This window comes from Virgibacillus sp. MG-45 (assembly GCF_036409425.1).
In the GTDB taxonomy this organism is placed as follows: domain Bacteria; phylum Bacillota; class Bacilli; order Bacillales; family Amphibacillaceae; genus LDC-1.
This window is the reverse complement of the sequence record NZ_JAXOFU010000010.1, coordinates 1-57,671: the sequence shown is the minus strand read 5'-3', so window position 1 is coordinate 57,671 and position 57,671 is coordinate 1. Positions and strand designations below refer to the sequence as shown.

The window sequence follows — 57,671 nt, the reverse complement described above, 5'->3', positions numbered from 1 at the left end:
TTTTTATAACGAAGATACAACCCATCATTTTCATACATGGATGGTTCCTAGGTATGATTGGATGTATGAATTTGGGCGGTCTGTGGAATCTGTTAGACCAGTGTTACTGCATGCTCGAAATCAAAAGAGAGGTAAAGAAGAGATTCAAGAAGTAAAGGAAGCGATTGAACTACTGAGAAAAGCGTTAGAAAATAATTAGCGGATTTCTGTTCAGCAAAGCGTTCGAGTTCAGTGGTAGACAAACTTATAAGACGTAGATTCACCAAATTAGAATTATAGATATTTTCAACGTATGGAAGGAAAGGTGAACGTCAGTACATTCATATCTATGAGCAAAATAGAGAAGGTAGGCTTATTCAAATGGTCACAATCGTCGTTATATTTGTTTCGCTTTTTGTATTAATCATTCATTGCGTGGAAACGTTGGCATATGCAGTTCGACTATCTGGTGCACGGGTAAGACTATTAGCTTCTGCTCTTTCCTTGTTTAACATTATGGTCATTGTGTCGCGAACGGCAAATATGCTGCAGCAGCCTGCTACAGGAAGTCTTATTGATACGGCCCCGGTCGAAAATGCCTTGCAAGTAGTGGAAACGCAATACAGAATCATTATTGGTGCCTCCACGATAGGGACGCTCTTAGGGATTCTTTTACTTCCTACGTTTATTGCAATTTTTTCACGAGCAATCATTCATTTAACGCACGAAAAGGGATCGATTCCTTCTTTAATTAAAAAAGGATTTACCCTTGAATACATACGGCGTGGGAATAAACATATTCATTTACCAAAGCTCTCCTACTTAAAGGATGTTAGATGGAAGGAAATACCGATAAAATTATTCCTATTGAACATGGTCATTACGGCAATTTATACGATTGGCGTGTTAGCTGCGTTGTATGCTTCTTTATTAGCACCAGAAAGAGCTTCGACGGCCATTATGGCATCTGGGTTAATAAATGGCATAGCTACGATTTTATTGATTGTTTTTATTGACCCTAAGGTTTCTGTCATTGCTGATGAAGTTATTAATCAAAAGGGAAGTTACCTTCAGTTGAAATCATTATCATTAATGATGATTGTTTCGCGCTTATTTGGAACCATCCTTGCACAAGTGCTTTTCATTCCAGGAGCTAAATATATTGCTTGGCTTACAAAATTCACATTTGAGCTATTTAATATTGGATAAAGATCTATAGCTGAGAAGAGGGGTAAAAGGTATGTTCTTTGAAAAGGATCGTTTAGTAGTTCGAAGTCTAGAAAAGAAAGATAATCAGTTATTAGTAAAATGGCTTTCTAATCCACTCGTTCTAAAATATTATGAAGGAAGAGACAATCCTTTTAACTTAGAGAGGGTAAATAGGAAGTTCTTCAATCAGAAAGGCATAATTTCAAGATGTATTGTGGAATATGGAGTAGAGGAAATCGGTTATTGTCAATTTTATCCGATAGATAATCATACAAGAAAAGTATATGGTTACGAGAATAACCCAGATATTATATATGGTATGGATCAATTTATAGGGGAATCAACTTATTGGAATAAAGGAATTGGAACATTGCTTGTTCAAGCATTGGTTAATTATTTAGTAAATCAAAATGAAGCGAACAAAATAGTGTTGGATCCTCAAGCTTGGAACGAACGTGCGATTCACTGCTATAAAAAATGTGGCTTTCAAAAGGTAAAGCTGCTTCCAAGACACGAATGGCATGAAGGAGAATATCGTGATTGTTGGTTGATGGAGTATAATAACAAGGCGGAGGGAGAATCTTCCAATTGCTAGTCTTTTCCAAATTTTAAATTGACTTACTCGTATTTCTTTGTTACAATGATTAATAATTTAATAATGAATTCTATGACGAGAAAGAGTAGTTATGAAATACTTATCTACAGAGAGTTGATGAATTGCTGAGAGTCAACGATAAGATCATAATGAAAATCCTCTCCGAGAAGCAAGATTGAACCATGTGTAAATCTTGACGGCATTCTACCGATACCCAGAACGCGTATGATAGTACGTAGTGTAATGATAAATTTATAAACCGCTACAATGGTTTTTTATTTTTGTCGAATTGATTGATGGTAATCTCGATCCTGCGTATGTAGGTTCGAGTTTTTTTATTTTAAAAAAGAGGTGAATAGGTTGAGAAAAGCGGCTAACTTGGAAGTGAATGTTCGTAAGCAATGGGAAAAGGACAAAACATTTCAACGATCTATACATAATCGAGAAGGAAAAGAACCATTTGTGTTTTATGAAGGCCCACCTACAGCAAACGGTTTACCGCATGCAGGTCATGCGTTAGGGAGAACAATAAAAGATTTTGTTGCAAGATATAAAACGATGTCTGGTTTTCAAGTTCTTCGGAAAGCAGGGTGGGATACACATGGGTTACCAGTTGAATTAGAAGTTGAAAAACAATTAAATATACGTGGAAAAGATGAGATCGAAGCATATGGGGTTGAAACGTTCATTCAGAAATGTAAGGAAAGTGTGTTTTCCTATGAACAAGAGTGGAAGGAGTTTACGCATGCACTGGGGTATTGGGTGGATATGGATAATCCATATATTACCTTAAATAATGCGTATATTGAATCCGTTTGGAATATTTTGTCTGCTGTTCATGATAAAGGCTATCTATATAAAGGACATCGTGTTGTGCCGTACTGTCCACAGTGTGAAACATCGCTAAGCTCACATGAAGTCGCCCAAGGATATAAGGATATTACCGATTTATCTGTGACAGCAAAATTTCGGGTATCAGGCACTGAAAATGAATTTCTATTAGGATGGACAACGACCCCATGGACTTTGCCTGGAAATGTGGCGCTTGCCGTCCACAAAGCAATGGATTATGTTCGGGTAAAACAAGGTGAAGAAATATATATTTTAGCGGAAGCTTTAGTTTCTAAAACAGTGAAAGGAGATTTTGAAATTCTGGAAACGAAAAAGGGGAGTGAGTTAGAAGGACTTTCCTATGAAGCACCTTTTCATTTCGCTTCTATTAAAAATGGACACCACGTCATTTGTGCAGATTTTGTTACTAGTGCAAGCGGTACTGGAATCGTTCATATCGCTCCTGCGCATGGAGAGGATGATTATAAAGCGGTTCAGGAGAATGAGTTGGATTATATTAATGTAGTGGATGGAAAAGGACGCTATCAAGAGATGGTTACTCCGCTTGCAGGTAAATTTGTAAAAGCATGTGATGTAGAAATAATAAAAATGCTTTCCAATTTAAATCGATTATATGACAAGCAAAAATATGAACATAGCTATCCACATTGCTGGCGTTGTGATAGTCCCTTGCTTTACTATGCTATGGAAGGATGGTTTATAAAGACTACAGCGGTAAAAGAAACAATGAAATCGAATAATCAAAATGTGCAATGGTACCCAGGTCATATGCGAGATGGAAGGTTTGGAAAGTTCCTTGATCAGATGGTCGATTGGAATATTGGAAGGAATAGGTACTGGGGGACTCCTTTAAACGTTTGGGTATGTAAGGATTGTGGCAATGAAAAGTCTCCTCGTTCGCTTCAGCAAATGCGTGAATTGGCAATGGAGGAGCTGCCAAAGGACTTTGAACTTCATAAGCCTTATGTAGATCAAGTACACTTTGCATGTACGTGTGGTGGAAAGATGGCACGAACAAATGAGGTCATTGACGTTTGGTTTGATAGTGGTTCAATGCCTTTTGCACAGTATCACTATCCGTTTGAAAATAAGGATGTATTTGATAAACAATTCCCAGCTGACGTGGTGATCGAAGGGGTTGATCAAACAAGAGGATGGTTTTATAGTTTGTTGGCAGTTTCCACTTTGTTTACTGGTGAAGCTCCATATAAGCGGGTATTGTCACTAGGCCATATATTAGATGAAAATGGGCAAAAGATGTCTAAAAGTAAAGGGAATGCACTGAATCCAATGGAATTAATGCAGGAGTTTGGTGCAGATGCATTAAGATGGGCATTATTGGCAGATAGCTCTCCATGGAATAATAAGCGTTTTTCTAAAAAAACTGTGAGTCAAGCAAAGTCAAAAGTGATTGACACGTTTTTAAATGTGTATTCTTTTTATTCGATGTATGCAGAAATCGATCAGTTTAATCCGCATACCGATTTCGGAGGAAAACGTACAACATTGGATAAATGGATATTGTCAAGGTTAAATACAGTTACAAAAGAAGTTGTAGAAAGCCTAGATTCTTATGATATTACAAGAGGAGCAAGGGCCATTGCTCTTTTATTAGAAGAGTTAAGTAATTGGTATATTCGTCGTTCACGACAACGATTTTGGAGTAGTGGTATGTCAGAAAATAAACGAGCTGCATTTAGTACACTCTATGAAATTCTAACAAAGCTATCGCAACTATTTGCACCATATACGCCCTTTGTTTCAGAGCATGTTTATTCGAATTTAACAGAGGAAAGTGTTCATCTTTCAGATTATCCAAAAGCTGAAGAATCTTTAATCGATCAACAGCTCGAAAAGGATATGGAGGCGGTGCTTCAGATTATTGAATTAACAAGAGCTGCTCGTAACAATGCTGGTATAAAGACAAAGCAGCCGCTAAGTCAATTGATAGTAGTTCCAAAAGAAAATAGAGAAGTTGCTCAGTTATCATCGTATTTAGCAATTATCAAAGAGGAGTTAAATGTAAAAGAGGTTGTATTTCAAATAGATGTTCAAGAGTTGATCGAAGTGGACCTTACTTTAAACTTTGCAGTAGCAGGACCTAAGCTAGGAAAATCGATTGGGAAAATAAAGCAAAGATTAGCAAGTCTATCAGATGTCGACAAAGCATTGTTTCTGAAGAACGAAAGTATAAAAATAATGAATAATGCTGGGGAGCCTCTTCTCATTACTCGAGAAGATGTGCATGTCCATAAAAAGGGAAGAGAAGAATTTGTGTTAGTCGAAGGGAATCACTATGAAATTTTATTAGATACGAAATTAACGGATGATTTAAAAGAAGAAGGTTTTGTAAGAGAATTTATTCGGGTAGTGCAAACGTATCGGAAAGAACTAGAACTACCAGTTGAATTAAGAATTGATCTTTATATCAATACAGATACACCTGTTATTCAAGTGCTGCAAAAATACATGGAGATGATCCATAAAAACCTTCTGTTAAACACAATTTATTATGATGGATTGGAAGAAATGGAGAGCTTTTATGTAGATGGAAAAGAAATGAAGATCGGAGTAGTTGATGCTACCCCAAAATAAGCGGTGCAAAGGAAAGGCTAAATCAGTTGGATAGATTTAGCTTGTTTCTTTTGTTTTGAAAAGATGTTAGAAAATTATGTTAAAATAAACGGGATAGATGATGAAGAACGGTTTAACAATAACTAGAAAGGAATACGATAGATGACTATCATGTATCAGATAATAAATGGCATGCCACAACAGGTCGTTCTAGCAGGGATTGTTGAACTTCACCAGACCATTTTTGGAGATGCAGGAACATTAATTTCTAAGCTGGAATCGAAGCCTAGCTTGACGGTTGTTGTTGCGAAAGATAAAGAGATAATAATCGGATATAAAATCGGCTATGAAATGGATAGAGATACATATTACAGCTGGCTAGGTGGAGTAAATCCGAACTATCGAAAAAAGGGGATTGCCTCCAAGCTGATGGATGTGCAGCATCAATATTTGAGGGGAAAAGGCTATCAAGTAATTCAAACAAAAACAATGAATCGATGGCGCAACATGTTGTTATTAAATATTAAACATGGATTTGATATTATCGATACATGCACTGATGAAAAGGGATTACATAAGATTATTTTAGAAAAGCACCTAGCCATTTCTAAAAAGGTAGAGGAATGAGTGATGTGATGGACTTCGGAGAACCAATTGCAAGAGGAAATACAGCATGTATTTATCTTCATGAAGGGATTATCTATAAATTATTTAACGCCCGTTTTTCTGCTTCAGAAGCAATGTATGAAGCAGCGAAACAAAAACAAGTCTTAAACTATGGTATCTGTGCTCCACGAATATTGGATGTAACAACGGTTGATGGAAAACCGGCAATTTTGATGGAATATGTTAATGGAAAAACATTAGGTCATTTGTTTGTTGAAAATAAAGCGAAGGCAGAGCACTATGTAAAGCTCTCTATCGATGTACAGCAACAGATGCACCAAGTTTATGCTCCAGCTATGGAAGCAATGTCAGTAAAATTAAAACGACAAATAAATAACACATCCCAATTAGAAGAACATGAGAAGCAACAAATTATCGCTAAAATGGATGCGCTTCATTATGAAAGTAAGCTTTGTCATGGAGACTTTCACTTATTTAACCTGATTAAATCTGGAAGTAGCGTGACCATTATTGATTGGGTTGATTCCAGTGCAGGTGATGTTCGTGCAGATGTTTGTCGTACATATTTGTTATACCTATCATATTCCACGGATCTTGCAGAGAGCTATTTATTTTTTTATTGTAAAAAGAGTGGATATGCTCGAGAGGAAATTCTTCAATGGATGCCTATTATTGCTGCTGCAAGACTCTCGGAAAATGTGCCTAGCGAAAGCGCTGAACGCTTACTCACGATAATTCGGGACGCACTATAATTATAGCCTCAGCTGCCGAACGAGATTGTGATAAGGTAGATGTAGTTTTTAAGAAATGATAGAGGAATTAAAGGCATCTAACTATGGAAGTAATCTTATATTCGTGTTTTGGAAAATGACTTGGAGGTGCTGGGGCATGGTGTATAGCTGGGATGCATGTCCAACGGATGTAAAAAGCTGGGTGGAAAATGTTCGGATGGAAATAAAACATATTGTCCAGGAAAATTTTGTTGGCTTTTATCTTCACGGCTCATTGGCGATGGGGGGCTTTCATCCAGAGCAAAGTGATATTGACGTATTAGTCGTTACAAAAGAAGCGATGGATTTTGAGACGAAAAAAAAGCTAATTCTTTTGTTTCTGTCGTACTCTAACAAACCCTATCCTTTAGAAATTAGTTTTTTGATAAAATCAGAGTTGCAAACATGGCATCATCCGTGTTCGTATGACCTTCATTATAGTGAATTTTGGAGAGAAAGTTATACACATGATGTGAATTTAGACACATCCGATTATTTATCAAAACTTACGCTCACCGATCGTGATTTAGCCGCCCATATCGTGATTACGAAAGAGCGTGGTATATGCTTAGAAGGCGAGGCAATTCAAACTGTTTTTCCGCACATTCCTCGTAAGGATTATCTCGATTCGATCATGGCTGACTTTCAAGATTGTCTAGTGAAAATAATAGAAGATCCTCGTTATTCCATCTTAAACATGCTTCGTGTCTACATATATTTGAAGAAAGGCGTAGTTGCTTCTAAGCAAGAAGCTGGTAAATGGGGGATGGACGTGTTGCCACAACCGCTGGCAAATACGGTGAAAAAGGTTATGCTTAGGAAGCACGGAACGAAATTGAATAATGAAGAACTTATCCAGATTAAAACTTATCTCCATTCACAGGTTCAAGCTTATATTCATGAGTGCGATTACATAAACAACACGATAGTAAAAGGAGCTACAAGCGATGACTGAAAAAGAAAAGATGATACAAGGAAAGCCGTATCAAGCGTTTGGTGATGAATTATTTCAGGAACGGCAATATGCGAAGGAGCTTTTGTATCAATGCAATACGTTGCCCCCAACTGAAGTGACGCAACGACATGACTTATTGAAAAAGCTTCTTGGGAAGGTGGGGGAAAACTTATATGTAGAGCCACCTTTTCGGTGTGATTATGGCTACAATATAGCTGTCGGTAACAACTTTTATGCCAATTACAATTGCACGATATTAGATTGTGCACCTGTAACAATCGGGAATAATGTGATGCTTGCCCCGAATGTGAGCGTATTTACTGCTGGACACCCCGTACATTATGAGCCTAGAAATGCTGGCTGGGAGCATGCACTTCCAATTACGATTGGAAATAACGTATGGATCGGTGGAGGAGCTATTATTAACCCAGGGGTTTCGATTGGAGACAATACGGTTATTGGATCTGGAAGTGTTGTAACAAAGGATATCCCTGCAAATGTTGTGGCAGTTGGGAACCCTTGCCGTGTTATTCGAAAAATTACAGATGAAGAACGGACGGCCTATTTCCATGATTTAGAACGGTAGTATCTATCTAATTTTATAAAAAAATAATAGCTTTAATTCAGCAATCGTTTTAATGTGGAAGTGATGGATTCCGGTAATGGTGTTTTTAATAATTCATCAATAGAAGTGCTCGATACTCCTTTTTCTTGCAAGTAGTGAAGGAGTATTTTTGCTTTTTCCTCACGCTGCATTAATGTGTATGCAACATACCAAGCTTCAGGACTTCCGATTTTTATTCCTTGCCAAGTAAAAGTGTGGATTGTTGGAATAGGACAAACCTTCCCCTCTGCAGTAAAGATGGAGAATCTACCAATTATTTCAATGGGCATTGGTGAGGACGGAATTTGAAGCAGGAAAGGACTAACAAAAGGATAGGTTCCTACTTTGGCTTTATGAAATGGAATTTCCTTTAAGGCTGTTGTTATTTCTTTTTCAGAAGCATCTGTTGTTATATCCCAGTCATTCACAGTTTTCGTTAATCCGAGACTATAGAGAAGTCCGCTTCCTCCTAAAGCATAAGATATATGCTGTTCCTCTAGTAAACGTGTAACCTCTTTTAATTGTTTGAAATCCATTGTTTTCCCCTTTTTTCTACTATCTGTACGCTTTCAGTATACACATGTATAAAAGAAAATAAAGGTATTTTTGTAGAATGCTAGATAGTTATCATTAACACCCTAAGAGGAAAGTCTTCAGTCATGGAGTGGAACAAATATCGCGTTTTAAATATCTTTATTCACTTTTGTTTAACAATTTATGGTAATAAAGACTTATTTTATATAAAAATAGAGGATTTTTAACTTACCATGTATAATTATTTAAATAAACAGAATAGTATATAATTTGATAGGGAGGAAAAAATTGTAATGAAAAAGCTGAAGAAATTGGTTTTTAATTTAACCTCTGTGACTATCATAACGGCTTTTATTTTTCTTGTTTCGGCAACTTCTGCTCTCGCCCATTACTATGCATATGGGTATAGTCTCTACTCGATGACTTATAATCTTAAAACAGGTGGAGACTGGTATTTCAGTGAAGCCGCGAAAAATTGGGGGAATGCAGTAGGAACAAATATTTCTCAAAATGGCTATAGTGGTAATACAGCTAGGTTAGCTTCTTATAGTTATAATTGGTATGGACAATATGCTCCGAAAGTAAGCGGTGGAAAAACCTATGCTTTTGATATTCGGGTGAATACTAGAACATTAGCTCGAGATTATGGCTCAGATAGTGGTTATGCTAGCTGGCAATCTATCGTAAGTACTGCTACTCACGAATTTGGTCATGCACAATTTCTAAATGATCTTGAATCTGGTTGGGGTAATGCATCAATTATGAGCTATGAACGAAACAGAGACACGATATATAAACCACAATCACATGATATTACGGATATTCAAAATATGAGATAAAAGACATGTAGTTTATTTATGATAATTTTAATTAGAACAAGTAACTATCACTGAGTTGAAAATAGTATACAGCAGACAAAGAGCTTTTAAAGGAATTACCTAACAAATGCTCTCGGAAAGCTTCTGCTAGTAACAAAAAAGGTAATAATTAAGAGGCGAAAAGTGAAGCCTAACCAAAATACGAGGAGGTATCAAAATGAAAAAAACCATTATTTTCGTAGCTCTAATAGCTTTTTTTACTGTTGGAACAGTGGTTGCTGTGATGAGTATAAAGAGTATGGAGGAAAGCTCAACGAATACACCTCAATATAATTCTGAAGCACATGCTGATTGGCCTGTCTATGATTTTAATAAAATCATGAATGAAAGAGCGGACTTAGTTGCCTTTGTAAAGGTTGAATCGGTGACGGATAAGAAAGATAAGGAACAAGAACTGAATGCGCAATTAGCAACCTTAAAATTAACGAAAACCTTATATAATAGTGAAAGTTCAGTATCTACTTCAGATACGATAGTTTTAGATCAAGCCCTTGAGTATGTATACGTTGGGGAATCGTATTTAATGTTTCTTGAAAAAAATGGAGATTATTATTATGAAGTTGATGGAAATTCAAAGGTGAAAGAGGAAAATGGAAAGTATAAAGTAAAAATTAGAGGGATTCAAGGTTCTTATACGGAAGAGACATTTGGAGAAAAATTCACAACAGCACTAAAACAAGTAAAAAAAGATTAAATAATAAACGACGCAAAGCTCAATAAGTGACAAAAAGCATGAAATCAGAATTAAATTTGATTTCATGCTTTTTACGATTGTTTAAAATTGATTTAAAGGAACTAAACTGACGTCTATAAAACCTTCCCACAAAAATCATGATTTATGATAATTCATCCACACAAAACAATAACGTTGACTGTACGGTTTGGATATAGTAGATTTAAATTATCATATTTTAATGGAGTGATTTAATTGGGAAGTTTTATAGAATTGGAGAATTAGCAGCAACTGCAAATGTATCAAAACGAACGATAGATTATTATACGAACTTAGGATTACTTCATCCTGAAAGAACGAAAACAAACTATCGGATTTACGATGAAAATGCCCTACGGGTGTTGAAGCTAATCCACTATTATAAGAGGCTTCACATGCCGCTAGATGAAATAAAAAAGATCATAGGCGCTAAAATATCAACCAATGCGATTGATGGCGATAGAGTAAAACAACAAGCTAGACAACTAGCAGATATGATGGAGTTTTTAGAGCTTGAAGTGCAAGACATTGCATCCAAGCTAGATAAATTGGATCATAGTCAACGTGAAATCGTGTTAAAGCATATACTTCCGCATACAGCCGCACTATCCCAATCGATACTTGTATTGTTAGGGTAAACGTTGTCCATGATCAAGTATTTCAGTGGCAAAGAAAAAAATTGAACATCAACAGGAGGTGTATCCTTTTTTGCGCATGCAGAAAAGGAACTTATTTGGAAATATTTAATTTGGTCATGGTAGCAATATTAATTGCATTAACTGGTTTTTTTGTGGCAACTGAGTTTGCGATTGTAAAGGTTCGAAGTACAAGAATAAATCAATTAGCTGCGGAAGGAAATAAGCGAGCAATTACAGCAAGTAAGCTCGTAAACAATCTCGACGAATATCTTTCTGCCTGTCAGCTAGGGATTACAGTCACCGCATTAGGTTTAGGTTGGTTAGGTGAGCCAACAGTGAAGCGAATTCTTGAACCGCTCTTTATACAATTACATGTATCAGATACGGTGGCATCGATTCTTTCATTTATAATTGCGTTTGCATTCATCACGTTTCTTCATGTTGTTATAGGGGAGCTTGCGCCTAAAACAATAGCAATTCAAAAAGCAGAAGCGGTTACACTATTGTTTGCAAAGCCGATGATTCTATTTTATAAATTGATGTATCCGTTTATTAAGGTGCTGAACGGTTCTGCACGTATGATTACAAGTTTATTCGGAATGAATCCTGCATCTGAGCATGAGGTAGCACATACAGAGGAAGAGCTTCGCATGATTCTTTCAGACAGCTATAAAAGTGGAGAAATAAACCAATCTGAATATAATTATGTAACGAATATTTTCCGATTTGATAACCGAATCGCAAAGGAAATCATGGTTCCAAGAACGGAAATCATAGCTTTTGACAAGCGTGATTCTTTACAAACCTTTATTAAAACGGTCTCAAATGAAACGTATACGAGATATCCAGTTATGGATAACGATAAGGATCACATTATTGGTATCGTCAATTTAAAGGAAGTATTGCTGCACCATGCTAATGGAAAATCAGTAGAAGAACCACTAGAAACCTATACACGACCAATTTTACAAGTGGTTGGTGTCATGCCAATTCATGATTTATTAGTGAAAATGCAAAAAGAACGTATCCATATGGCTGTGTTGATTGATGAATATGGCGGCACAGAGGGAATTGTTACAGTCGAAGATATTTTAGAAGAGATTGTCGGTGAAATCCGGGACGAGTTTGATGTAGATGAGGTTCCGGAAATTAATCAAATTGATGAGAACAAAACCATTGTAGATGGTAAGGTCTTGATTGAAGAAATTAATCATTTGTTTGGTCTTGCGATTGATGACACCGATGTCGATACGATTGGTGGCTGGATATTACTTCAAAAAACGGAAGTAAAGCCTGGTGATACGATTCATTTCGAGGATTATCAGTTTAAAGTGCTTGAAGCAGATGGATATCATATTCGATCGCTCGAAATACTAAAAGCGACCGATTAAATATAAGAATGCTGGGACAAAGCGTATACAAAGAAGCCAAACAAAGCGACTCTTTGTAATGTCCAAGTGATTGGAAAAGGTGAGCTTCCTTGAAAAAAGGAACTCACCTTTTCTGTCTGTGCAGCTATCCTCTGTGAAAGCAAAAGTTTTACCAGCCGCGATCTTGCATTCTTTCTTCCGTTGCAAGCTTTGCAATGTCCAGTCCTTTCATTGCGCTTCCTAGCTCTTTCGATAGCTTGCCAATCAGGTCATAGTTTTGATAGTCCTTTGTGGCCTGTACGATAGCTGTTGCAAATTTTTCAGGTGTTTCTGATTTAAAAATACCCGAGCCAACAAATACGCCATCTGCTCCTAATTCCATCATAAGCGCGGCATCTGCAGGTGTCGCTACTCCGCCTGCTGCAAAATTAGCTACTGGTAATCTTCCAGCTGCTTTAATTTGCTTTAACACGTCATATGGCGCACCGAGCAGCTTTGCTTCGGTCATAAGCTCGTCATCCTGCATTTGGCAAATGCGACGGACCTGTGCATTTACTTTACGCATATGACGAACTGCTTCGACAATGTTCCCTGTTCCTGGCTCTCCTTTTGTGCGCAGCATAGAAGCGCCTTCACCTAAGCGACGAGCTGCTTCTCCTAAATCACGGCAACCACAAACAAAAGGAACATCATAGTTGTTTTTTAATAAATGGAATTCTTCGTCTGCGGGGGTTAGCACTTCACTTTCATCAATATAATCAACCCCCATTGCTTCTAATACTTTCGCTTCGGTAATATGTCCAATTCGTACCTTTGCCATAACTGGAATAGATACGGCGTTCATTACTTCTTCTACAATGCGTGGGTCTGCCATGCGGGCAACACCACCTGCTGCGCGAATATCGGATGGTACTCTTTCTAAAGCCATTACTGCAACAGCGCCAGCTGCTTCTGCTATTTTTGCTTGTTCTGCATTGATCACGTCCATGATGACGCCACCTTGTTTAAAGCTAAGCTGTTTTTTTGATTGATTTGAATTTGACATCTGATCGTCTCCTATCAACATATTGTATTATTTCATATTTCCTTTATTATAGAAAGTAAGTGATATGGTTAAAAGCGTCAGTTTTGAATAAAATGACCATGCCAGATAAATGGAGGATGTTTAGATGGAAATTTTAGCGTGTCAATTAGACCGTTCAAATAGTACCCCTTTATACGAGCAATTGTATTTGTATATTAAACAGGAAATTACAGAAGGAAGACTAGGCTACGGGGAAAAGCTTCCATCGAAGCGTAATTTTGCGGCATTTTTGAAGGTGAGTCAGAATACAATAGAGACAGCCTATGAACAATTGATTGCAGAAGGGTTTGTGGAAGGACGAGCGCGAAAAGGCTACTTCGTTTTAGCCTATGAGGATTTGGAATATATTCAAACACCAACTACTAAACGAGACAAGCAACGATCCCAGAAACAATCTATCCGTTATAACTTTCATCCAAGCTGGATTGATACAGCAAGCTTTCCATTCACGAAATGGAGAAAACATGCGAAGACGCTTTTATCTCAAGAACATCATGGCTTGCTCTTGATGGGCAGCTGGCAGGGAGAGTTAGAACTGCGTGAAGAGATTGCCCACTATTTATATCATGCTCGCGGTGTCAAATGTGACCCAGAGCAAATTATTGTAGGGGCAGGAAGCGAGCTTCTCCTGCAACAGCTTGTTCTCTTATTTGGTGAGCGTGCCGTATATGGTGTGGAGGATCCTGGATATCATGTGATTTCTCGAATTCTTGCGCATTATCCGAACCATGTATATCCGCTTCGGGTTGATGGAGAAGGATTAGATGTTGGCGCATTAGAGGGAAGCAATGTACAGCTCGTGTATACAACTCCTTCCCATCACTTTCCATATGGAGCGGTGCTATCTGCTAATCGGCGAGTACAGCTGTTAAATTGGGCGAGCTCGAAGGAAAATCATTATATTGTAGAGGATGATTATGATAGTGAATTCCGCTATAGTGGAAAGTCGATTCCAGCCCTAAAAAGCATGGATAAAGCAGAAAAGGTTATTTATTTAGGGTCCTTTTCGAAATCTTTGATTCCATCCTTACGTATTAGCTATATGGTGCTTCCGAAAGGCTTATTACCTATCTATCGGGATCTTTTTTCATACTTTCATTGTTCGGTATCTCGAATAGATCAGCATATTTTAGCCAGATTTATGCAGGCGGGAGATTTTGAGCGTCACTTAAATAGGATGCGAAAAATTTATCGTCGCAAATTAGATAAGACATTAAAACTATTAAAGCCTTACGCAAGTCAAATTAACGTCATTGGCGAGCATTCTGGTTTGCATATGATGCTTTCTGTGCACAATGGGATGGATGAAAAAGAATTGGTGGAGCGGGCAAAAAAGGCGAACATAAAAATTCATTCGCTGTCCGCTTATTCATTATCAGAAATGGAAAATTCTGCTCCAAAGATCGTGCTAGGATTTGCAGGAATACTCGAGGAAGAGCTTGAAATTGCTATTCCCTTATTATTAAAGAGCTGGCAGATAGAATAAGGGGAGACTATGCTCCCTTACTCTATTACAGATTTTCTTCAAAGGGGTGTGTCCTTTTTCACATCGTTTTTAAAACAAGTTTTTTTAATAAGGGTGTGAAATAAGCCGGGAGCTCAGTGATGTTCGGAATCATTAGTCGTTCCCTACCGTAAATATTCTGCATCATCTGATCATCGTTTTCTTGAATCTCACCGTCAGCTAGAAATATCCCGATGACGTCGATTCCTTTTTTACGCGCTTCATAAACCGCCTTATTTGTATCGACAATCCCATTTTCGTGGTAATTTGCTGCCGCAGGCTCGCCATCGGAGAATACGATGATAAACTTATTTTTTTCGGTTCTTGTTTCCATTTCCTTCGTTGCGACTCGAATGCTAAAGCCATCCCGATTATCTTCTTCAGGCTCTAGCTGCATAATTTTCGGACCGTTTTCACGATACAGCGAATCTGTGAAGGTATGGATTTGATGAAAATAATTCGGTTGAATGGAATCTGTACCTTCACTAGCATCTTCCCAAAAACCAGTAATTGCATGCTTTATTTTTAAGTGCTTTAGCACTTCATGAAATAGGGTAATGCCTTTTTTAGTTTCCGACATTTTTGTATGCATGGACGCAGAACAATCAACTAGGAGTGAAAAGACTGCATCCAATTCTTTTGCAGGCTGTTCTTTTTTATAAAAAATGCGCGGATGCTTGTCTGTAACGATTGGTAAAAGATTTTTGGCAAGTCGTCCATAATGTAAATCACTTCGAGGCATTGTTTGCTTATGCTCCAAGGTTGCTTCTAATGTTTTGGCGAGCTTTTTTTTATAAATACTGATTGCTTCGACATAAGCTTTATATGCTTGCTTATCCTGCAAGGATGGTTGTATGGAAGGCTTGGTACGAATAACAGCGTGTTTATTTTCACTACCATAGACTGACTCATGTATCGAACCTTCATCGGTGTTTTTTTTCTTCTCAAGTGTTTCGATCTTGGAATAGTCTTGTTGCTTGGCTTTTCCTGAGGCACCTTGAATCGCTGCAAATGCTTGATCTCCATCCTCGGTTTCACGCGCGCCACCGCCCATTAAGCTTGTTTTTGTTCCTTGTTCTAGTTCAAATTGCAGAAAGTTTTGCTGGCCTGCACTGTTTTTATTCTCCCGATGCCATGTAGAAAACGCTTCATCAAAATAATCGCTTTTATCTTCATCTACCTGTTCGAAATCATCATTGTTTAAGGCGTCAGTTCGTGTTAATTCATCGAATAATGTATTTCGCGTATAGTGTTCGATATTAGCAATTGGAAAAGGAAAATAGACATTTTTTGAATCGGTATAATGGGCATTTAGCTTTTGTACAATCGCTTCGGTAATATTGGTTATCTCGCTTGTTGTTTCTGCATCAAACACCGAAAAAACAAGCGATTTAATCGCGTTCAAATATTGAAGCTGCTTCGTATTTGCCTGTGGAAAATCTGGATCTGGGCGATCTGCTTGCAGGAGCAGATAGATTAAGCAAAATAATTCGTCTGTTTCATAGCTTCTCGTAACATTGGCGGTGAGTTGATGTGAAAAATGATGAAGAAGCTGTTTTTTTCGAATCTGAAATACCTTCTTTGTCCCAGGACGAATGCGTTTTATGATTTCTTCTAAGCGAATATCTTCAAAAAGGGTTACGAGCTGTAAAGCAAAATTTTCAAGCGGGGTAGCTGCTGCATGTGCTCGGAAATCGTTGAATGCTGGAACAGATGTAAATGAAAGTGTTCCTATAGTTCGTAAATAAATATCCGTTTTATAGCCATATGGTCGATCGTCTTCAGCAGTATGATCCCAAAAACGACTTGCGCTCACCTGTTGATGAACAAGATCAATAATTGCGCCATTCTGAAAAGAAAAGCTTAGTTTAGCATGTCGAGAAAGGACGGTAGTTAAATCCTGTAATTGTAGAAAAAGCCCCGTATCTACTTTTTGATTGTGAAATCGATACATAGAAAGGCTCCTTTCTAGAAAAGTGTTTCTGCTAGATTTTGTACAAATTGCTTTTCACGGTCATCCTCTAGCTTGTCGACAATCGCGCGTTTAATTGCACGTTCCGGTGGAATAAGGCTACTTAAATCACAAGCATCCAGTAATGCACGAATCGACGCTGCATCCTCTGCTAGCTTACCTTGCTTAACACCACGAACAAGGTCCTCAGACAGCTGCACAAAAAGCTTGATTGTTTGCATGTCCGTTAATGTTGAATTAGATTTTATGAGTGCTAGTAGCTGGTCTCCTGCAATATAAGGGATTTCAAGCACGATAAATCGATTTTTTAACGCTTCATTTAAAGGTACGGTTCCAATATACCCCTCATTAATTGCTGCAATGACTCGAAAACCTTCCTTCGCCGTTATTACTTCATTTGTAAATGGATTCGTTAGCGTTCGGCGGTAATCTAATACGCCATTTATGAGTGGCAGTGTTTCAGGCTTCGCCATATTTATTTCATCGATATATAAAAAGCTGCCATCGTTCATCGCATTAATAACAGGACCTGGAACGAATTGTATTTGCTGCTTGTTATTTTCATATGTTAACGTTTTAAAGCCGAGCAGACTTTCAGCATCTAAATCAATGGAGCTATTCACGCTAAACATCGGCTGCTGAAACAGAAAGGATAAGGTTTCTGCAAACTTTGTTTTTCCGGTGCCAGTAGGTCCTTTTAAGAGGATGTTCTTTCCTAAGCTAAGTGCTGTAATCGCGTCAGTAATCAAGGCTGAGTTAGGCGCAACATAGCCTCCTTGCTTAATTAAGTAGTTGTAGTTTGTGGGGTCTGTTCTTTTATTTTGCTGTAATATTGCATGAATTTGTTCAGGTAAGTTATTCATATAATATCCCCTTTCCCTCACATTGTAAGCTTTTTGATGAAGGATAAAAAGCGTTTGGCTTATGGAATCGGATTAATATAAAATAATTTAACGGAAATGGATGGTTGGGATTTGATTATAAGATAAACGAGCAGTTGAAATAGGGGATCCTCCTTGAAAAAGAAGATCGCTCTTTGTCCGTGCGATGTGTTGCTGCCGAAGCATTCCTTGTTCCACGGAAATAGCAACAGAGGAACGCAGACGAAAACCGCTACGCCCTGTGGCAACATCTGCACTAGTACGTCCTGTATGTCGAAAAACCTACTCGGAAAAGCCTTCCTTCTTTTCCGAGTGGAGACTGTGACCGGGAAAAGCGAACCCGCTTATAAACTGCGATGCCAATAAATGGATTTTGAGATAAATGTTCTTGTTCGTTTCTTCTCCTCTAACTAATCCATCGCTTTTCACTTGTTTAAAATAGGATCCATTACCATTTCTGTGGAAACATTAATAGGATAGAGCTGTTTTGCATTCCAAAGGACGAGTCCCTGTGAAAGCGATAAATAAATAGACGCTAGCTCCATGGCATCTCCTGAACGAAACGTTCCATCCTGTTGTCCAGCTGTTATAATCCTAGCAATTCCCTGTAATGACTCCGAGTAATGCTTGGAAATCGTTTGTTTCATTTCAGAAGAAAGGTAATCGGCATGTAGTGCTTCAATAATGAGTAGATGTCGATCTAATGCGGTGTCTGCAGCACCAGAAAAGGTAAGCTCTGTTAGCCAATTTAGCTTATCTAGTGCAGTACCTTCCATGTTTTCCGCTTGATCGACTGCTTCGATAAACAAATCAAGTACATTGCGAATTAAAGACATATAAATATCTTCTTTCGATTTAAAGTAATGGTACAGTAATCCATGACTTAAATTAATAGAAGACGTTATATCGCTAATTTTTGTCCCAGCATAGCCTTTTCGGGCAAAAATTTTCAATGCTGCATTACTAATTTCTTCATAGCGTTGATCACGAATCATTTTAAATTGTTCTTCACTTTTTGCCATGATATAGTTCCCCACCCCTTGTATATATATATTGCTATTATACATGTTCTAAAAAAAGACTTCATGCAAAAGTGAATAAGTCTCATCTTACATATATTACCACAAATAAAAGGAATATGTTTTGATTGACTTGTTAGTCAATATTGAATATGATTACATTGGTATGAATAAAATTCGAATGAGAAGGGGTGGGGGAGTTGAGTAGACTTCAAGGGAAAGTAGCCATTATTACAGGTGGTGCAGGAGGAATTGGAAAAGGAATTGCAACTGCTTTTGTAAAAGAAGGAGCAAAGGTTGCAATTGTTGATTTAAATGAGCAAGCAGGAAATGCAACGTTAGAAGTTTTAAAAGAGCATCAGTCTGACTCTATTTTTATCCAAGCCAATTTAGCAGAGCATGATAAATTAGCTGACATTGTAAAACAAGTTGTAGATGCATTTGGACAAGTTGATATATTAGTAAACAACGCACACGCATCTAAAATGGCATCGATTGAAGATACGACCCAGCAGGAATTGGATTTATCCTTTAATACAGGATTTTATCCGACATTTTATTTGATGCAAGCTGCATTACCATATTTAAAAGAAACAAAAGGTAAGATTATTAATTTTGCTTCAGGAGCTGGATTAAAAGGAGATAAAAATCAGGGCTCATATGCAGCTGCTAAAGAAGCAATTCGTGGGATTACACGTGTTGCAGCGAATGAGTTTGGACCGTTTGGAATTAATGTTAATATTATTTCTCCAATTGCTAAGTCGGAAGGTATGCTGCAATGGGCAGAAGCCAATCCAGAATACTATCAAGGAATGCTATCCAATATTCCACTAAGAAGACTAGGTGAACTAGAAAGTGATATTGGTCGTGTTGCCGTATTTTTAGCGAGTGAGGATTCAGATTATATTACAGGTCAAACATTTATGGTTGACGGTGGATCAATCAAATTGCGTTAAGGGGTTAAAGAAATAGATTCACAAGCTAGTATATTGCTAGTTTGTGAATACTATTTTGTAAAAATAGAATACTGAAAAGGGGAATTACGGTGAGTAATAATAAAAAGAAAAGTATTCACTTTGCTTGGTGGGTATTATTAGGATTATCCATTATGATTGGACTGGCAAGAGGTGGAATAAATAATGCCGGTGGGTTATTTTTAACTCCGGTTTCAGAGGATTTAGGAATAGGGATTGGTAGTTTAACACTATATCTTAGTATTTCTTCTATTGTAACGATGATATTTTTACCTATAGCTGGGAAAATGATGGCGAACTTTAATATAAAAGGATTATTAATTTTTGCAATCATTTTGCAAGCAGGTTCATTTGCAATGTTCGGATTAATGAATTCTGTGTGGGGCTGGTATATCTTTTCAGTTCCAATGGCAATCGGAGCAATCTTTGTAACAACAATGGCAGGTCCAGTGCTAATTAATCGTTGGTTTAAAAAGCATAACGGTTTAGCAATGGGTGTTATGATGGCAGCGGTAGGACTATTTGGAGCGGTTATTCAACCATTAGTTGGAAGATTAATTGCAGAACAAGGCTGGAGAAACGCATACATTATTCTTGGGGTAGCTGCAATTGTAATTATTATCCCAGTTGTGTTGTTAATGATTCGGAAAACACCAGCGGAAAAAGGTCTGTTACCATATGGCATGGAAGAAATGACAGGAACAGATGACCAATCCCAGGATTCTGCAGAACGCGGTGTGACAATGGCGGATGCGAAAAAATCGATGGCATTTTATGCAATTTTATTATTCTTTTTCTTTATGACTGCGATCGGCAGCTTTGCACAGCACATTGCCCCATATGCAATGGGAATTGGATATGATGTAGAATTTGCGGGTAATGTAATGGGTGCATTTATGGTTGGAATGTTAGTTGGTGCATTGGCATTCGGTTTTCTAACTGACAAAATCGGTGCGAGAAACACAGCAATTTTTTCTATGTTGACTGGTATTGTATCCGTTAATTTATTGTTATTTGTACCTGGAAATGCAACTGTATTTACTGTAGCGATTGGGATCTTTGGATTTGTTACAGCTTCGATCGGTACATTAGGACCACTTTTAACAACAGCAATTTTTGGAAACAAAGAATATAGTGTTATTTATGCTTCTGTTGGAATTGGATTAGCAGTAGCGGGAATTGTTGCTTTACCTGGCTATGGTTTCGTATATGATATAACAGGAAGCTATACGTCTGTATTATATACGATTGTTGTTATGCTAATTATTAATATTGTACTTGTTATCCTTGCGTTTAAAGGGAAGAAGACATTAGTAGACAACGGAATGTGGAAGTAATTTTTTCATAATGCTTTAAAGAGAAAGAGCTTTAGGTTGCACTGCCCTAAAGCTCTTTCTTTTTTTACTAATTCGTTTTGACATTCCTATGTCGCTTGCTTCTGCTTGTTGAAAGCCTGCTCGATTTTCTCCCGACCTGCTTGGATGCTTGGATGAAATTGAATGGATGCTGCTTCACGAACTGCTTTAACCTCTGCAATGGCTTCATCTATCTTATACTTTATCTTGTCGACCTGAATGCTCGCATGTACGATAGAAAGCCCTGCTAGATGTCCTTGTGCTCTTGCAACCTTCGCACTTTCAATGCCAGTAATATTTCCAGCAACATAAAGTCCGCTAATGGCTGTTTCCATTTGTTCGTTATGGATAGGCACATGACCACCAAGCTCTTCTACATACTGGAATGGACAGTTAATCACCGCTGCAAGCTCTGTGAGCGGATATAAACCTCCCGCAATACATACGAAATCTACTTTAATTTCCTGCTCCGTTCCGCTAATCGGCTCTCCCTCAGCGGTGATATTACAAATTGTAACCGACTCTACCTTATCCGTACCATTAATCTGAAGCACTGCTTTTCTTATATGAATCGGCATACCCCACATTTTCACCCCGCTTTTAGGATAAAAAGCAACCGCAAGATTTCGTATCCAGCTCGATTTCGCAAACTTACTTCCAAAGCGAATAAAGAAGGAAGGAGCAAGATGAGCAACTCGAACAAGCCCTTCCATTACTTTTTTAGGGTGGCCATGTTCCGCGTTTATAGTGTTTTTAGCTGGTAAAGCCATGCTATGTAGTTCTATTCCCGCTAATTGCAGCTCTCGTGCAATTGCAGCAGATAACACATTCACACCAACGATAATGCCCTTCTTTCCAACACGTACACGATGCACGTTCGTCATTACTTGTGCTGCTCCAATCGACATAACACCTGGCAATGTCCAGCCAGGAATTGGTGCAGCGGTTTCTGCTGCTCCTGTTGCAATTAATAGCTTTCTTGCAGAAAAACTCCCTTCGTTCGTACGAATGGAAAACCCGTCCGCTAGCTTCTCGATATGATGAGCGGAAACTCCACATTGAATCACGGTGTTTAATTCTTTTGCTTTATGTAATAAAAGCTCTGTCTCGTGAATGCCATTCCACCATTCACCATTTGGCTCTTGATGAAGCTGTCCTAGCAATCTACCTCCAGGCTTCGGGAATTCATCGATGACAAGCACGTGTAAATCCCATTCGCGGCAGGCAATTGCAGCAGATAATCCAGCAGGACCTGCTCCAATAATGACGACATCATACATCCAAATCACCGTCTTTTCTTGTAGGGTGTTTTTCTGCGAAAGCTGCATAGGTCCGCGGTAAATGCGCTGAACCAGCTTCAGATTTTAAAGGAGCGGGCTGTAGCTTACCACTTTCAATTCGCATATGTTCTTTGATTTCTGTCATACAAGCGCGGGTGTTCGACTGGTTATTAACGGTAACCCGACATTCAAAACAATGTCCAATATTACAATAAATACCACGAGGGCTTCCACTCTCCTCGTGAACACGCAAAGTGCGTACACCATTGGCAAGTAATGCAGCAGCAATGGTTTCTCCTTGAAAGCCTTCATATTCTTTACCATCAAATGTAAAACGAATAATAGGACGGTCTTCGAAGCTCCCTAAAACTGGGTGATCGATAATGCGATTGCTATTCATTCGACTTCCCTCCTAGTACCGCCAAAGATACAGGTCTAATCGGAGGCGAGACTTTTAAGGGAATATCATGACCAGGAGTTTCACCTGTTATAGTAGCTAGTGCTGTATCAATAGCTGGTCTGCATGTGCGTCCTCCACAAAATCCCATTCCTGCTCTTGTACGCAATTTTACTTCACGAGCAGAGCACTTATATTTTGTTGCTGTCTCTGTTATATGCTGTAAGGTTACTTCCTCACATCTACAGATAATGATATCTTCCATTTTTTGATGTCCCCCTGTTCCCAATCATATTCATGTAAGCGATTTCAAAAATGCATTAAAAAAGATTGACATGTGATTCAAAGCTATTCTAACATATATGATAGAATTGAATAAATTTTTTAACAAGTGTTTTTAGAAAAATAAATGATCCGAATATGTTACGTAGTTGGTAGTGGATAAAATATACGAGGGGGATAATGATGGAAAAGGCGAACCAAGCAGAAGTAGCCATTATTGGTGGGGGAATTGTAGGCTGTGCAATTGCCTATTACGTGGCAAAGGCAGGAATAGATTGCATGCTTATTGAAAAGAATGATATCGCAAGTGGCACTTCCTCTAAATGTGATGGCAATATAACGATTGTAGATAAGGACCCTGGATTTGATAGTCAAATGTCCCTTGTAAGTCAGGAGCTCACCACGGAACTAGGAGACGATCTTGATCTTCCATTTGAATATCGAGCATTAGGAAGCATCCTTGTATGTGAAAATGATGCAGAGATGGAAGCAGCTGTGGAGTGGGTAAAGATTCAAAATGAAGCTGGTTTACGCTTTAAAGTACTTGATCAAGCAGATATCAAACAGGAATCGCCCTACTTTGCAGATGATTTACCTGGTGGGTTAGAGTGTGAGACGGATTCGTTAATAAATCCCTATTTATTTTGTTATTCACTCATTGATAAAGCAAAAGCATATGGGCTTAAATTACATACACATGCTGAAGTAAAAGGTATTACGAAGCAAGACGATTTTAAAATAGATACAGAGAAAGGGACTTTTCGAGCGAAAAAAGTTGTAAATGCGGCAGGAGTGTGGGCACCTTTTATCGGGGAAATGCTCGGTATCGATATTCCCATTAAGCCTCGAAAAGGACATATAATTGTCGGAGCAAGGCAAAAGCCGATTATGATGCGAAACGTCATGGAATTTGGCTATTTGATGAACAAGTTCGAGCGTGAGCGAGTTGCCGATGCACGTACAATGGAGCATGGTGTTGCATTAGTCCTTGAACCAACAGAAAGTCAAAACTTCTTACTTGGAAGCAGTCGTCAGTTTGTCGGCTATGATAGTAGTGTAGATATGCAGGTTGTCGAAACGATGGCAAGAAGGGCGATGCGTTTCTTTCCGAAAATGGAAGATTTTAATATGATCCGTACTTACACTGGTTTCCGACCATGGACAGCCGATCATTTGCCAATCGTATCCGCAGTGGAAGAGATGCCTGGGTTTTACATTGCTGCTGGGCATGAAGGAGACGGAATCAGTCTTGCAACAGTAACGGGTAAATTAATTGAAGCGTTGCTATGTGAAAAAGAAACGATTATCCCAGTAAATCCGCTGCGATTTGATCGATTCACAAAAACACCTGTTTCTTAGACTGCATTGCGGAGCTAGGACAAAACTCAAGTAAATGAAGAAAGTCAGATTGTTCATCTTTCGATGGACTGTCTGACTTTTTTTAATGAATAAGATAATCCTGATTTTTCCCATCCCTGCAGATGGCATCGACGTTTACCTTGCACTACAGGTGGTTGCTTTTATCACGGGCATAAGAGCAACATTACAACGAAAGAAAGTGACATCGCTTTGCTCTTTTGTGATGGTTATACGTATGCTTTATCAATTGCATGTCCGACTATATTTTTAAATGAAGCTTGCCAAAGATTTAAAGTAGGGAATTAACGAACTCTTTACGAAAGGTTAATACTACTAGAACAATCGCTCTCTATAATAATATGTGTAGGAAATAATTCGGCATGATTAGAAGTGTCGGAAACACGTCAAAGGGAGAGTGGAGACGATAGCAAAAAAATTCATCTGGTTTGATCTTGGTTATACTCTTGTTCATCTAAATCGTGAAGAAATTTATCACCAGCTCTTAAAGGAGGAAGGGATTGATAGATCAGTTGAAGATTTAGCAGTGGCATTTCATTTGACAGATAAGTATTTTATGCGAGAACACCCAGGTTTTCTTAGTAATAAAGGGACAGACTTTTATGATGTATATTATTCAAAGCTTCATAACTTTATCGGTATATCACTACCCCCATTTCCTCCCCATGAGGTAAACGAGAAAATGGAGTGGCAAATATATTCTGAGACAATTCCAGCATTACAGGCGTTAACAGCTTCCGGTTATCGCTTAGGATTGATTTCTAATTGGGATCAAACTGCGAGAACTATATTGCAGAAGACAGGCATTGAACCATTTATGGAACAAATCATCATATCCTCTGATCTTCAGATTGAAAAGCCTGATGAGAAAATTTTCACACATGCATTGCAGCAAGCACGTGTTTCCGCATCAGAGTGTTTATACGTAGGTGATAATTATTATGATGATGTTATTGGTAGTAATCGAGTTGGAATGGATTGTGTCTTAATAAATGCCCATGGAATTACAGGGATTGAAGAGTTGCTCCATACTGGCGTGAAAGTCATCCGAGGAGTTGGAAATCTTCAACAATTAATAGCTTCCGTTCCTGTAAGAGGGCTATAGATGAATTCTATTAATGAAATAATCAAGCAAAAGTATGAGTCATTAAGCAGAACCCAACAAAAAGCAGCACATTATATTTTAGAAAATATGGAAGAGATCACGGTTCTATCAGCACATAAAATTGGTGTTAATTCCAATGTTAGTGAAGCTACGGTACATCGTCTAGCACAAGCACTTGAATTTCGGAGCTTCTTGGAAATGAAGCAAGCTATACATCACTTTATGAAAAAAGATCAACGGGTTGTACACAAGCTAGCTTCAACAACAACGGTGAAACAGGAATCATGGCTAGAGCAGCATTTTATACAAGAAGCGGAGAATATCCTTCGTACAAATGAGCAGCTCGAAAAGAAAACAGTAACTATGATTGCGCATGCTTTTTTGGATGCAAACAAAATATGGATAGCTGGTTGGAGAATGGGACTATCTGTTACATCATATATGCGTTTTGCATTACAGTATATGCTAGGAAACACCATGCTTATTCCACAAGGAGAGATTGCTGAAAATACCGCTTATTTACGTCATGGAGAAGTACTTTTCATATGTGCTTTTCCTCGATACTGTAAAAAAACAATTCAAGTAGTGAAAGCTGCAAAGGAACAGGGAGTATGTGTCATTGCAATAACTGATTCTCCCTTATCTCCTGTATATACTCTAGCTGATTATTGTATTCTAGCGAAAAATAAGTCAAAAAGCTTTTTAGATTCCTATACTGCCGCGTTATCAGTATGCCATGCAATTTTAAAAGAAATTTCATATGTTGGTGGAGAACGTATTAAAAAAAATATTAAAAATATGGAAAATTACTTTGAACTCTTTGAAGAAAATAGCTTGGAATAAAAGTGAGGGGATTACGTGAAGCTCACTGTTATTGGTTATTGGGGAGCGTATCCAAAGGAAAATGAAGCAACTGCATGTTATTTGATTGAACAAGATGAGACAAAAATCTTATTTGATTGTGGGAGTGGTGCATTATCTCAATTAACAAATTACATCAGTATTAACGAAATAGATGCGGTTTTTATTAGTCATATACATGCAGATCACATAGCGGATCTTTATTGCTTAGAATATGCGATGCTTATACAACAACAGCTTGGAAATCGAAACTCCGCACTAGATGTTTATATTTACACGGAGGATTTAAATCATCTTCCCTTGGAATATCCAACAGCTATTCGAGCTCATTCAATTAACCTAACGAGTGTGATTAAAGTTGGAAAATTAGAAGTGACCTTTGCAGAAATGCTTCATGAAATTCCGACTTGTGCAATAAAGGCTACGAATGCTAAAGGAACATCGCTAGTGTATAGCGGTGATTCAGGGTATACACCAAATTTAATTAGATTTTCACAGGACGCGGATTTGTTGTTGATTGAGTGTAGCTTTTATCAAAGGCAGAAAGGGTATGTAAAAGGACATTTGTCTACTACTGAGGTTGGTGAAATAGCCTCAAAAGCGAATGTTGGAGAGCTCGTGTTAACACACTTGCCACACTTTGGCGATATTTCACAATTAATAAACGAGGTACGTCCTTATTTTCAAAAAAAGATTTCAAAAGCACATACTGGCTTGTCCATTCTATTATAATTGGAGGTTTTAAATATGAAAATGATCACGATAAAGCGCCTATTCATTATGTTGTTTGTATTATTGTTTATTGTAGGATGCTCTTCTCCAACAGCTTCTAAAGATACACAAGGAAAAACAAACCATTCTGAACAGAATCAAGAAAAGAGCAGTAATGAAGGTGGAGTTGTACGTATAGCAATGAGTACAGAAATTGATAATCTGGATCCATACTTATCTGCAGCTACAGATACAGGCTCTATGATGGATAACGTATTTGATGGGTTATTGGATACCGATGAGAATGGGAAATTAGTTCCGGCTATTGCAGAAAAGTATGCTATTTCGGATGATGGACGAACATATACATTTTATTTAAAAGAAGGTGTCATGTTTCATGATGGTTCTGAATTAACTGCTGACGATGTTGTTTATTCTTATGCAAAGCTTGGTGGCTTAAATGGAGGAGAACCACTTTCCTCAAGGTTCGAAATAGTAGAAAAAGTGGAAGCGAAGTCTCCGCTTGAGGTAGTTGTAACATTGAAGGAAGTAGACTCGGCTTTTCTTGCTCGTAATATTGTAGCAATTGTTCCGAAAGATTATGAAGAACAGAGCTCAAAGCCTATTGGCGCAGGACCATTTAAGTTTGAGGAATACAAGGTTGGGCAGGAGCTCCGTTTAAGTAAAAATGAAAACTACTATGATAAGGAAAACACTCCCAAAATAGATGAAGTCCAATTTGAAATTATGCCAGATCCAGAGTCTTCCATTTTAGCAATGCAGGCTGGTGAGATCGATATTCTACCAGGAATTAGTAAACAAGGGTTGGATCAATTAGGAGATACGGTGCACTCAATATCCGGTCCGCAAAACATGGTACAGCTTATGGCAATGAACAATAGTGTAAAGCCATTTGATGATGTTAGAGTACGTCAGGCTATAAATCTAGCAATTAATAAAGACGTAATTATTGATACGGTTGCAGATGGAATGGGTACAAAGTTAGGTACGAACATGAGTCCAGCAATGCAATTTTATTATGAACCAGGCTTAGAAGATCGATACGAGCAAAATATTGAAAAAGCAAAGGAATTATTAGATGAAGCGGGATTGGCATCTGGATTTACGATGGAGTTAACTGTTCCGTCTGATTATCAATTCCACGTTGATACAGCGCAAGTCATTGCGGATCAATTAAGTCAAATTAACATTCAAACAGAAATAAAGCAAATTGAATTCAGTTCCTGGTTGGAAAATGTATATAATAATGCGCAATACGAAACAACAATAATTGGATTTACAGGGAAATTGGATCCTTATGAAGTGCTCGTAAGATATGTTAGTGACTACGGAAAAAACTTTATGAAGTTTCAAGACGAGCGGTATGATGAACTGATTAAAGAAGCTGTTCGTGAAACCGATGAAACGAAAAAAGCGGCTCTTTATAAAAAAGCACAAACTATTCTAACGGATGAGGCAGCGGCATTATTTATTATGGATCCTGATCGTACTACTGCCATGCGCAATGGAGTAAATGGACTAAAGCTATTTCCGATTCAAAAGTTTAATTTAGAGGATGTAACAGTTACAAAATAGAAAAGTAAGGAGTTTTTAATATGAAATATGCGTTGTATAAACTATCTACTTTTCTGATGACTATCTTACTTGTTTCATTAATAATCTTCACTGTGTTTCAAGTGTTACCTGGTAATCCTGCCCAGATTATTCTGGGCATGGATGCCGATACACAACAAATTGCACAGCTGGAAAAAGAACTCGGTTTAGATAAATCTATTGGAGAAAGATATACGAGCTGGTTGTCCGGATTTTTAATGGGAGATCTAGGAGATTCTTTAAAATATCAGCAACCTGTTTTAGATGTGTTAAAGGACAGAATTCCTGTTACGTTTTCTATAGCGATATATTCAATTCTGTTAACAATATGTATTGGTATTCCTTTAGGGATTTATATTGCTCGCACAGATGGTAGATGGATATCAGTTTTTCTTTCTATGTTTACACAGTTAGGGATAGCTGTTCCTTCTTTTTGGTTTGCCTTTGTATTAATTTTAGTGTTCGGGGTTACATTTCAGCTATTTCCGACTTTTGGATATGTGCCTTGGTCTGAAAGCTTTATTGGAGCGCTACGTTCTTACTTCTTACCTTCCTTGGCTTTAGCTATTTCGAATATTGCTGTAGTTATCCGTTATTTGCGAAATACGATTTTGGATCAAGCAAAAATGGATTATGTCCGCACAGCACGTTGTAAAGGATTAAGAGAAAAAACAATTATGTATGGACATATATTACGCAATGCGCTTATGCCAGTCCTAACAATAATGGGATTAATTGTTGCCGATACGTTAGGTGGAAGCATCATTATTGAAAACGTATTTGCATTACCAGGATTAGGAAATCTATTAATTCAATCCATCACATCTCGCGATTTTCCGTTAGTTCAATCCATGGTTCTGTACATTGCGATTCTCGTAATTTTAGTCAATTTTATTGTTGATTTGCTCTATAAGCTAATTGACCCGCGAGTTAGATTAAAGGGGTGACGAAATATGAAAAAACATAATATCTTTAAAAGCATTCCGTTAATAATCGGGGTTAGTTTTGTAACTGTATTGACAATAATGATGCTCGTTAGCTTGTTTTATACACCATATAGTCCGAATGCAATGGATCCAAGTGATCGATTAGCACAACCTTCGTTCACACATTTATTCGGAACTGATAATTTTGGAAGAGATATCTTTAGTCGCGTGATGCAGGGATCACAAACCGCATTTTTAATTGGATTTTCGGCAGTTTCTATCGGTCTGTTTTTTGGATTTTTGATCGGTGCATGTGCAGGCTATTTCGGAGGATGGATTGATGAGCTTAGTATGCGGATAATTGATGCAATGATGGCATTGCCAGGTATCTTATTTGCGATTATGCTTATTTCTGTTTTTGAGACCGGAATACGAAATACAATTATTGCTCTTGGGATAATGAGCATCCCATCATTTGCAAGAATTGTGCGCAGTGGATTTATTCAAGTAAAACAATTTGATTTTGTAAAAGCGAGTATTGCAAAAGGAGCTGGTTCCTTTCGCATAATATTTCAACATATATTACCAAATGTCACATCGCCCATTTTAGTCGCAGTAACGTTAAGCTTTTCAGGTTCTGTTCTAGCAGAAGCAGGATTAAGCTATCTAGGCTTAGGGGTACAGCCTCCAGATCCTAGTTGGGGGCGGATGCTTAAAGAAGCACAGCCGTTTATGAGTACAGCACCTTGGTATGTAATTCTCACGGGACTGTTTATTACTTTCATGGTACTTGGGTTCAATCTACTTAGTGATGGAATCCGTGATTTGCAAGATAAAAAATCCTAGGAGGATAAGCAATGTCACAACCGCTTTTATCAGTACAAAATTTAGATGTATCGTTTACTTTCCAAGATGGAGATTATGCTGCTTTGAAGAATATTTCCTTTTCAGTCTATCCAAAGGAAATTGTCGGTATTGTAGGTGAATCAGGCTGCGGGAAAAGTTTAACCTCTCACGCTATTTTAGGTATGCTTCCAACAAATGCAATGATTAAAAAAGGTAGTATTCAATATCGAGGTACTGATCTTGTTTCACTTACTAATGAAGAGTGGCAGTCAATAAGAGGTAGCGCAATATCTATGATATTCCAAGAGCCAATGACGTCCCTGAATCCACTTTTAACAATAGGTAGGCAAATTTCTGAGGTGTTAAAAAAGCATACCGGCTTTTGCAATAAAGAAATAAAAGAAATGACCATTGCACTGATGAAAGAGGTCGGCTTGCCAAGAGCAGAGGAATTGTATCGTGCCTATCCTCATCAGCTTTCTGGAGGAATGAGGCAGCGTGTTGTTATAGCAATCGCATTGATTGGTGAAGCAGATTTGGTCATTGCTGATGAACCTACTACTGCACTTGACGTTACAATCCAATTACAAATTTTAGAGCTTTTTCGTAAGCTTAAGCAAACCCGAAATACATCATTAGTTTTTATATCACATGATTGGGGAGTCATTCGTAAAGTTTGTGACCGAGTCATTGTTATGTACGCTGGTCACATCGTGGAAGAAGGACCAATCGAGGAGATTTTGCAGCATCCTAAACACCCATATACACAGGGGCTAATACAATCTATCCCAGATTATAAAAAACGAGGAGAGCCATTGCATACAATTCCAGGTAGAGTTCCAGCTTTACGAGAACGAAGAGGAGGCTGTCCATTTGTTGACCGTTGCTCGTTACGCATGGATATATGTCAAACAACATATCCCGAAGGTAAGAAACATGGGAATCATCAAGTGAAATGTCATCTTTATGCTCAGGAGGCGATAAATATATGAGCACTCCGTTACTAGAACTGGATAAAGTGCAAAAACATTATAAATCGAATCGTTCCAGTTTTTTAGGGAAACCATCGTATGTAAAAGCTGTAAATAGTGTTTCTCTACGATTATTTGAAGGAGAAACCCTTGGATTGGTTGGAGAAAGTGGAAGTGGGAAATCAACAACAGGCCAAATTATTGCTCAGCTTATATCACAAACGTCTGGAACGGTTTTCTATAAAGGAAGTGATGTGACAACATTTACTAATAAACAAATGAAAGCATGGCGTAAGAAAGTGCAAATAGTTTTCCAAGATCCGTATGCTTCACTGAACCCTAAAAAGAAAATCGAATGGATTGTAAGTGAACCGCTAGTGATTCATCGTATAGGGACAAAGGTCGAGCGGCGGGAAAAAGTTGTAGAAGTGTTGGAAGACGTTGGTTTGGATGCATCGTATTTACATCGCTATCCGCATGAATTGAGCGGAGGGCAACGACAAAGGGTGGCCATTGCAACTGCAATCATATTAAATCCAGAATTTATCGTTATTGATGAAGGTGTTTCAGCTCTAGATGTTTCTGTCCAAGCTCAAATTTTAAATTTACTAAAACAGCTGCAAAATAAATATAAATTAACTTATTTATTTATTTCCCATGACTTGAATGTCATACAATATTTTTGTGATCGGATTGCGGTCATGTATTTAGGTGAAATTGTAGAGCAAGGTCGTACTGATCTAATTGGCTCTAACTTAAAGCATCCTTACGCACAAGCATTATTTTCTGCAAACCCAACAGTAGATGAAAATAAGACTCAAATTGTTTTAGGAGGAGAAGTTCCTAACTCAGGTACGCCGCCAGCTGGCTGTCCTTTCCATCCTCGTTGTGCAAAAGCAATGGAAACCTGTTCATCTTTTAAACCGTCCGACGTGCATTTGAATCAAACGCATGTTGTTCGTTGTCACCTATACAAGACAATTGAAGGGAATAGCAAAGATACAATAGAGGAGGCGATACGATGAAAATTGGCGTTATCTCTGATTTGCATATTGATAAAAATCGTGTACTTGAATCCTCAAGTGAAAATATACTTACTGTTTTAGTTGAGAAAATTAAGGAATCGAAAATAGATATATTGCTAATACCGGGAGATGTGTCAAACGATTATCGTTTAACACTTCACTTTCTAACATCATTAGAAGAAAGTACCGAGGTCAAAGTGTTGTTTGTTCCTGGTAACCATGACTATTGGTCAAAGGATAATCATGTTACAGACACTTGGAAGGTTTATGAATCATTGAAACAATGGGATGGTTGTATTGCTGAAAATCCATATGTGCTTAATGAGGAATGGGTTGTAGTAGGGAATTCTGGTTGGTATGACCACTCATTTGGTAGCAGAAAATTTAACAACGAACAATTTAATCAAATGAAATATAACGGTAGAACGTGGAAGGATTCTGTTTATACAAATTGGAACTTAGATAATAAAGCAGTACATGAATTCTTCTATGAAAAACTAAAACAGGATCTAGAAGCATATAAAAACAAGAACATAATTATGATGACACATATGGTTACACATCCAAATTTCATTGTCCCAAAGCCGCATGAAGTATGGGATTATTTTAATGCATTTTTAGGCAGTGATTCTTATCACAGACTTTTTGAAGACTATAATATACAGTATAGTATTATGGGACATGTTCATTTTAGAAAAACTGATACGAGTAACCACACGAAAATGATTTGTGCTTGTCTCGGAAATTATGCTGAATGGGAAAGTGTAAGTATCCGCAAAGAAATAAACGAAGCTTTTTATACATTTAATATTGAATAATTGGTGTTTGGATAAGGATAGGGAATTTCTTCCTTATCCTGCATTTCCCCTTTGTGCGCCTCTCAAAAAGATAGTTGGCTCCTTTAAACAAATCCAATATACTCTTTTTAAAATTTGAAATAGTTCCATTTCGCATAGTAATGATTGTCACAAAAAGCACAAACTTTATAGGCTTTTTTTATGATACGATTTTTGAGGATAGGAATAGTAAAGAGGTGTATGAGAATGATTGAAATAATTGCTACTGCGGAATCTGTAGAGCAAGGAGAAAAACTGCTCCAAGTTGGTGCAGATACGATTTATATTGGCGAAGACAAGTTCGGCTTAAGACTACCCGCATCTTTTACCGGGGATGAGATCAAAACCCTTACACAAATAGCACATCATGAAGGAAAACAAGTAGGTGTTGCGGTAAATGCATTGATGCATAATGAGCGTATAAAACAGGTGCTCCCTTATTTACGTACGTTAGAGGAGATAGGTGTTGATTGGATTTCGGTTGGAGATCCAGGTGTTATCCATCTTTTGCAAACAAATAAAATAGAGCTTCCATTCGTATATGATGCCCAAACAATGGTAACAAGTGCAAACCAGGTGAATTTTTGGGCAAAACGTGGTGCGGTAGGCGCAGTACTTGCAAGAGAACTTACGTATGAAGAGTTAAAGACGATAAGTGAGCAAGCAACGGTTCCTGTAGAAGTACAAGTATATGGTTCAACCTGTATCCATCAGTCGAAAAGGCCACTTGTATCGAATTACATGCATTTTGTAGAGCAAGCAAATGATACAGCAAAAGAGAAAGGGTTATTTATATCAGAAGCAAAGAATGAAGATACGCATTACTCTATTTATGAGGACATGAATGGAACGCATATTTTCGCCACGGATGATATTAATTTAATCCTGCATTTGCAAAAACTAAAGGATGTAGGCATTCGAAAATGGAAGCTGGATGGATTGTTTGTGCAAGGGGATACATTTGTAGATATCGTGCGGTTATTCGTCAACGAAAGAGACGCGATAATGAATAATACATGGTCTGTGGAAGCACTTGAGGAACGTGCAAAACAATTACATGCACTGCATCCGAAAGGAAGAGGGTTAGGGACCGGCTTCTTTTTAAAGGATCCTGCTGATATAAAATAAATAAATGATAAGAAACATACAGAAAGTGTATTTATTTTTAATGGGGAAATGATGTTGATGCTTTACTTGAGTTGGAGGGAATAAAAATGCAAACAAAGCTTAAAAAACCAGAGGTGCTAGCACCAGCTGGAACGTTAGAAAAATTGAAAACAGCGATACATTATGGTGCAGACGCAGTATATATTGGTGGAAATGCATATGGCCTTCGAAGTCGTGCAGGTAATTTCACCTATGATGAAATGAGAGAAGGGGTTGCCTTTGCCAATGCACATGGAGCAAAAGTATACGTAGCTGCAAATATGGTGACACATGAGGAAGATGCAAAAGGTGCGGGAGATTTCTTCCAGACACTTCGCGATATCGGCATTCATGCTGTTATAGTATCTGACCCTGCATTAATTGAGATATGTGCAACAGAAGCGCCAGGCTTGCCAATTCACTTATCAACACAGGCTTCTGCTACAAACTATGAAACATTAAATTTCTGGAAGCAGGAAGGATTAGAGCGTGTTGTGTTGGCTCGTGAGGTTGGAATGAATGAGATCAATGAAATTCGTCAAAATACAGATGTAGAAATAGAAGTGTTCATTCATGGTGCCATGTGTATTTCATATTCTGGACGTTGTGTGCTTTCGAATCATATGTCGATGCGAGATGCAAACCGAGGCGGCTGTTCACAATCCTGCCGTTGGAAATATGACTTATTTGAAATGGATGAGCCAATGGGAAAAACATCGTTGCTAGCTGGAGATCCAGAGGAAGCTTTTTCGATGAGTGCAGTAGATATGTCCATGATTCGTCATATTCCTGATCTTGTAGAAGCGGGAGTGGATAGTCTAAAAATCGAAGGACGAATGAAGTCCATTCACTATGTGTCAACCGTGTCTAATGTGTATCGCCAGGCGATTGATGCTTATTGTAATGATCCAGAAAACTATCAATTTAATCCAGAATGGGAAGATGAACTGTGGAAGGTTGCCCAGCGTGAATTAGCAACAGGATTTTATTATGGTACACCAGAAGAAGAGCAGCAATTGTTTGGGAAACGACGGAAAATACCAGTCTATACGTTTGCTGGACAAGTGTTAGCATATGATGCGGATACCCAAATTGCCACCATTCAACAGCGAAACTCTTTTGGAGTCGGAGATGAAATTGAATTTTATGGGCCACAATTCAAGCATGTGTATCAGCATGTAAAAGAAATGTGGGATGAGGCAGGAAATCCGATCAATGTTGCTCCACATCCAATGATGGTTCTTAAGGTTAAAGTAGATCATCCTGTAGCACCATTGGATATGATTCGAAAACGAAAGTGAAAAGAGGAAAACGAAGCGCGGCTCTAATAAGTGGATTGCTAGAATAATGTGGTGGTGATGTGCGGAATGGAAGCAAATCAGTTTTTTCAGCCAGCAAGTCTGCTTCGTTTTATCGAAGATTCGAAGCTTAGAGAATGGAGAGAACGAACAAAGCAACAATTTAAAAAAGGGGAGCAATTATGCTACCCAGGCAAGTTAGATGATGCAATCTATATGATATTAGCTGGAGATGTACGTATTTTTCACTTGCATGAAGATGGAAAGGAATGTGTATTAGGTATTCTATCAGCAGGAGACTTTATTGATTTACCAAGTGCATTTACCGAAAAAACGAGTGGTGCCTATTCGATTGCATTAACAGATGTTGAGGTCGTAAAAATAACGAAGCAGGAGATACGAGAGGTTGTTCAACAAACGCCAGAATTATCCTTTACATTACTTACCCATTTTGCGATTCAGATGCAGGACGTCATTTCGATATTAGAACAGGTTGCTTACGATAAAGTAGAAGAGCGCTTGATTAAAATGCTAATAAAGCTTGCAGATACATCAATGGAAACGGATGAATGGTATCCACTCCCTGCATATTTAACCCATCGCGATATTGCAGGAATGATTGCTTCTACTCGAGAAACAGTGACCTTCTTGCTTAATAAACTAACACAAAATGGAACGGTAAAAATTGAAAATAATCGGATATGGATTTCTAGTTCGATGTAAGCTTGCTTACATACGGAAACCTTCATCGTTGGTATGCTTACTATTGTAATGTTTATTAATGAATGGAGGATTTATAATGAATGGAATTAATTTCGAAGCAATGGAACAAACCGTAAAGGCGATCAAAGCAGATCCCTCACTAAAAATAAAAAGCTGGAAGGCACACGTGAAAAGAGAATCAGGCATCGTTAACAGCTTAAAGATTCGTGATTTTGATCCTATATTGATGGATGAACCTACTCCTTTAGGTGGTACTGATAAAGGGGCGAATCCGATTGAAATGCTTATCGGAACAGCAGGAAGCTGTTTTGCGATAACATTTGAAGTGCTTGCATCACAGGCAGGTATTGCACTTGAACATGTTTCTGTTGAAGTGGATGCAGACTTAAATGCTGCTGTATTTTTAGGCTTGGAGGAAGGCGATGGTGGTATTCTTAATCCAATGTTAACGTTAACGGTTGAGTCAGATGCATCTAAGCAGCAAATTACGGAGATTGCAAAGGTAGCACTTGAAAAATCGCCAGTTCTAGCGAGTCTAAAAGCTGAATTAAAACTAGTTATTGCATAGATTCACTTTAGTGTAACTAACAAACGTCTTTTCTTTTGAAAAGGCGTTTTCTCTTTTTGCATAATACTTCAAAACATAAAGAAGGTCGGAAGCATTCAATTTGTATCCGACCTTGTATATGAAACAAGTGAAACATCAATCTAGCTAATAAACAGTATGCCGATCAAACAAACCATTACTTTCATAAGAAATCGCATTCGGCACCTCCAAGGAGAGAGATTATCTTTGTTTATTTCTAGCATACTAAAACTTTATGAATGAACGATGACCCCAGTGTAAAGCTTCTGTAAAATTGGAATCTACTTAATGATAAGCACAGGACAGTGAACGTGTTTTGCGACCTTATGACTAACACTTCCGAGTACCATTTCCTGTAATGTATTTAAACCGCGACTTCCCACTACTACGAGATTAAAAACCTTCTCATTCGCATATTGGACAATTGTCGGCCCTGGTTCTCCATGCAGAAATACAATTTCATATTCAATGCGCGCATGTCTTGCTTTTTGTTCAATTAGCAACAGCTTTTCCTTGCGAATTTGCTTCATATCTTTTCCCCAGTTGTGAATGACATCTTCTTTTGCGCTTGCATCACTAATGACATAGATTATGGTTACTTTTGTGTTTGAATAAAGAGTAGCTAGATTAAAAGCATGTTCTGCGGCACGGATAGAATGCTCAGAGCCGTCCGTAGCTAGCAAAATGTTTTCATACATCGATAACTCCTCCTATATACCCAATTCTATTTTTTAGTATAGCATGAAGTATAATAAGAGCGAAAATAGAAGGATAAGAGAGAAAAAGAGCAATGACTACGTTTACATAGAAGTTTGCCAAACAAGTGATAAAGCCTTTATAATACAGTTTGTTGTCTTCGGACTTATCTTTCAGTAGTAATCGGCAAGTTAATCGTTTACTCCTAAAATAGGAATCTATTTTAGGTTTGGACTGTGAACTGTTCAAACGAGGAATATTTCCTTTTGCACTGCCGTTATGGACTACTATTCGTGCATAGGTAAGAAAAATTAAATAGAAAGAGGATGAAACGTGATTAATGAAACAATAAAACAAGCATGGTTCGGCAATATAAGGGGCGATATTCTAGCGGGAATTGTAGTAGCAATTGCATTAGTACCTGAGGCAATTGCCTTTTCTATTATCGCAGGAGTAGATCCAATGGTTGGATTATATGCTTCGGTTTGTATTGCAGTTGTTATTTCCTTTGTTGGTGGGCGCCCAGGGATGATATCTGCTGCAACTGGAGCGACTGCTTTAGTCATGGTTACCTTAGTTGCTGATTATGGACTACAATATTTGTTAGCAGCAACAATTTTAACTGGGATTATCCAAATTGGAATGGGAATAGTAAAGCTTGGTCGCTTAATGAAGTTTGTTCCTAAATCGGTGATGGTTGGTTTTGTGAATGCACTTGCCATTTTAATATTTACTTCGCAACTTCCGCATTTTGTTGGGGAAACTTGGGTAATGTATGTGATGGTTGTTTTTGCTTTAGCAATTATTTATCTTATACCGCGTGTCACAAAAGCAATACCATCTCCACTGATCGCAATTATTGTATTAACCATTATCGCGATAGTAAGCGATAGTAATGTTCGTACCGTAGGAGATATGGGACAGCTTTCACAAACGTTACCGATGTTCCTTATTCCGGATATTCCATTTAATTTAGAAACATTGAAAATTATTTTCCCTTACTCTTTATCAATTGCGATTGTTGGTCTTGTAGAGTCATTTTTAACTGCATCTATCGTGGACGATATGACAGATACGTCTAGTGATAAAAATAAAGAAGCAAGAGGACAAGGGATCGCGAATATCGTATCCGGTTTTTTTGGCGGGATGGCAGGCTGTGCGATGATTGGACAATCTGTTATCAATGTGAAGTCAGGTGGAAGAGGAAGACTCTCTGCTTTCGTAGCGGGTTCTTTTTTAATGATATTAATTTTACTGCTACATGACTTTTTAGTTCAAATTCCGATGGCTGCACTTGTAGGCGTTATGATTATGGTTTCGGTAGGTACCTTTGATTGGGGCTCATTAAAAACGCTCCATAAAACACCGATAACCGATACAGTCGTCATGGTTGCAACCGTTGGTACGGTTTTGATTACGCATGACCTGTCTAAGGGAGTATTCGTTGGAATTATCCTGAGCGCACTGTTTTTTGCTGCGAAAATATCAAAGGTAAAGGTAACTACGATTACATCCGCTGAAGCGTCGAAAGTAGTTTACCGTGTTACAGGGCAATTGTTTTTTGCCTCTGTTACAGATCTTATAGCGAGCTTTGATTATAAAGCAAATATCAAGGAAGTAAAGCTTGATTTAAGCCAAGCACATATTTGGGATGATTCAGCTGTTGATGCAATAGACAGAGTGCTTTATAAATTTTCCCAAAATGGAATTTCTGTGCAACTTATTGGATTAAATGAGGAAAGTAATCAGCTATTGGATAAACTGGCTATTTATCATAAGCCAGAAACCATTCAAAAGGCTGTGAATAACTAAAAAGAGCCAGGTAGTTCATCAAATTATTGATGAGCTGCCTGGCTTTATCGTTTGACTAATGAACGTTTCATTATATATGGATACAGATTCTACGATTAAGTAGCTTCCTCAAAATATCTTTTTTTGCTTGGTAAACTAACACTCCAGATAAGCACCATTGCTAAAATGAGCATACCAAAAGCGAGTAAAATAATCGTGATACGTAAAGGAATGACCTCTGCTGTTACACCTACCATTAAAACAAAGATTATTTGGAAACTGCTTTGTAATAGCTGTAAAATACTTGTTACTCTTCCCATTAATTCAGTAGGTACATTATTTTGATAAAACGTCATCATCCCTGCATTGAGAAAAGCATTGAAAAATCCGAGCACTGTAAAGCCAAATGCAATCGAGAAAAAAGACCAAGAGAAAGCATAAAATAAATAACCTACCGTTTGCATGAAAATACCAATTGCGATTAAAAGCTGTAGCGATAGTTTTTGTGTAAAGATTGCTAGTAAAAAAGCGCCGATAATAGATCCAATACCTGTAATGCTGATTAATAGACTGTAATCAAGCTGGGATAACCCAACGACTTGCTGGGTAAATACAACCTCTTGTGTATCCATTGCAAAAGAGAAAATAGTTGTCGTCAAATATGCACCATAAACAATCGCTACATATTTAAACGCTGTTAAAAATTGAACAGCAGTTGTCCAGTCTTGCTTTATTTGATGTAAAGAGATTGCAGGTGCTTTTGTAGTGAAGGCTTCTTTATCTGGAAGAAACAAAAGTAACAAAGCAGCAAGAATGAAAGCTCCTGCATTGATAAAGAGCGTATCTTTAATACTAGTCATAAGAATTAATGTCCCTGCAACCGCAGGTCCAATAATAAAGGCACCAGAAGATGTTAATGCGTGAATGGAATTATACCTTTTTCGAAGCTTCTTTGGTACAAGCTGTGTTGTATATGTCATGGATGAAGGAACAAAAAAAGCTTTTGCTATACTAATACAAATTAAAACGAAATAGACCATCATAATGTTTGAAGAGAATGGAATGCAAAAAATGAATACCCCTCTTGCGATATAAGTTATCATCATAATCTTCCGCTTGCTACGATAATCGATAAAGCTTCCGGTCCAAAATTTCGTAACGACGTTAACGAACGGACCAATTATCCATAAACCAGCTACTGCTGTAGCTGAGCCAGTCATGTCAAATACGAGTAGATTAATCGCTATTAAATAAATAAAGTCCCCGATTCCAGCGATACCAACTGAATTTAACAAAATAAATGGATGCTTCCAAACAGACCAATTCACCCTCATCCTTCACGCTCCTAATCATTATAAAAATATCACTCTAATTTTACCCTAATAAAAGTTGGAAGTCGCTTTCCTATTCTTGTTGCAGCAACTTTACACTACTTGGCTGAAAACAATCTATGTTTATTCCTTAATGAGGTGGGAATATACACACTAAGCAACTAACTAGGAGGTATATACATGAAACCATTTGTAAAAGAATATTTAAATGATGAACAATTAGCGAATGATGTGAACAAACTAAAAGAAAACGGCGTACGTAAAGAAGATATTTACATTTTAGCACATGATGATGATCGTACAGATCGTATTGCTTCGAATGCAGGAGCGAATACAATTGGAATGGAAGAAATGGATTTGAAGGATATGGTAGGAAATCTATTTCGCAAGCAGGGTGATGAATTACGCACGAAAATGAAAGAAATGGGATTCTCACAGGTTGAAGCGGAGAAATATGAAGAAGATATGGATGAGGGGAAAGTTTTATTAATGGTGGAAAATCATCCTGAATTACAAAGAATCTTACTGTAATGAAAAGGTTAAACAAGAGCTGCCTATTCACAGGCAGCTCTCCTATTATTAATATGCAGACCAGCCACCGTCGGCTGTCACAATAACACCGTTTACATAAGAAGATTCATTTGAACCTAAGAATAAAGCAATATTAGCAATTTCTTCTGTAGTACCTGGACGGTGCATCATTTTTACACCAGCAAGAGCTTGTTCCATGCCATATGGATCTGGCTGCTTTATTGAATTGGTTAAATTTGTCGGCACTTGGCTAGGTCCAATTGCGTTACAGCGAATATTTAAATGCTTATAATGTGCGGCAACGTTTCTTGTCATTCCGACAATGGCATGCTTTGTAGCAGTGTACGTAAGGCCACCACGGCCTCCAGCAACACCTGAAACAGAAGACATATTCACAATCGTTCCGGATTTTTTCTCCATAAAGAGAGGTAAGACTTTTCTCATCGTTCGCATTGTACCAGTTACGTTTATATTAAATACGCGTTCCCATACATCATCTGGTACATTTGCAGCTGCATACATATTATCAACAATCCCAGCATTGTTAACGAGAATGTCAATTGTTCCAAACGTGTCTACTGTTTTTGAAACCATTTGCTCAATATCATTTTCTTCTGTGACATTTGTTTTGATGGCTAGAGCTTGTCCGCCATTTTGCTTAATACCATTAACCGTATCCTCGGCTGCTTCTAAATTCATGTCTGCAATAACAACGTTTGCACCTTCGCTTGCATAAAGCTCTGCAATCGCTTTACCTAGACCTGATCCTCCGCCAGTGATGATTGCTACTTGATTGTCTAATCTACCCATGCTAATACCTCCTAATAATAATTCACTTACATTGTTATCATACACCTTTGCTCTACTTGATACATGTAATACACCTTACGTTAAACAAATTGTCATAGGTCACGTTATAATGAAGATATTATAAAGAAATAGTAAAAACAAATGGAGGGATAAGATGGAAATAAAAGAGGGAAACAATACGTTTTATTTAGGAGATAGTGAACAACATGCTAAGGCTGAAATCACGTATGTTGAGAAGGGGCAATCGATATGGATTATTGATCATACGTATGTCTCAAAGGAATTACGTGGTCAAGGAATTGCTGCCTTGTTGATGGAGAAGCTATTAGCTCATGCAGAAGCAAACAACAAAAAGATAATTCCACAATGCTCTTATGCTGCTGCATACATGCAATCAAATAAAAAATACCAATCCTTGTTAGCAGACGGTTTTAAATGAAACCTTACAGGTCATTTCTTCGTATTGTAAGCAAGGAGGTGGAGGCATGGAGATTTATTTCATTCTAGGCACGCCTATCATCATTTACTATCTTGTTTTAACGAAACTACAATACGATACTATTACGGAAACGAAAGCAGCCTCTGTGAAATCAAAGAAAACCCATAACGAGTTACATGAAACCTTACCATTTGAACAGCAACAGTTGCAGTATAATTTACAAGGGAATATTTTTAACATGCCCGCTGTCTTTGTCGCGATGCTTATTTATAAGCTTCGCCATGGAAAAGAATAAGCAGGGTCATAGCGGTCACACAATGATTACGCTTTCAGTTTGATTTTTTTTTAGGTAAATGGTATGATGAATTTGAAAATAAAATTATGCATCACATGTTACTGACTCGATCAGGCATGGTGGTACAATTAGAGGGAGTTCATTCCTCTAGGTGCCCCATGCCTTTTTTAGTGCCATCCGATGTGGGTGGAAAAATAATTCTTTATTTTCATGGGAAACTATGTATGCGGATTTCTCTAATAAGAAAAGTCATCGAAGATAGGAAAGGAGTAATTACGATGTTTAAAAATTTATTTAAAAAACCAGCAAAAGAACAAAAATTATATGCACCTTTAACTGGTAACGTCATTCCATTGGAGGAAGTGCCAGATCCAGTGTTTAGTCAAAAAATGATGGGAGAAGGAATGGCAATTATTCCAACCAATGGGCAAGTAGTTTCTCCTGTGAATGGAAAGGTTATTCAAATTCCAGAATCAAAGCATGCAATTGGATTGTTGTCAGACGATGGAGCAGAGGTTCTAATCCACGTAGGCTTAGAAACAGTTGCTTTAAAGGGAGAAGGATTTGAACTAAAGGTCGAAACTGGAGAAAAGGTAACAGTTGGACAGCCTTTATTAGAGTTTGACTTAGAATATATTCAGAACCATGCAAAGGATATTGTCACGCCAATGGTTATCACGAACAGTAATGAAGGTGAAAAACAGTTTACATTGACAGATGAAAAGAAAGCTAATGCCGGGAAAACAGTTATCATAACGGTTTCTGAGTAAGAAAGTAAACAGGTTGATACAAGGATATCCGCGGAACCGTTTTCATAGAATGGTAATAGAACAATAGTATGCTATTCAATAATGATGTATAAGGAGGTGTCTTCCGGTGAAAATAATAAAAATCCTAAATAATAATGCAGTCGTCATAGCAGATGGGGAACAAGAAAAAATCGCCATCGGCGCAGGGGTTGGGTTTCAGAAAAAACGAAATGATATTGTCAATCAAAGTAAAATAGAAAAACTATATGTATTAAAGGAAAATGAAAAGCTTCAACAGCTTCTGTTAAGAATACCGGAAGAACACCTTATTCTTTCAGAAGAAATTATTTCCTATGCAGAAAAACAACTCGATACAAAATTAAATGAGCATGTTTTACTTGCGCTGACCGATCATTTATCCTTTGCGATTGAGCGAGAAGAAAAGGGTATTCATCTGAAGAATAAGCTGTTACAGGAAATTAAAATTTTGTACAAAAAAGAGTTTGAAATTGGGCTATGGGCTATCCAGCATGTAAAGGAAAAACTTCAGGTTGAAATGCCGATAGATGAGGCAGCCTATATTGCCCTTCATATACACACAATGAAAATTCAAGGAGGTGATTTACACGAAACAGTTCGACAAACAGCAATTGTACGAGACATGGTTAAGACGATCAAGCGCTTTTTAAACATTGGACTGAAAGAGGACGATGTCGCTTATGAACGGCTTATGACACATCTTCGCTTTGCCTTAATGAGAGCAAATCATTATGAGGTACATTCCATGGATGTAGAAATGCTAGAAATGATTAAACGAAAATTTAAATTGTCTTTTGAATGTGCCGTGGCTGTTTCAAAGCAGTTGTCCGCAACACACGGAATCCATTTACCTGAGGAAGAATTAGGCTATATTACACTTCATATTGAACGCTTACGGAAATATCAATGATTACTGACTTTATTAATATCTTTTTTGAGAGCGGATACACATTCATCTGCTTTGATTAGAAGTGAAGTGTAATAGAATGGCAGGAAAATGTAAGTAAGCATTTAAATGATGAAAGGGAGGAAAACAAAATGATGAAATATTTTCAACGACTCGGTCGTTCATTAATGCTACCAGTTGCAGTATTACCGGCAGCAGCGATTTTAATGGGTATTGGATATTGGATCGACCCTTCAGGCTGGGGGGAAGGAAGTGCAGTTGCTGCTTTCTTAATTAAAGCAGGATCAGCAATTATTGATAATATCCCAATCTTATTTGCGGTAGGTATTTCGTTAGGAATGGCGAAGGAAAAGGACGGTTCCGCTGCACTAAGTGGATTAGTTGCTTTTCTAGTTGTAACAACTCTACTCTCTACGAATACAGTAGCTCTATTACAAGGGATAGATCCAGAGAGTGTCAACGCAGCATTTGGAAAAATTAGTAACGCTTTTATCGGGATTATCTCAGGTATTGTTGCAGCGAATATGTATAATCGCTTTAGTCATGTGCAGTTACCGGATGCACTTGCCTTCTTTAGTGGAAAGCGATTAGTTCCGATCATGACATCCTTTGCTATGATCTTAGCAGCAGCGGTATTATTCTTTGTTTGGCCGGTTATTTATACTGGATTAGTAAACTTTGCAGAATCGATTAGTAAGCTAGGCGCTGCAGGTGCTGGTTTATACGGCTTCTTTAACCGCCTTTTAATTCCAACTGGACTACACCATGCTTTAAACTCGGTGTTCTGGTTTGATGTTGCCGGAATCGATGATATCGGTAAGTTTTGGTCAGGTGAAGGCGTAAAAGGTGTTACTGGAATGTATCAAGCAGGATTTTTCCCAATCATGATGTTTGGTTTACCAGCAGCAGCTTTGGCAATGTACCACACTGCAAAAACAAAACGTAAAAAACAAACTGCTTCTTTAATGCTTGCAGCAGGTTTTGCAGCTTTCTTTACTGGTGTTACAGAGCCGATTGAATTCGCATTTATGTTCCTTGCTCCTGCACTTTACTTTGTTCATGCGGTTTTAACAGGACTATCATTAGCCATTGCGGCAATGTTTAACTGGACAGCAGGATTTGGTTTTAGTGCCGGGTTTGTCGACTTTTTCCTAAGCTCAAAACTTCCATTAGCTAATGAACCGTATATGCTTATTGTACAAGGACTTGTCTTTGCGGTAATTTACTATTTCTTATTCCGTTTCTTAATTACAAAATTCAATTTAAAGACTCCTGGTCGTGAGGATGAAGAAATTGTGGAAGAAGTAACAGGAGATGAGAGTGGAGATAAGCAAGATAGATTCGCTCTAATGGCTGCTAAAATCTACGAAGGTTTAGGCGGTGCAGAAAACGTTACTTCAGTAGATAATTGTACTACGCGATTAAGAGTCGAAGTAAAAGATATGGATAAAGTGGATGAAGGAAAAATTAAAGCAACAAATGTACCTGGAATTAATGTAGTTGGAAAACATAGTATCCAAGTCATAGTTGGTACAAATGTTCAATTCGTAGCCGATGAAATTGGCAAGCTACGTGGTAAAAAATAATCATTCAAAGATAGAAGTAAATACAATTGACTAAAAAGCTTGGGGATATCCCCAAGCTTTTTGTCATATTCAATTAAAGTCTCCTTTAGTCTAATTAGGATTTTTATGAATAAAAGCTTTTATTCTCGTGAAAAACTAATTTAACTGAATACAAGGAGATTTTAAAATGAAAAAAACTTTATTGTCCCTACTTATCCCTATATTCTTGTTCGCAAATAGCGTGGAGTCTAAAGCCAAAACAGAAATAATCCCACAAAATCAATATCCTTCTATAATGGAGTTAGCTTTTTTAAGATTTCTTGGTAGTACAATTCTTGAAGTGATGGATGCACATGATGATAGACAATTATTTACATACGAGCGAATTGAAAAAATATCAAGGGATATAGAAAACGATTCGTATGATGTTTCATTAAGAGTGATTGGATTTGAAGGCCCACATAATCCTCCTTTCAAGTTGATTCGTACGACAATTCGAATACCTGGCGAAAAAGACTCTAAATACAGTGTTTTATCTTACGAGCATCGGTTTATTTCCAAAAAGGAATTAGGTGAATTGACAAAGTATATTGATTAAAACTTAAATTGTTGCTATTGGGAAGAGTTGACGAGAGCAAGTCAAGCTGTTAATTCCACTTCATTAGAGAATGCGATAGTGTCCTTTAAGGAAGAAAATAACAGGGATCCGAATGATAATGAATTATTTTTCTTAAAGCAATTTGTTAATGACCAAATTATTCAGTCGCAATAATATTATCGAGAACATGAATCAAATAGAAACAGTAGCCATCTCATTAGTTGAAATGAGGTGGCTTTTAATTAGTTTGTTATTCACTTAGAAATATTAGACAGCTGACATGAACAAGACGTGGAATAGAAAGCATTTGTATAGTTTTCTTCTTCCGCTTTTTCTAAACGGGCGCTTGTGCTTGCTTCGTGGTAAAATAACAGGAAGCATATGTGAGGTGATTCGAATGTATTTAACAATAAAAGAGACGGCAGAGTATTTATCGATAGATGAAGCAAAAATCGAAAAACTCGTTCTTCAAGGACGTATTCGAGCAGTACATGATGGGAAGCAATATTTAATTAATCAAGCGCAATTTAAAACCCATTTTGAGCAGGTAGAAAAATACCGTGAAATGATCGAAGCCTATTTACGGGAGCCAATTCCTGAAGATATTGATGTGAAGGATGAGGATTAAGAAGATACAGCTTACTGCTTTTTCCATAGCGGCTGACCTAAGAGAAGACTAACCCTCACAATGAACTTTTTTTAATCCGATATGAAATTGGCTTCGTGCAATCGTTTGTGAAGTTGGATCATCTATATTAGGAAATCTTTAGGATTAAAATTTGAAAAAGCAAAAGTCCAGAGATCATAAAACCCGTGCACGGAACTTCTAGTTCAGTGCGCGGGTAATTTTGTCTACATTTTCCTTACTTAAAGGGTTATTAAAGTCATGATTGATTCTGGCAGCCGAACCAACATGGTATTCCGATGCTCCAAGTTGGTTGTGAATCAATTCAATATTATTTGTGCTTATTCCGCTTCCTACTAAAATGGATGGTCCATCAAGCTCCTTGGAAAGCGCGATAAGATGTTTTAACTCTTCAATTGCTTCCTCAGCTTTTGGTTTTCCTCCAGAAGTAAGAATACGTTTAATGTTTTCCTTGTATTTCGTTAATGTTTGGTAGGCTTTAGTTTGTGATTCCACTGCATCAAAGGCACGGTGAAAGGTTATATCAAAATCAGGTGCAAAGGAGATTACTTTATCGAGTAACGGTTCGTCAATTTCCCCTTCAGAAGTAATTGCTCCAAATACAATTCGATTTCCTCCAAGCTCGCGAATGATAGAGATGTCCTCTTTGATTGTTTTCCAGTCCTTTTCATCATACACAAATCCAAAGCTATGGGGACGAACCATGATTTGTACGGGAATCGTAACGGCTTGCAATACGTTCTTAATCGTGCCGTAGCTTGGTGTGAGTCCGCCTTCTTGCATGGCACTAACGAGTTCGACGCGATCTGCTCCTAGCTGCTGTGCTTGTAATGTATCTTCCTCATGAAGGGTAATGATTTCTAATTTCATTCTGCAACGCTCCATTCTATGTTAATCGATTATTGGTGCTTTGGAAATAACTCTTCCTTTTCGCCCATATGTTGTTTCTGCATAATGTAATGAATTTTTAATCGCTTCTTCTGTTGCTTCAATAACAGCTTGAAAAAGCTTATTCATTATCGGATGGTCATCCCGGATAAACGAGTACGATGTAAGAGGCGTTTTCGCTGTATGTGCATGGCGATTAGCGGTGGAAAATGCAATTGCAATATCACCACTTCCATTCGCAATCGTGCTTCCTGTTCTTCCTAACCCCGCTGTTGCACGTTTCGCAAGCCGTTTGAGCTGACGATCATATAAGGGTGCATCCATTGCAACGATAATCATAATTGATCCATCAGGTGTTTCTATGTCATTTGTTTCCCAATCTGCAAATCGTGCGTCCTCCCGATTACCAAAATTACTTAATACAAGACAACCGACTGTATATTGATCGACTATGCGCGAAGAAGAACCAATGCCTCCTTTATAACCGAAGCAAACCATTCCTTTGCCAGCACCGACTGCACCTTGCTCTACAGGACCACTAGCTGCGCGCTTAATTGCTTCGAAGGCATGCTCACGTTGAACGGCCTGCAGTCGAATTGAATTTAAGTAACTATCATTGCACTCACCAACAACTATATTGATCGTGCTTGTTGTATCTCCTATCGTTTTATCCGCTTCCAGCATGTAATCAAGCGTCCCTTGTAAAACGGCTCCAACAGAAAATGTATTCGTTAGCATGATTGGAGATTCTAAAAGCCCTAGCTCTTCCATTTGAATAAGCCCGGTAGTTTTTCCGAAGCCATTGATAACATGACAGCCAGCAGGGAGCTTTTCCTGAAAGATGTTTCCTCCATGAGGAAGAATAGCGGTTACTCCGGTGCAAATAGTATTCGCTTCATCAATTTGTTCATATAATGTAACATGTCCTACGTTGACACCATGCACATCTGTAATGGCGTTATACGTTCCTTTTGGCAGCTTCATTGCATCCCCCCTATAGAAGGTATCAGGATCTAATACCTTTATTATAACAAAAGGTTGAAGTGGGGACATGCTTCTTTCATGAGGTTTTTGAGCCATTGACTCAATATCGTGATTAGGAAAAAGCTACCTTGTTATAGAGTTTAGGCAGGACGAGATGAACGTTTACCCTTTTGTTTTTCTGTAAGTAGAAAAAAATGGACCGCCTTTCATCAAATTTTCACATTGCTTCGCTATGCTGAAATACAGATGAGTAGGTAATGGAGGATGTCGAATGGCAGCAATGTGGAAGTTAAGTGTGATTGGGATTATTATCGCAAGTTTATTAGCGGGTTTTATCTTTTATTATGTAACAAGTCTATCAGCAAAAAAAGAAAAGAAAAAACAAGCCGAAACAATACTTTCTCTTCTTATTAATTTTGTTATTTTTATTTGGGTAGGGAAGATCGTATTGAATATCGCTTTGTTTATAAAGGATCCACTTGTTATATTAGCGTATCCAAGTGATTCCAAGGCTTTTTATTTTGCCATTTTAGCGATATGCGTACAGGTTGCTTATAAAGTAAAGCGGAAGCAATTAGATGGGTATCTTTTAGTTACTTCATTTATTCCCATTTTTTTGTTCGGTTCGTTAACGTATGAGTTTATTCAAATGGTTTCACTTGGCGATGATATCGCCTTTAGTTACATCGTGTTACTTGTTTTCTTAGTATTGCTGTATTTGTTGCTGCAAGGGAAAACAAGATGGATGACAGCTTCTTTTTTCGTCATGTTTCTATGGAGTATAGGAAAGCTACTTCTCTTGTTCTTCGAGCCTTATACGAGTGTTTTTGGATATATGTTACATCCGATTTTCTATGCGGTAAGCGCAATTTTGTTTTTAAGTGTATTGATAAGAGAATTTAAGAGGAGGTTGATATAGATGGGTGCTGCGGCAGACATAACGATTTGGCTAGCATTTGGGGCAGGGGTTTTATCTTTTCTTTCTCCATGTACATTGCCTTTGTTTCCAGCGTATCTTTCGTATATTACTGGGATAAGTGTGAAAGAATTAGAACACAATAAAGCGATAAAGATTCGAAGTAAATTAATGCTTCACTCGGTTTTCTTCTTAATCGGTGTTTCATCGGTTTTTATCGGCTTAGGTATCGGAATATCTTTTCTTGGACAATGGATTCAAGGCTTACTAGCCGGCACAACAGGTATTTTCATTCAGCGAATTGCAGGGATTTTTATCATTGTAATGGGATTGTTTGTAGCAGGCTGGATTACGATTAAACCATTTATGAAAGAAAAGCGGTGGAGCGTTCGCAAAAAACCAGCAGGCTATATTGGAACCACATTTGTAGGAATGGGCTTTGCTGCTGGATGGACTCCTTGTATTGGTCCAATCTTTGCATCCATTCTTGTTGTTGCGGCTACAAATCCTACGCAAGGAACCATTTATACACTAAGCTATGTACTTGGCTTTGCTGTGCCGTTTCTTGTTCTTTCATTTTTTCTTGGATCAACACGATGGATTGTTCGTCACAGTCAAAAAATCATGAAGGTTGGCGGAGCAATTATGATTGCAATGGGAGTGCTTTTATTTACCGGACAAATGACACGGATTTCTAATTTCTTGTTACGCCTTGTGCAGGATACATGGCTAATGAACTTAGGTTGATGAATGGAGGGTTATAGATGAAAAAAACGATTTTAATTGTTGTTATTGTAGGGATGTTTGCTTGGGCAGTGTATGATTTTACGATGGACAATCGAAAGTCTGCTTCCGAAAATGAAACCACTGAACAGGAGGAAAAGCCATCTGCTGATCAAGCTGTGACAAAAGACCAAGAGACGGAGAAACCTAAAGTAGGTTTGGAAAAAGGAGATATTGCCCCTGACTTTGAATTAAAAACACTTGATGGTGAAACAGTAAAGTTATCTGATTTTCGAGGCAAGCGTGTGATGCTCAACTTTTGGGCGACTTGGTGTCCTCCTTGTCGGGCGGAGATGCCAGATATGCAAAAGTTTCATGAAAATAAAGATGTTGTCATCCTAGCCGTAAACCTGACAGATACCGAAAGTAGCAGGCAGGATGTACCTGATTTTACAAAGGATTTTGGTCTTACCTTCCGTATTTTAATGGATGAAGATCTTTCTGTTTCAACCACGTATCAAATACAGCCTATTCCAACATCGTTTTTAATAGATTCAAAAGGGATTATTCACAATAAGGCTTTTGGTGCATTAAATTATGAGCTCATGGTGCAGGAATTCGAAAAGATGAAATAAAGTGCCTCTATCGTATAAAATAAGGAGTGAGCAAGCTAGTCGAAGCTTAAGATAGTTTGCCTAGATGGGGGTCTTCTTATGAAACAGACGATCTTAGTAGTAGAGGATGACAAGATGATACGTGATCTTGTCCGTATCTACTTAGAAAGACAAGACTATGAAGTAATTGAAGCAAGTGATGGGGAAGAAGCAAAAACAGCTTTTTTAACCTATCATCCTTGCTTAATTATTTTAGACCGTATGCTTCCAAACATAACTGGAGAGCAGTTTTTAGAATGGTTGCAGGAGCAGGAAAATAAAGATGTATCCGTCATTCTATTATCTGCAATGGCTCGTATTGATGATCGCATCGAAGGATTACGAATGGGAGCGGATGATTATATTACAAAGCCATTCGATCCGAATGAGCTTGTGGCACATGTGGAAGCAGTATTGCGTAGAACAGGGCAGTTTTGCCAAAAAATTGTCCATGACGGCCTTTGTATTAAACCACGCAAAGGAGAGGTGCTGTTGCATGATGCATCGATTCATTTAACAAAGCATGAATTCCGATTGTTGTATTATTTTATGCAGCATCCAAATGTTGTTCTGTCTCGAGAACAGCTCATGGATGAGATATATCCATATGCGGAGCAGGATGTATCTGACCGTACCATTGATGCCCATATTAAAAAGCTGCGCCGAAAAATAGAAAACAATCCGTCGATGCCTGAGCGCATTCAAACGGTTCGAGGAATGGGGTATAAATTTGCCAGTAAATAAACGGAGGCATTCCATTATTCCAAAAGGATTTGTGTGGCGGCTGTCAGCGGTAAATTTATTGGTTATTACAGCTGCAATCGGTATAAGTGGGTGGGCAGTGTATGATACGGCATGCTTTCTTGCGCAAGGAATCGGTAACCTTGATGTACAAAGACAACGTCAATTTAATGCGACACTACTTCAATATGTATTAATATTTAGCGTTCTCTTTATCGTTATAGGAGGCGTGCTGCATTTTTATATGATTAACAAGCTCATAGAACCAATTCGGCAGCTTATCGATTCTACAAAGCGAATGCGGCAAGGAGAATATCCAGCACCTGTAGAAAAAACAGGAGATGATGAGGTTGGGCAGCTTGTCCAGCATGTGAATGATTTATTTTCCCAGCTGCAAACAAATGAGGCGCAACGAAAAAAGCTTGTAACCGATCTTTCCCATGAATTACGTACGCCATTAGCGAACTTAAATGGATATTTACAAGCATTGGAGCAAGGGGTCATTCAGGGAGATGAAAGGCTATTTAAATCCCTATATGAAGAATCAAAGCGACTAACCTCAATGGTAGAGCAATTAGAACTGCTGAAGGAATGGGATTACAAAAGTACAACTCTTTTTGTTGAGAAAAAATGGGTGAGCATGAAAGCGGAAATCGAGCGATGCTGTGCAATGTTTCAATATACGCTACAGCAACGGAATATTCCAATTGAAATCCATGTTCAAGATAAAGACATGCTTGTACATATAGAAGGAATCCAGCAAATATTAAATAATTTACTTGAAAATGCGATCCATTATTATGATGGAGAAGGTCCAATTCAAATAACGGGTGAGGCTAGCAAGCATAGCTACTATGTTGAAGTTTCCGGACCTGGAGTGCCTATTGCTATAGAGGATCAGGAGCGTATTTTTGATCGATTCTTCCGATCAGAACAAGCAAAACGAGACCACCGTGCTGGCAGCGGTCTTGGGTTAGCTATTGCCAAGGAAATCGTTGTAATGCATGGTGGTACGATAGGTGTAAGGACAGAAGGAAACCAAAATCGATTTTGGTTTCGAATTCCACAAGACGAAGAAAGTTAATTTCCCCAACGAAAGAAGTCATTTTGAATTGTTGAAAATCCGAGCTGATTCAAACGAATGTTGAATCATAGTTCGGATTTTTCTTGTGAGGGATTAAGAGATTGATTCATTTGCGATGAATTAATGGAAAAAAGCGCTGTTCTAAGATACACTAGAGTACGGATAGTTGGCAATGGGGGAGGATTTTAACGTGAAATTTTACATATATCAAATTATAGGAATCGGTATTATATGGACAGGGATGGCTATCTTTTTTGATAAAATGGATGAAATGAGTAAGTTAATATTTTATGTTGTGACATCCTGGTTACTATTTTTAATCGTACTGTTAGGAAAAAAAGTAGTAAGAGACAGGCGCAAGGATTAATGTATTTCGTAATGTAACTATTTTTAATAGAAGAAGGGAAACATATGCTTACAATTGAGAACCTGCAAAAAACGTACGGTGAAAAAACCTTGTTCGACCAGATTTCTTGTGTTATTAAGGAACAGGATCGAATCGGCTTAATTGGTGTTAATGGAACGGGAAAGTCGACCTTTTTAAAGGTGATTGCAGGGCTCGATTCGCCTGAATCCGGAACGGTTCATCATGCAAATGATTATCAGATTACGTATTTAGCACAGGAGCCAAGCTTGGATGCAACGCTTACCGTATTAGAGCAAATTTATTACGGAGATTCCACCATTATGAAAACGATGCGTGCTTATGAAAGTGCGTTGCAGCAGTTATCACGCTTTCCAGAGAGCGAGGATGCACAACAAGACCTGCTTAAGCAGCAGCAACGAATGGATGAACAGGAAGCATGGGAAGCAAATACCGTAGCTAAAACGGTTTTAACAAAGCTAGGAATTTTAAACTTTGATCAAAAAATAGCAGCACTTTCAGGCGGACAGCAAAAACGAGTAGCGATCGCGCGGGCATTAATTCAACCTGCTGATTTGCTTATTTTAGACGAGCCGACTAACCATTTAGATAATGAAACGGTAGAGTGGCTGGAGAAGTATTTATCAGCTTATAATGGAGCCTTATTAATCGTAACGCATGATCGCTATTTCTTAAATCGTGTGACAAATCGTATTTTTGAGCTTGATAAGGGTAATTTATATAGTTATGAGGGCAATTATGAAGTGTTTTTAGAGAAAAAAGCAGAACGGGAAGCGTTGGAGCTAGCAAATGAACAAAAGCATGCCAATACGCTACGACGAGAATTAGCTTGGCTCAAGCGTGGAGCAAAGGCGCGGACGACAAAGCAAAAGGCTCGCATTGAACGAGTAACCGAAATGCAGGATAAAACGTTTGATACGAGAAAGTCCGAAATCGAGCTTGAAATCGGTTCGACTCGCTTAGGAAAAAAAGTACTCGAGCTAAAACAAATTAATAAATCCTTTGCAATGAAACGCTGTATTACTGATTTTAGCCAGCTCGTTGTACCTGGTGATCGAATCGGCATTATTGGTCCAAATGGGTCTGGTAAAACAACGTTACTTAATATAATGGCAGCCCGTTTAAGCCCTGATAGTGGAGAAGTGGAGATAGGTGAAACTGTAAAAATCGGCTATTATACGCAAGGAGAGCAAGAACTTGATGGTGATTTACGCATCATAGATTATATCAAGCAGGTTGCAGAGGTCATCTATACAAAGGATGGGCAAGTGGTTACCGCGGAACAAATGCTGGAGCGGTTTCTTTTCTCACGCTCGGAGCAATGGACTTACATCCGACGGTTGTCTGGTGGTGAAAAGCGCCGGTTATATTTATTGAAAATATTGATGACAGAGCCGAACGTACTCTTTTTGGATGAACCGACAAATGACCTAGATACGCAAACGCTCGGAGTGCTTGAGGATTATTTAAATCAATTTCCTGGCGTTGTCATTACGGTTTCTCATGATCGCTATTTTCTTGATCGTATCGTTGATCGCTTATTTGCTTTTACGGGTAATGGAACGATTGACGTTTTTTATGGTAATTATAGTGCGTATTTAGAACAGAGGCTGTTAGATGAAACCAAAATGGAAAAGAAACAAGCTTCCTCTTCAACGGAACGTCTTAAGCCTAAAAAGAAAAAGCTCTCCTATCATGAGAAGATCGAGTGGGAGCAAATTGAAGATGTAATTGCTGAGTTAGAAGATAAGGTAACCGAGCTTCAAGAAGGAATTATCGCTGCTGGGAGTGATTCCGAAACAGTACAATCATTGTTTAAGGAACAACAAGAAACCGAACAAGAGCTAGAAGCAAAATTAACTCGATGGGAAGAACTTTCATTGCTTGTGGAGGAATTAGAAGGAAACAAGTAGAAAGCAGGTTATTCCGGAACAGTGGAATAGCCTGTTTCGTTTTCGTGGATGACGTAGAGTTAATAAGTAATGTGAGCGGTTGTTTTGAATTAGAGGAGTTGACGATTGATGCAGGAGTTTTTAACACGAAAATGGATAGTTATCCCAATTGCAATCTTTTGTGCGATTTTATGGGGAAGCGCGTTTCCGGTTTTGAAGGTAAGTTATACAGAGATGCAAATGGCGACGAATGATGTCATTGCAAAAATTGTTTTTGCAGGCATGCGGTTTTTAATGGCAGGTCTTATTTTATTAGTCGGATTATTGCTCATGAACCGAAAGGCATTGGCAGTAACGAAAAGGCAGTTTCGGTTTTTAGTCGTATTCGGTATTATCCAGACGGCATTACAATATTTCTTTTTTTACAATGGATTGGCGAACACATCCGGAATGCAAGGGGCGATTCTCGTATCAAGTGGTACATTCTTTACCGTTATTATCGCACATTTCTTTTATCGCGATGACCGGTTGAATAAAGCCAAAGCGATCGGATTAATCGCAGGATTTGCAGGGATTATTGTAGCAAACTGGGGACAAGAAATTAATTTCACCTTCCATTTAACAGGGGAAGGCTATATGATTCTATCTGCTTTAACAGGAGCGATAGGTACCATTATGGCGAAAGAGATGGCGGTTGGAATACATCCATTTGCGTTAACAGGTTATCAATTAACAATCGGTTCGGTACTAATGTTGTTGGTTGGAGTGCCACAAATACAAGAAAATGCGATTGCGTTTACTCCCCTCGGCTGGGGATTGTTAATATATTCCGCGCTCTTATCGGCAATTGCTTTTGCGCTTTGGTATTCATTACTAAAATATAATAAGGCTGGAGAAATTACGATGTATAAATTCATTACTCCAGTTTCGGGCGCGCTTTTATCTGCAATGTTTATTCAAGACGAGAAGCTAAATGGATTTATAATTGGCGGACTAGCCCTTGTCGCTGTAGGAATTGTAGCGATAAATTATCATGGTAAACAGAGGATACCAGCTAAAAACGCATAACATACCGGACTAAAGCGTAAAACAACGATAATATGAATAGGTTGTACTTTACAACATAATAGATAGTAGTATAATTATTATGTTTCATAAGGAAAGGTGGCAACCATTTTGCTTGGGATTGAATTTACATCCGAATCGATTATTGCGCTACTAAAAATTATTGCAATCGATATTATCTTATCTGGTGATAATGCAATTGTTATTGCGATGGCAACAAGAAGGCTACCGAAGGAACATCAAAATAAAGCAATTTTTATGGGGACTGCCGGTGCGGTCGTGTTGCGTGTTATCTTTGCTATTTTAATTGTCTTCCTTTTAAGGATCCCGTATGTGCATTTGATTGGTGGCATACTATTACTATGGATTGCTTATCATGTGCTTGTCGATGATCAAAGTGAAGCGAATAATATTGAAGCATCAAATAATTTGTTTAAAGCAGTAATGACGATCATTATGGCTGATGCGGTCATGAGTCTTGATAATGTGGTTGCAATTGCTGGTGCTGCGAGTGGACATGTTGGTATGATTGTTATCGGTGTGGCCATTAGTATTCCGATTATGATATTTGGATCAAAGCTCATCGTTCGTGTAATGGAAAAATATACGTGGATTGCATACATTGGTTCAGGAATTCTTGCGTGGACAGCTGCAGAGATGATTACTGGTGATGCAAATGTGATTACTATGCTTCATTTAGATAATGCGATTGAAATATATGGAATCATCGTTGGATTAACAGTAGCAGTGTTAGGTTTAGGATATTTACGAAATAAAAAAGCATAATACAAAGTAAAACTGCATCATTTCGATGCAGTTTTTTTATTACTGGTTTTAAAACCACAGGCTCTGCCTGTGTGAGAATTCAACTTG

59 protein-coding genes and 1 pseudogene (1 of these 60 running past the window's edge) are annotated in these 57,671 nt (G+C 38.0%); 47 read left to right on the top strand and 13 right to left on the bottom strand.

Translation table 11 applies throughout. From position 1 onward, the window contains the following. From SPK86_RS11870 to SPK86_RS11835, 8 genes are all read left to right on the top strand, one after another. Nucleotides 1-199, top strand: the final stretch of a protein-coding gene (locus tag SPK86_RS11870; RefSeq protein WP_330949442.1) for an HIT family protein. It extends 290 nt beyond the left edge of the window; the window shows 199 of its 489 coding nt (coding positions 291-489); its start codon lies beyond the left edge, outside the window; it ends in the stop codon at nucleotides 197-199. A gap of 161 nt (nucleotides 200-360) precedes the next feature. Then, nucleotides 361-1,188: a lipid II flippase Amj family protein gene (locus SPK86_RS11865; protein ID WP_443089779.1), complete on the top strand. Its 828-nt coding sequence runs from the start codon at nucleotides 361-363 to the stop codon at nucleotides 1,186-1,188. Between the two features lie 31 nt (nucleotides 1,189-1,219). Further along, the gene (locus SPK86_RS11860; RefSeq protein ID WP_330949440.1) at nucleotides 1,220-1,783 is read left to right on the top strand and encodes a GNAT family N-acetyltransferase; all 564 of its coding nucleotides are present in this window, start codon (nucleotides 1,220-1,222) and stop codon (nucleotides 1,781-1,783) included. 351 nt (nucleotides 1,784-2,134) lie between these two features. Then, nucleotides 2,135-5,230 carry an isoleucine--tRNA ligase gene (gene ileS, locus SPK86_RS11855; RefSeq protein WP_443089778.1) on the top strand — a complete coding sequence of 1,032 codons (3,096 nt, stop codon included), beginning with the start codon at nucleotides 2,135-2,137 and terminating at the stop codon, nucleotides 5,228-5,230. Between the two features lie 141 nt (nucleotides 5,231-5,371). Further along, complete coding sequence (locus SPK86_RS11850) at nucleotides 5,372-5,836, top strand: GNAT family N-acetyltransferase (RefSeq protein ID WP_330949438.1); 465 nt, start codon at nucleotides 5,372-5,374, stop codon at nucleotides 5,834-5,836. Beyond that, complete coding sequence (locus SPK86_RS11845) at nucleotides 5,833-6,588, top strand: phosphotransferase family protein (RefSeq protein WP_284141170.1); 756 nt, start codon at nucleotides 5,833-5,835, stop codon at nucleotides 6,586-6,588. The genes SPK86_RS11850 and SPK86_RS11845 overlap by 4 nt, the downstream gene beginning before the upstream one ends. A gap of 136 nt (nucleotides 6,589-6,724) precedes the next feature. After that, on the top strand, nucleotides 6,725-7,561 hold the full coding sequence (locus tag SPK86_RS11840; protein WP_284141171.1) for an aminoglycoside adenylyltransferase domain-containing protein: 837 nt from the start codon (nucleotides 6,725-6,727) through the stop codon (nucleotides 7,559-7,561). Further along, entirely contained in the window at nucleotides 7,554-8,147 is a 594-nt protein-coding gene (locus SPK86_RS11835) for a sugar O-acetyltransferase (protein ID WP_330949437.1), read from the top strand. Before SPK86_RS11840 ends, SPK86_RS11835 begins: the two co-directional genes overlap by 8 nt. A 32-nt stretch (nucleotides 8,148-8,179) precedes the next feature. Here SPK86_RS11835 and SPK86_RS11830 read toward each other — a convergent pair whose 3' ends face one another. Further along, complete coding sequence (locus SPK86_RS11830; protein ID WP_330949436.1) at nucleotides 8,180-8,701, bottom strand: hypothetical protein; 522 nt, start codon at nucleotides 8,699-8,701, stop codon at nucleotides 8,180-8,182. A gap of 291 nt (nucleotides 8,702-8,992) precedes the next feature. Here SPK86_RS11830 and SPK86_RS11825 point away from each other — a divergent pair, with 291 nt between their 5' ends. The 4 genes from SPK86_RS11825 (at nucleotide 8,993) to SPK86_RS11810 (ending at nucleotide 12,318) form a co-directional block, all read left to right on the top strand. Then, nucleotides 8,993-9,538: a hypothetical protein gene (locus SPK86_RS11825; protein ID WP_330949435.1), complete on the top strand. Its 546-nt coding sequence runs from the start codon at nucleotides 8,993-8,995 to the stop codon at nucleotides 9,536-9,538. 196 nt (nucleotides 9,539-9,734) lie between these two features. Further along, nucleotides 9,735-10,271 (top strand): hypothetical protein, encoded by a 537-nt coding sequence (locus SPK86_RS11820; RefSeq protein ID WP_330949434.1) that lies wholly within the window; start codon nucleotides 9,735-9,737, stop codon nucleotides 10,269-10,271. Nucleotides 10,272-10,504: 233 nt separating this feature from the next. Next, nucleotides 10,505-10,927, top strand: coding sequence for a MerR family transcriptional regulator (locus SPK86_RS11815; RefSeq protein WP_330949481.1), 423 nt, complete (start codon nucleotides 10,505-10,507; stop codon nucleotides 10,925-10,927). Between the two features lie 95 nt (nucleotides 10,928-11,022). Next, nucleotides 11,023-12,318: a hemolysin family protein gene (locus SPK86_RS11810; protein WP_330949433.1), complete on the top strand. Its 1,296-nt coding sequence runs from the start codon at nucleotides 11,023-11,025 to the stop codon at nucleotides 12,316-12,318. Between the two features lie 148 nt (nucleotides 12,319-12,466). Here SPK86_RS11810 and pdxS read toward each other — a convergent pair whose 3' ends face one another. Further along, the gene (pdxS, locus tag SPK86_RS11805) at nucleotides 12,467-13,342 is read right to left on the bottom strand and encodes a pyridoxal 5'-phosphate synthase lyase subunit PdxS (protein ID WP_330949432.1); all 876 of its coding nucleotides are present in this window, start codon (nucleotides 13,340-13,342) and stop codon (nucleotides 12,467-12,469) included. Between the two features lie 124 nt (nucleotides 13,343-13,466). Here pdxS and pdxR point away from each other — a divergent pair, with 124 nt between their 5' ends. Beyond that, entirely contained in the window at nucleotides 13,467-14,867 is a 1,401-nt protein-coding gene (gene pdxR, locus SPK86_RS11800) for a MocR-like pyridoxine biosynthesis transcription factor PdxR (protein ID WP_330949431.1), read from the top strand. Nucleotides 14,868-14,925: 58 nt separating this feature from the next. Here the strand turns inward: pdxR and SPK86_RS11795 are convergent, their stop codons facing one another. The 3 genes from SPK86_RS11795 to SPK86_RS11785 form a co-directional block, all read right to left on the bottom strand. Further along, complete coding sequence (locus SPK86_RS11795; protein WP_330949430.1) at nucleotides 14,926-16,839, bottom strand: vWA domain-containing protein; 1,914 nt, start codon at nucleotides 16,837-16,839, stop codon at nucleotides 14,926-14,928. Between the two features lie 14 nt (nucleotides 16,840-16,853). Then, complete coding sequence (locus SPK86_RS11790; protein ID WP_284141180.1) at nucleotides 16,854-17,720, bottom strand: ATP-binding protein; 867 nt, start codon at nucleotides 17,718-17,720, stop codon at nucleotides 16,854-16,856. 443 nt (nucleotides 17,721-18,163) lie between these two features. Further along, the gene (locus SPK86_RS11785; RefSeq protein WP_284141181.1) at nucleotides 18,164-18,760 is read right to left on the bottom strand and encodes a TetR/AcrR family transcriptional regulator; all 597 of its coding nucleotides are present in this window, start codon (nucleotides 18,758-18,760) and stop codon (nucleotides 18,164-18,166) included. A gap of 197 nt (nucleotides 18,761-18,957) precedes the next feature. Here SPK86_RS11785 and SPK86_RS11780 point away from each other — a divergent pair, with 197 nt between their 5' ends. Then, a complete protein-coding gene (locus SPK86_RS11780; RefSeq protein ID WP_284141182.1) occupies nucleotides 18,958-19,713 on the top strand; it encodes an SDR family NAD(P)-dependent oxidoreductase in 756 nt (251 codons plus the stop codon). Between the two features lie 89 nt (nucleotides 19,714-19,802). Then, nucleotides 19,803-21,068 (top strand): MFS transporter, encoded by a 1,266-nt coding sequence (locus tag SPK86_RS11775; protein WP_284141183.1) that lies wholly within the window; start codon nucleotides 19,803-19,805, stop codon nucleotides 21,066-21,068. An 86-nt stretch (nucleotides 21,069-21,154) separates the two neighbouring features. On the opposite strand, the gene SPK86_RS11770 is transcribed toward SPK86_RS11775, so the two are convergent. From SPK86_RS11770 to SPK86_RS11760, 3 genes and pseudogenes are all read right to left on the bottom strand, one after another. Then, the gene (locus tag SPK86_RS11770) at nucleotides 21,155-22,366 is read right to left on the bottom strand and encodes an NAD(P)/FAD-dependent oxidoreductase (RefSeq protein ID WP_330949480.1); all 1,212 of its coding nucleotides are present in this window, start codon (nucleotides 22,364-22,366) and stop codon (nucleotides 21,155-21,157) included. Nucleotides 22,367-22,460: 94 nt separating this feature from the next. Beyond that, a pseudogene (locus tag SPK86_RS11765) lies at nucleotides 22,461-22,766 on the bottom strand ((2Fe-2S)-binding protein); the annotation flags it as partial. Further along, on the bottom strand, nucleotides 22,759-23,028 hold the full coding sequence (locus SPK86_RS11760) for a (2Fe-2S)-binding protein (RefSeq protein ID WP_284141184.1): 270 nt from the start codon (nucleotides 23,026-23,028) through the stop codon (nucleotides 22,759-22,761). The gene SPK86_RS11760 and the pseudogene SPK86_RS11765, both read right to left, overlap by 8 nt. A gap of 200 nt (nucleotides 23,029-23,228) precedes the next feature. Here SPK86_RS11760 and SPK86_RS11755 point away from each other — a divergent pair, with 200 nt between their 5' ends. From SPK86_RS11755 to SPK86_RS11690, 14 genes are all read left to right on the top strand, one after another. After that, nucleotides 23,229-24,404 (top strand): NAD(P)/FAD-dependent oxidoreductase, encoded by a 1,176-nt coding sequence (locus SPK86_RS11755; RefSeq protein ID WP_284141236.1) that lies wholly within the window; start codon nucleotides 23,229-23,231, stop codon nucleotides 24,402-24,404. Between the two features lie 415 nt (nucleotides 24,405-24,819). Beyond that, entirely contained in the window at nucleotides 24,820-25,527 is a 708-nt protein-coding gene (locus SPK86_RS11750) for an HAD family hydrolase (RefSeq protein ID WP_284141185.1), read from the top strand. Next, complete coding sequence (locus tag SPK86_RS11745; RefSeq protein ID WP_330949429.1) at nucleotides 25,528-26,370, top strand: MurR/RpiR family transcriptional regulator; 843 nt, start codon at nucleotides 25,528-25,530, stop codon at nucleotides 26,368-26,370. Between the two features lie 15 nt (nucleotides 26,371-26,385). Beyond that, the gene (locus SPK86_RS11740) at nucleotides 26,386-27,120 is read left to right on the top strand and encodes an MBL fold metallo-hydrolase (RefSeq protein ID WP_330949428.1); all 735 of its coding nucleotides are present in this window, start codon (nucleotides 26,386-26,388) and stop codon (nucleotides 27,118-27,120) included. Nucleotides 27,121-27,135: 15 nt separating this feature from the next. Further along, on the top strand, nucleotides 27,136-28,695 hold the full coding sequence (locus tag SPK86_RS11735) for an ABC transporter substrate-binding protein (RefSeq protein ID WP_330949427.1): 1,560 nt from the start codon (nucleotides 27,136-27,138) through the stop codon (nucleotides 28,693-28,695). Nucleotides 28,696-28,715: 20 nt separating this feature from the next. After that, nucleotides 28,716-29,660, top strand: a complete 945-nt coding sequence (locus SPK86_RS11730) for an ABC transporter permease (protein WP_284141189.1) — start codon at nucleotides 28,716-28,718, stop codon at nucleotides 29,658-29,660. A 6-nt stretch (nucleotides 29,661-29,666) separates the two neighbouring features. Next, a complete protein-coding gene (locus SPK86_RS11725) occupies nucleotides 29,667-30,485 on the top strand; it encodes an ABC transporter permease (protein WP_284141190.1) in 819 nt (272 codons plus the stop codon). Nucleotides 30,486-30,496: 11 nt separating this feature from the next. Further along, a complete protein-coding gene (locus tag SPK86_RS11720) occupies nucleotides 30,497-31,477 on the top strand; it encodes an ABC transporter ATP-binding protein (protein ID WP_284141191.1) in 981 nt (326 codons plus the stop codon). Then, complete coding sequence (locus SPK86_RS11715) at nucleotides 31,474-32,481, top strand: ABC transporter ATP-binding protein (RefSeq protein WP_330949426.1); 1,008 nt, start codon at nucleotides 31,474-31,476, stop codon at nucleotides 32,479-32,481. The genes SPK86_RS11720 and SPK86_RS11715 overlap by 4 nt, the downstream gene beginning before the upstream one ends. Next, nucleotides 32,478-33,299 carry a metallophosphoesterase gene (locus tag SPK86_RS11710; protein WP_330949425.1) on the top strand — a complete coding sequence of 274 codons (822 nt, stop codon included), beginning with the start codon at nucleotides 32,478-32,480 and terminating at the stop codon, nucleotides 33,297-33,299. Before SPK86_RS11715 ends, SPK86_RS11710 begins: the two co-directional genes overlap by 4 nt. 228 nt (nucleotides 33,300-33,527) lie before the next feature. Beyond that, on the top strand, nucleotides 33,528-34,445 hold the full coding sequence (locus SPK86_RS11705; protein WP_443089781.1) for a peptidase U32 family protein: 918 nt from the start codon (nucleotides 33,528-33,530) through the stop codon (nucleotides 34,443-34,445). A gap of 86 nt (nucleotides 34,446-34,531) precedes the next feature. Then, nucleotides 34,532-35,764: a peptidase U32 family protein gene (locus tag SPK86_RS11700; RefSeq protein WP_284141195.1), complete on the top strand. Its 1,233-nt coding sequence runs from the start codon at nucleotides 34,532-34,534 to the stop codon at nucleotides 35,762-35,764. Nucleotides 35,765-35,830: 66 nt separating this feature from the next. Beyond that, entirely contained in the window at nucleotides 35,831-36,484 is a 654-nt protein-coding gene (locus SPK86_RS11695; protein ID WP_330949423.1) for a Crp/Fnr family transcriptional regulator, read from the top strand. A gap of 76 nt (nucleotides 36,485-36,560) precedes the next feature. Further along, nucleotides 36,561-37,052, top strand: coding sequence for an OsmC family protein (locus SPK86_RS11690; RefSeq protein WP_284141197.1), 492 nt, complete (start codon nucleotides 36,561-36,563; stop codon nucleotides 37,050-37,052). A gap of 299 nt (nucleotides 37,053-37,351) precedes the next feature. Here SPK86_RS11690 and SPK86_RS11685 read toward each other — a convergent pair whose 3' ends face one another. Further along, the gene (locus SPK86_RS11685; RefSeq protein ID WP_330949422.1) at nucleotides 37,352-37,768 is read right to left on the bottom strand and encodes a universal stress protein; all 417 of its coding nucleotides are present in this window, start codon (nucleotides 37,766-37,768) and stop codon (nucleotides 37,352-37,354) included. A 331-nt stretch (nucleotides 37,769-38,099) separates the two neighbouring features. Here SPK86_RS11685 and SPK86_RS11680 point away from each other — a divergent pair, with 331 nt between their 5' ends. Continuing rightward, nucleotides 38,100-39,578, top strand: coding sequence for a SulP family inorganic anion transporter (locus SPK86_RS11680; protein ID WP_284141199.1), 1,479 nt, complete (start codon nucleotides 38,100-38,102; stop codon nucleotides 39,576-39,578). Nucleotides 39,579-39,673: 95 nt separating this feature from the next. Here the strand turns inward: SPK86_RS11680 and SPK86_RS11675 are convergent, their stop codons facing one another. Continuing rightward, a complete protein-coding gene (locus SPK86_RS11675) occupies nucleotides 39,674-40,891 on the bottom strand; it encodes an MFS transporter (RefSeq protein WP_330949421.1) in 1,218 nt (405 codons plus the stop codon). 177 nt (nucleotides 40,892-41,068) lie between these two features. On the opposite strand from SPK86_RS11675, the gene SPK86_RS11670 reads away from it, so the two are divergent. Beyond that, the gene (locus SPK86_RS11670) at nucleotides 41,069-41,419 is read left to right on the top strand and encodes a general stress protein (RefSeq protein WP_330949420.1); all 351 of its coding nucleotides are present in this window, start codon (nucleotides 41,069-41,071) and stop codon (nucleotides 41,417-41,419) included. 48 nt (nucleotides 41,420-41,467) lie between these two features. Here the strand turns inward: SPK86_RS11670 and SPK86_RS11665 are convergent, their stop codons facing one another. Next, nucleotides 41,468-42,229: a glucose 1-dehydrogenase gene (locus SPK86_RS11665; RefSeq protein WP_284141202.1), complete on the bottom strand. Its 762-nt coding sequence runs from the start codon at nucleotides 42,227-42,229 to the stop codon at nucleotides 41,468-41,470. 154 nt (nucleotides 42,230-42,383) lie between these two features. On the opposite strand from SPK86_RS11665, the gene SPK86_RS11660 reads away from it, so the two are divergent. The 7 genes from SPK86_RS11660 (at nucleotide 42,384) to SPK86_RS11630 (ending at nucleotide 47,449) form a co-directional block, all read left to right on the top strand. Further along, nucleotides 42,384-42,668, top strand: a complete 285-nt coding sequence (locus tag SPK86_RS11660) for a GNAT family N-acetyltransferase (protein WP_284141203.1) — start codon at nucleotides 42,384-42,386, stop codon at nucleotides 42,666-42,668. A 46-nt stretch (nucleotides 42,669-42,714) separates the two neighbouring features. Continuing rightward, nucleotides 42,715-42,963, top strand: a complete 249-nt coding sequence (locus SPK86_RS11655) for a DUF3949 domain-containing protein (protein ID WP_330949419.1) — start codon at nucleotides 42,715-42,717, stop codon at nucleotides 42,961-42,963. 278 nt (nucleotides 42,964-43,241) lie between these two features. Continuing rightward, a complete protein-coding gene (locus SPK86_RS11650; RefSeq protein WP_330949418.1) occupies nucleotides 43,242-43,733 on the top strand; it encodes a PTS sugar transporter subunit IIA in 492 nt (163 codons plus the stop codon). A gap of 106 nt (nucleotides 43,734-43,839) precedes the next feature. Beyond that, nucleotides 43,840-44,661 carry a PRD domain-containing protein gene (locus tag SPK86_RS11645; protein ID WP_284141206.1) on the top strand — a complete coding sequence of 274 codons (822 nt, stop codon included), beginning with the start codon at nucleotides 43,840-43,842 and terminating at the stop codon, nucleotides 44,659-44,661. A gap of 128 nt (nucleotides 44,662-44,789) precedes the next feature. Continuing rightward, entirely contained in the window at nucleotides 44,790-46,244 is a 1,455-nt protein-coding gene (nagE, locus tag SPK86_RS11640) for an N-acetylglucosamine-specific PTS transporter subunit IIBC (RefSeq protein ID WP_284141207.1), read from the top strand. A 166-nt stretch (nucleotides 46,245-46,410) separates the two neighbouring features. Beyond that, nucleotides 46,411-46,821, top strand: a complete 411-nt coding sequence (locus tag SPK86_RS11635; RefSeq protein WP_330949417.1) for a hypothetical protein — start codon at nucleotides 46,411-46,413, stop codon at nucleotides 46,819-46,821. Between the two features lie 397 nt (nucleotides 46,822-47,218). After that, on the top strand, nucleotides 47,219-47,449 hold the full coding sequence (locus SPK86_RS11630) for an excisionase family DNA-binding protein (RefSeq protein ID WP_284141209.1): 231 nt from the start codon (nucleotides 47,219-47,221) through the stop codon (nucleotides 47,447-47,449). Between the two features lie 198 nt (nucleotides 47,450-47,647). On the opposite strand, the gene SPK86_RS11625 is transcribed toward SPK86_RS11630, so the two are convergent. Both SPK86_RS11625 and SPK86_RS11620 read right to left on the bottom strand, forming a co-directional pair. Further along, on the bottom strand, nucleotides 47,648-48,337 hold the full coding sequence (locus SPK86_RS11625) for a copper homeostasis protein CutC (RefSeq protein ID WP_284141210.1): 690 nt from the start codon (nucleotides 48,335-48,337) through the stop codon (nucleotides 47,648-47,650). 21 nt (nucleotides 48,338-48,358) lie between these two features. Continuing rightward, nucleotides 48,359-49,339, bottom strand: coding sequence for a DmpA family aminopeptidase (locus SPK86_RS11620; RefSeq protein WP_330949416.1), 981 nt, complete (start codon nucleotides 49,337-49,339; stop codon nucleotides 48,359-48,361). 271 nt (nucleotides 49,340-49,610) lie between these two features. Between SPK86_RS11620 and SPK86_RS11615 the strand changes: the two genes are divergently transcribed. The 9 genes from SPK86_RS11615 (at nucleotide 49,611) to SPK86_RS11575 (ending at nucleotide 57,584) form a co-directional block, all read left to right on the top strand. After that, a complete protein-coding gene (locus SPK86_RS11615) occupies nucleotides 49,611-50,258 on the top strand; it encodes a hypothetical protein (RefSeq protein WP_284141212.1) in 648 nt (215 codons plus the stop codon). Continuing rightward, entirely contained in the window at nucleotides 50,259-51,002 is a 744-nt protein-coding gene (locus SPK86_RS11610) for a cytochrome c biogenesis CcdA family protein (RefSeq protein ID WP_330949415.1), read from the top strand. Nucleotides 51,003-51,019: 17 nt separating this feature from the next. Then, nucleotides 51,020-51,613, top strand: a complete 594-nt coding sequence (locus SPK86_RS11605) for a peroxiredoxin family protein (RefSeq protein ID WP_330949414.1) — start codon at nucleotides 51,020-51,022, stop codon at nucleotides 51,611-51,613. A 78-nt stretch (nucleotides 51,614-51,691) separates the two neighbouring features. Further along, a complete protein-coding gene (locus SPK86_RS11600) occupies nucleotides 51,692-52,375 on the top strand; it encodes a response regulator transcription factor (protein WP_330949413.1) in 684 nt (227 codons plus the stop codon). After that, complete coding sequence (locus SPK86_RS11595; RefSeq protein WP_330949412.1) at nucleotides 52,362-53,456, top strand: sensor histidine kinase; 1,095 nt, start codon at nucleotides 52,362-52,364, stop codon at nucleotides 53,454-53,456. The genes SPK86_RS11600 and SPK86_RS11595 overlap by 14 nt, the downstream gene beginning before the upstream one ends. A gap of 190 nt (nucleotides 53,457-53,646) precedes the next feature. After that, nucleotides 53,647-53,823, top strand: coding sequence for a hypothetical protein (locus SPK86_RS11590; RefSeq protein ID WP_284141217.1), 177 nt, complete (start codon nucleotides 53,647-53,649; stop codon nucleotides 53,821-53,823). A gap of 44 nt (nucleotides 53,824-53,867) precedes the next feature. Next, complete coding sequence (locus SPK86_RS11585) at nucleotides 53,868-55,754, top strand: ABC-F family ATP-binding cassette domain-containing protein (RefSeq protein WP_330949411.1); 1,887 nt, start codon at nucleotides 53,868-53,870, stop codon at nucleotides 55,752-55,754. A gap of 108 nt (nucleotides 55,755-55,862) precedes the next feature. Further along, nucleotides 55,863-56,801: a DMT family transporter gene (locus tag SPK86_RS11580; RefSeq protein WP_330949410.1), complete on the top strand. Its 939-nt coding sequence runs from the start codon at nucleotides 55,863-55,865 to the stop codon at nucleotides 56,799-56,801. 117 nt (nucleotides 56,802-56,918) lie between these two features. After that, nucleotides 56,919-57,584, top strand: a complete 666-nt coding sequence (locus tag SPK86_RS11575; protein ID WP_284141237.1) for a TerC family protein — start codon at nucleotides 56,919-56,921, stop codon at nucleotides 57,582-57,584. The last annotated feature ends 87 nt before the right edge of the window (nucleotides 57,585-57,671 follow it).

Coding starts and splice junctions, on each gene's coding strand:
- SPK86_RS11835 (WP_330949437.1), top strand. CDS start 7,554: ATGACTGAAAAAGAAAAGATGATACAAGGAAAGCCGTATCAAGCGTTT.
- SPK86_RS11850 (WP_330949438.1), top strand. CDS start 5,372: ATGACTATCATGTATCAGATAATAAATGGCATGCCACAACAGGTCGTT.
- SPK86_RS11845 (WP_284141170.1), top strand. CDS start 5,833: ATGAGTGATGTGATGGACTTCGGAGAACCAATTGCAAGAGGAAATACA.
- SPK86_RS11690 (WP_284141197.1), top strand. CDS start 36,561: ATGAATGGAATTAATTTCGAAGCAATGGAACAAACCGTAAAGGCGATC.
- SPK86_RS11630 (WP_284141209.1), top strand. CDS start 47,219: ATGTATTTAACAATAAAAGAGACGGCAGAGTATTTATCGATAGATGAA.
- pdxR (WP_330949431.1), top strand. CDS start 13,467: ATGGAAATTTTAGCGTGTCAATTAGACCGTTCAAATAGTACCCCTTTA.
- SPK86_RS11735 (WP_330949427.1), top strand. CDS start 27,136: ATGAAAATGATCACGATAAAGCGCCTATTCATTATGTTGTTTGTATTA.
- SPK86_RS11730 (WP_284141189.1), top strand. CDS start 28,716: ATGAAATATGCGTTGTATAAACTATCTACTTTTCTGATGACTATCTTA.
- SPK86_RS11675 (WP_330949421.1), bottom strand. CDS start 40,891: ATGAGGGTGAATTGGTCTGTTTGGAAGCATCCATTTATTTTGTTAAAT.
- SPK86_RS11785 (WP_284141181.1), bottom strand. CDS start 18,760: ATGGCAAAAAGTGAAGAACAATTTAAAATGATTCGTGATCAACGCTAT.
- SPK86_RS11755 (WP_284141236.1), top strand. CDS start 23,229: ATGGAAAAGGCGAACCAAGCAGAAGTAGCCATTATTGGTGGGGGAATT.
- SPK86_RS11720 (WP_284141191.1), top strand. CDS start 30,497: ATGTCACAACCGCTTTTATCAGTACAAAATTTAGATGTATCGTTTACT.
- SPK86_RS11615 (WP_284141212.1), top strand. CDS start 49,611: ATGGCAGCAATGTGGAAGTTAAGTGTGATTGGGATTATTATCGCAAGT.
- SPK86_RS11585 (WP_330949411.1), top strand. CDS start 53,868: ATGCTTACAATTGAGAACCTGCAAAAAACGTACGGTGAAAAAACCTTG.
- SPK86_RS11770 (WP_330949480.1), bottom strand. CDS start 22,366: ATGTATGATGTCGTCATTATTGGAGCAGGTCCTGCTGGATTATCTGCT.
- SPK86_RS11700 (WP_284141195.1), top strand. CDS start 34,532: ATGCAAACAAAGCTTAAAAAACCAGAGGTGCTAGCACCAGCTGGAACG.
- SPK86_RS11725 (WP_284141190.1), top strand. CDS start 29,667: ATGAAAAAACATAATATCTTTAAAAGCATTCCGTTAATAATCGGGGTT.
- SPK86_RS11790 (WP_284141180.1), bottom strand. CDS start 17,720: ATGAATAACTTACCTGAACAAATTCATGCAATATTACAGCAAAATAAA.
- SPK86_RS11865 (WP_443089779.1), top strand. CDS start 361: ATGGTCACAATCGTCGTTATATTTGTTTCGCTTTTTGTATTAATCATT.
- SPK86_RS11600 (WP_330949413.1), top strand. CDS start 51,692: ATGAAACAGACGATCTTAGTAGTAGAGGATGACAAGATGATACGTGAT.
- SPK86_RS11660 (WP_284141203.1), top strand. CDS start 42,384: ATGGAAATAAAAGAGGGAAACAATACGTTTTATTTAGGAGATAGTGAA.
- SPK86_RS11695 (WP_330949423.1), top strand. CDS start 35,831: ATGGAAGCAAATCAGTTTTTTCAGCCAGCAAGTCTGCTTCGTTTTATC.
- pdxS (WP_330949432.1), bottom strand. CDS start 13,342: ATGTCAAATTCAAATCAATCAAAAAAACAGCTTAGCTTTAAACAAGGT.
- SPK86_RS11650 (WP_330949418.1), top strand. CDS start 43,242: ATGTTTAAAAATTTATTTAAAAAACCAGCAAAAGAACAAAAATTATAT.
- SPK86_RS11840 (WP_284141171.1), top strand. CDS start 6,725: ATGGTGTATAGCTGGGATGCATGTCCAACGGATGTAAAAAGCTGGGTG.
- SPK86_RS11830 (WP_330949436.1), bottom strand. CDS start 8,701: ATGGATTTCAAACAATTAAAAGAGGTTACACGTTTACTAGAGGAACAG.
- SPK86_RS11860 (WP_330949440.1), top strand. CDS start 1,220: ATGTTCTTTGAAAAGGATCGTTTAGTAGTTCGAAGTCTAGAAAAGAAA.
- SPK86_RS11610 (WP_330949415.1), top strand. CDS start 50,259: ATGGGTGCTGCGGCAGACATAACGATTTGGCTAGCATTTGGGGCAGGG.
- SPK86_RS11715 (WP_330949426.1), top strand. CDS start 31,474: ATGAGCACTCCGTTACTAGAACTGGATAAAGTGCAAAAACATTATAAA.
- SPK86_RS11625 (WP_284141210.1), bottom strand. CDS start 48,337: ATGAAATTAGAAATCATTACCCTTCATGAGGAAGATACATTACAAGCA.
- SPK86_RS11825 (WP_330949435.1), top strand. CDS start 8,993: ATGAAAAAGCTGAAGAAATTGGTTTTTAATTTAACCTCTGTGACTATC.
- SPK86_RS11795 (WP_330949430.1), bottom strand. CDS start 16,839: ATGTATCGATTTCACAATCAAAAAGTAGATACGGGGCTTTTTCTACAA.
- SPK86_RS11760 (WP_284141184.1), bottom strand. CDS start 23,028: ATGGAAGATATCATTATCTGTAGATGTGAGGAAGTAACCTTACAGCAT.
- SPK86_RS11635 (WP_330949417.1), top strand. CDS start 46,411: ATGAAAAAAACTTTATTGTCCCTACTTATCCCTATATTCTTGTTCGCA.
- SPK86_RS11580 (WP_330949410.1), top strand. CDS start 55,863: ATGCAGGAGTTTTTAACACGAAAATGGATAGTTATCCCAATTGCAATC.
- SPK86_RS11745 (WP_330949429.1), top strand. CDS start 25,528: ATGAATTCTATTAATGAAATAATCAAGCAAAAGTATGAGTCATTAAGC.
- SPK86_RS11670 (WP_330949420.1), top strand. CDS start 41,069: ATGAAACCATTTGTAAAAGAATATTTAAATGATGAACAATTAGCGAAT.
- SPK86_RS11685 (WP_330949422.1), bottom strand. CDS start 37,768: ATGTATGAAAACATTTTGCTAGCTACGGACGGCTCTGAGCATTCTATC.
- SPK86_RS11620 (WP_330949416.1), bottom strand. CDS start 49,339: ATGAAGCTGCCAAAAGGAACGTATAACGCCATTACAGATGTGCATGGT.
- SPK86_RS11820 (WP_330949434.1), top strand. CDS start 9,735: ATGAAAAAAACCATTATTTTCGTAGCTCTAATAGCTTTTTTTACTGTT.
- SPK86_RS11605 (WP_330949414.1), top strand. CDS start 51,020: ATGAAAAAAACGATTTTAATTGTTGTTATTGTAGGGATGTTTGCTTGG.
- SPK86_RS11665 (WP_284141202.1), bottom strand. CDS start 42,229: ATGGGTAGATTAGACAATCAAGTAGCAATCATCACTGGCGGAGGATCA.
- SPK86_RS11710 (WP_330949425.1), top strand. CDS start 32,478: ATGAAAATTGGCGTTATCTCTGATTTGCATATTGATAAAAATCGTGTA.
- nagE (WP_284141207.1), top strand. CDS start 44,790: ATGATGAAATATTTTCAACGACTCGGTCGTTCATTAATGCTACCAGTT.
- SPK86_RS11655 (WP_330949419.1), top strand. CDS start 42,715: ATGGAGATTTATTTCATTCTAGGCACGCCTATCATCATTTACTATCTT.